Genomic DNA, 57,671 nt, shown 5'->3' with positions numbered 1-57,671 from the left:
TCGCTTATGCCATTCACCAGTTCTTTCAGGAAAGGGATTTTGTTTATGTGCACACCCCCATCATCACCGGAAGCGACTGTGAGGGAGCCGGCGAGATGTTCCAGGTCACCACACTGGATTTAACAAACATTCCAAAGACAGAAGGGGGCGCCGTGGATTTCAGCCAGGACTTCTTTGGAAAACCTACCAACTTAACTGTAAGCGGCCAGCTCAACGGAGAAACCTACGCTATGGCATTCCGCAATATTTACACCTTCGGACCTACCTTCCGTGCGGAAAACTCCAATACCACACGCCATGCGGCAGAGTTCTGGATGATCGAGCCTGAGATGGCCTTTGCCGATTTAAACGACAATATGGAACTGGCAGAATCCATGCTGAAATATGTGATCCGCTACGTCCTGGAGCATGCGCCGGAAGAGATGAACTTCTTCAACCAGTTTGTGGACAAGGAGCTGCTTAACCGCTTAAATCATGTTCTGAACTCTGAATTCGCCCATGTGACCTACACGGAAGCCATAGAGCTTCTGGAAAAGCACAATGATGAATTTGACTATAAAGTGTTCTGGGGCTGTGACTTACAGACCGAGCACGAGCGCTATTTAACGGAACAGCTCTTTAAGAAGCCTGTATTCGTAACAGACTATCCAAAGGAGATCAAAGCCTTTTACATGAAGCTGAACCCGGATAACAAGACCGTGGCTGCCGTGGACTGTCTTGTTCCGGGAATCGGGGAGATCATCGGCGGAAGCCAGAGAGAGGACGATTATGACAGGCTGGTGGCACGTATGGACGAGCTTGGCCTTAAGAAAGAGGACTACGAATTCTACCTTGACTTAAGAAAATTCGGATCCACCCGTCATGCAGGCTTTGGCCTTGGCTTTGAGCGCTGCGTGATGTATTTAACCGGAATGTCCAATATCCGCGACGTGGTTCCATTCCCAAGAACTGTCAACAACTGTGAACTTTAAGCCTGTACCACAAATTCCCTTCCTGACCGGCAGGGAATTTGTGGTTTCAGTTCAGGCATAGTTGAACTGTAACCATTTGTGCAGAGGACCAGCGAGGTAATGACAATGAAATTCATACATATTGCAGATGTTCATTGGGGCATGAGCCCGGACAGCGACAAACCATGGAGCAAGGAACGGTATCAGGACATCAGGGACACCTTTGCAAAGGCGGTCAGCCAGGCAAAGGCCCTGGAAGCCAACTGTCTCTTTATTTCCGGAGACTTATTTCACCGGCAGCCCCTGGCCAGGGATTTAAAAGAGGTAAACTATCTTTTTTCCACCATACCGGAGGTCCATGTGGTCATCATTGCAGGCAACCATGACCGCATCCGGAGCAACTCCGCCCTGTTAAGCTTTTCATGGGCGCCCAATGTGTCCTATCTCATGGGGAAGGAGCTGGAAAGCGTTTACTTTAAGGAAATCAATACAGAGGTTTACGGCTTCAGTTACCATTCAGCCGAGATCCCGGAAAACCGCCTTGACCATTTAAAGGTGCCTAACAACGGGCGCATCCATGTCCTTCTTGGCCATGGGGGAGATGCCAACCACATCCCCTTTGACAAGGGCGCCATGGCCAATCTGGACTTTTCCTACATAGCCATGGGGCACATTCACCGTCCGGAGATCCTTTTGGAAAACCGCATGGCATTTGCCGGTTCCCTGGAACCTCTGGACAAAACGGAATCCGGCCATCACGGTATGATGGTGGGAGAGATCAATGAAGTGACCCGCATGGTGACATCCTTAAAATTCGTACCCATGGCAAGGCTTCAGTACATCTCCCTGGCCGTCAATGTAACAACTGCCACTACCAATACGGAACTTGCCATGAAGATCACCCAGGAAATCCAGAACAGGGGGCCTGAAAACATATTCCGGTTCCGGATCCGGGGCATGAGGGACCCTGATATTTCCTTTGACTTGGAGATGCTTTCCACCCGGTTTAAGATCATGGAAATCATTGATGAATCTGAGCCTCAGTATGACTTTTCAGCCTTGTTTGCCGAGCATCCCAGCGACATGATCGGTTTCTTTATCCAGGCCCTTCAAAAGCCGGAGATGAGCCCGGTGGAAAAAAAGGCTCTTCATTACGGCATCAACGCATTGCTTCGTACAACGGATGAAAGGAGCTGACCCCATGAAAATAATTGATATCTATATCAATGGCTTTGGGAAATTCCATGGCAGAAACCTTACCTTCCGGGATGGGCTGAATATTGTATACGGCAAGAATGAGGCCGGAAAATCCACCATCCATACGTTTATACGGGGAATGCTTTTCGGCATCGAACGCCAGAGAGGCCGCGCCTCCCGGAATGACCTTTACACAAAATATGAGCCCTGGGAAAACAGCGGTACTTATGAAGGGCAGATACGGCTGGAGCATAAAGATCACATTTACCGGATCGAACGCACCTTCCAGAAAAACAAAAAGGAATTTAAGATCGTAGATGAAACCGCCGGACGGGAAGTAGAACCGACAAAGGCATTTTTAGACGATTTGTTATGCGGCTTAAGCGAAGCCGCCTACATTAACACCGTCAGCATCGGCCAGCTTAAAAGCGCCACCGACGAGGGCATGGTTTCTGAACTTAAAAATTACATAGCCAACTTAAACACAACGGGAAACTTATCCCTTAACATCACGAAATCCGCCGCATTTTTAAAATCCCAGAGAAAAGAGCTGGAATCCCAGATGGTTCCTGAGGCAGCCCGCACCTACACCTCTTTGTTAAGTGAGATCCGCAACACGGAAAAGGAAATTTCATCTCCGGAATATGAAAACCAGATTCAGGAATATCATAAGCTCCGTTCCCATATTAAATCTTCCATAGAGGAGCACCAGAAGGAAAAGGAAGAGCTCCTTCAAAAGGCTGCAAGGGGCAGGCAGGTATTGACCAGCAACCAGTTTTCCGACCAGGCCTCCATTAACGCTTGTCTCGGAAAGGCTCAGGAAAGCTATGAGGAATACATGGAAGCCATGGAGACCTGCAACAAAAAACCGAGAAAAATATTCTCCGTCCTTTCCCTGTTCCTTGCGACCCTGCTTTTATGCGCCACAGGAGTCCTTTATTATCTGGGAGAAGCAAATTATTTTACCGCTTACTATGGCCTTGACCTCATTCTTTTGCTGGGTATTTTTATCGGAACAGCCACTATTTTCTATCTGATCGGCCTGATCCTGTTTTTACGGCTGAGGCACAGCCAAAAGGATATGGAAATGAGTGCAAAGATCCTGCAGGAGATCCTTTCCAGGCATTTGGGTAATACCGAGATCTCCCCGGAAGCCCTCCGGGCCTTCCAGACAAGGATGGCGGAGTTTACCCGCCTATGCTCTGCTGTGTCCAAATCCGAAGCAGTCATTGCACAGAAGGCGACAGAGCTTGAGGAGCTTTCAAAAAAACAGGAAAACTGCGGGGAATCCATTGAAAAGCAGCAGAAAAGCCAGTGGGAACTGGATAAGAAGCTGGAGCATCTGTCAAACTGCAAGACCCAGGCAGAAGGGCTTAAGCACATCCTGACAGAGAACGACCGGATCCGGGAGGAAATTTCCGCCATTGACCTGGCCTTAGAAACCATGACCAGCCTCTCATCTTCTATCAGGGACTCCTTTGGCTTATATTTAAATAAAACAGCCTCAGACCTCATTGCCGGGATCACTGGAGGCATCTATACCAGCATGAGCGTGGATGAAAACCTGAATGTGTTTTTGAATACTAAAACAAAGCTGGTTCCCTTGGAACAGGTCAGCAGCGGTACCATGGACCAGGTCTATCTGGCACTTCGGCTGGCAGCCGCCACATTGATTCAGGAGGGCGCGGAGCGAATGCCCTTCATATTTGACGACAGCTTTGTTCTGTATGACGATGACAGGCTTAAGACCGCCTTAAGATGGCTGGTAAACACTTATTCCGACCAGGTCATCATCTTCACCTGCCATCAGCGGGAGGCCCAGATGCTGACAGCAAACCTGATCCCTTATCACCTTGTAGAAATATGATCACAGAAATCACTTCAGGAATAAAGAGTCTGCGCTGCTGACTTTCCTGCCGGAGCAAGGTTGCTAGCTTCAGCCGCTATCATACATTTGACATCAGTGGCATTCATTAAAAAACGTCCTTTGACTCACAGAACTCAATTTCCTGTGGATCAAAAAAAGACTGTCATGCCGGGCATTCCGCCTCCATGACAGTCTTTTTTTCTATATTTCCTGTTTTCCTATCAATTTTATTATCCTATCAGCCCTATCTTCCTACCAGTTCCTGTCTTCCTATTAGTTCCTGCTTTTCCTGTTAGTTCCTGCTCTTCCATCAGTACCATTCTCCTATCAGTTCCTCTTTCCTGCAATTCCAGCCAAAGCACCGACAGCGATTCCTGCAACCGCCGGTCCGATCCAGCCAAGCCCCATATTATAAAGAGGGAGCCTGGAAAGTCCGGCATTTAAAAAGCCAAGGCCTGCCTGTTCCAGAGATAAAAGCACGCTGACGATTCCGGTAAGGCCAATGGAGCAAACATAAACCGCCCTCCACTTCCTTCCATCCCGGAAGCCAAAGGACAGCAGAATGAGAACAATGGCTACGGGGTAAATGGCATTTAACACCGGAACAGAGACTTCCAGTATCTTGTTAAGGCCGATATTGGAAACCACCAGGCTCACCAGGGCGAAGAGAAAGGCCCAGGCACCATATCCCACCTTGGGCACAATGGTGCTGAAATACCTGCTGCAGCAGCTTATAAGGCCAATGCAGGTATTTAAACAGGCAATAAAGAAGACGGCGGCCAGCATCACAAGCCCTCCGTTCCCATATAAAAAACGCACTGCCTGGTTTAAGGTCTGGGCACCGTTTTCTCCCACCCCCAATGTGCCGCCTGTAACGGCTCCCACATGAGCCAGAGCGCTGTATACCAGGAGAAGGACTCCTCCTGCGATAAAACCTGCTTTAATGGTTTCCCTGACCACAGAGGCCTCCTGTTTGACTCCCATTGCCTGAACATTCAAAGAAATAATGATTCCAAAATTCAGGGCGGCAATGGTGTCCATGGTCAGATACCCTTCAAGAAATCCTTTTACAAAGGGATTGGATCCGTAGGCCTTTGCCGGAGCCCCGTAGGAGCCTGCCGGATGGACCATGCACCCTGCAAATATCACCACGATCAGAGCCAGAAGACAGGGAGTCAGTATTTTCCCCAGCCTGTCCGTCAATTTATCCGGCTTTAAAGATACGGCAAATGCAACGGCAAAGAAAAAGGCGGAATAAAGGAACTGGATAAAGGCTCCTGCACCTCCCTCTTTTAAAAAGGGGACCACTGCCATTTCAAAGGACGTGCTGGCGGTTCTGGGAATAGCAAGACACGGCCCTATGGAAAGATAGATAAGCAGCGTAAAGACAAATGCAAATTTGGGATGAACGTGGCCGGCCAGCTTGTCAAGGCCGCCGGACCTGGCTACTGCAACCACGCCAAGTACAGGAAACCCAATGGCCGTCACCGCAAAACCTGTCATGGCGATCCAGGTATTGGTTCCTGCACAAGCGCCCAAATAGGGCGGAAAAATAAGATTTCCCGCCCCAAAAAACATGGAGAAAAGTGTAAGGCCCACTAAGACCAGCTTCTGCTTCGATAATTTTTCCATGTGCCCCGCTTTACCTGTCACCTGCACGGTAGCGCTCTAAAAGCCGGTTAATTCTGGTAGTGGGATTCAGAAGCTCGCTTAAGGAGGCGTCATGATTTAAATTATCTATGATCAGCGCAATGTATTTGCTCATATCAACATTGATATAATATGGCCTGGATAAGAGATCCGGGGTCTGGTAAACCAGGTTGGTTGTAAGGATCCTGTCAATAAATCCATTCTCATAGTATTCATCAAACTTTGCAAGGCCGTTGGTAAAGAGGCCAAAGGTGGAACAAACAAATACTTTCCTGGCCTTTCTTCTCTTAAGCTCCTTGGCTACATCCAGCATGCTTTCGCCGGAAGAGATCATATCGTCCACAATGATCACATCCTTGCCCTCTACGCTGCTTCCCAGAAACTCATGGGCAACGATGGGGTTCCGTCCGTTGACCACCTGGGTATAATCCCGGCGTTTATAGAACATACCCATGTCAAGGCCAAGAACATTGGCAAAGAATACGGCACGGCCCATGCCTCCCTCATCCGGGCTGATGACCATCATATGCTCGCTGTCAATATCCAGTTCCTTCTCTTCCTTCAGTAAGTATTTAATAAACTGGTAAATGGGCTGAACGGTTTCAAAACCCTTTAAAGGAATAGCATTCTGCACTCTTGGGTCATGGGCATCAAAGGTGATGATGTTCTCAACTCCCATGTTCACCAGTTCACGAAGAGCCAGGGCACAGTCTAAGGACTCTCTGCTGGATCTCTTATGCTGTCTGCTTTCGTATAAGAAAGGCATGATCACATTGATGCGGCGGGCTTTTCCTGCCGACGCAGCAATGAGGCGCTTCAAATCCTGGAAGTGGTCATCCGGGGACATATGGTTGGTCATCCCGCAAAGAGAATAGGTAAGACTGTAGTTACACACATCTACCATGAAATAAAGGTCATCACCACGAACGGATTCCTGGAGGGTACCTTTAGCCTCTCCGGTTCCAAACCTTGGTGTGCTGGCTCCGATCATGTAGGAATCCCTCTGATAGCCTGAGAAAGCAATGGTAGACTTGTGCTCGCTCTCCCGTTCCTGTCTCCATGCCACCAGGTAATCATTGACCTTATCTCCCAACTCCTTGCAGCTTTTTAACGGTATCAAACCCAGCGGACCTACCGGAATGGTTTCTATCGTTTTTTCTTCGTAAAGCATTCTTCTCTCCTCCAACGTATCTAATGCAATGCAACGGTTCTTTTATAACATTATGTGCGGAAATAGTCAAGTTAATCAATGGGATTAACACTCTTTCATCTCATTGTAACCTTTGTCCCCAATTGTTGCAACTGCTATTTTCTTACGTTTGGAACCGGCACTCTGCTCTTACATTCCTCTGTGCAAAAGGCGCCCCGGGCCATCAAAGGAATCTATAGGATGCTACAGGAGATTCTCATAATAGATATTTATCTGCATAAAATGTATTATGTACCCACTAAAAACAGGGAGGATTAATCGTGTCAAAAATTTTGGATAATAACTATTATGACTTAATTATCAGCAATACTCTGGCTCCTTCCTATGATACTGGAGATAATATCACCTATATGGATATAAGGGATTCCCTTCTGCACGTTCCTATCAGTACCGTGGATCCCTGTGATTTAGGCCGGCATCCCTATAACAATTTTCCCTCCCTGTTCACCCTCACCTCCACCACCAGCCTGGAAAAATCCGGCATTACAACGGTTCAGAGGAACCCTTATCTGGCCCTGTTTGGAAGCGGGGTCCTGGTGGCTGTCATTGATACGGGTATTGACTACCAGCATCCGGCATTTAAGTATAATGACGGAACCTCACGCATCCTTACCATGTGGGACCAGACTGATCAAAGCGGTACGCCTCCCGAAACCTTTACATTTGGTTCCCAATACAACAGGGATCAGATCAATGCCGCATTAAGCACAGAAGCTCCTTTGTCCTTTGTCCCAACAACGGATCCCAACGGACACGGAACCGCCATAGCCAGTGTTCTGGCAGGCAGTCCAAACCCAGCCGAATCCTTCAGCGGCGTCGTGCCCCAGGCCGATCTTGTGATCGTAAAGCTGAAGGAAGCAAAACAAAACCTGAAAAAAATATTTTTTGTCCCGGAAGACGCCCTCTGCTATCAGGAATCCGATATCATACTGGGCCTCCGCTATGCTTTTAGAGCTTCGGAACAATTCAATCGTCCCCTTGTGGTATGCATTGCCATGGGAAGCAGCCAGGGAGGCCACGACGGCAGAGGAGCCATGGACAGCTACATCGATTACCTCTCATTGCTGCCAGGAATCGGGATATGCGTTTCCGCCGGCAATGAAGGAAACAGTCAAAGGCACTATTTTAACTCCACCACAGGAGCCCCTTACTACAATGATTTTGAGCTGAGGGTGGGAAGCAATGATAAAATGTTTTCCATGGAAATCTGGTCATACGCTCCGGCAAGACTTTCCGTGGATATCTCTTCTCCAAACCGGGAATCCACCCAGCCTGTTTTTCCTTCCTTCAATCAATGCAGGAGGTTCAGTTTCATTTTCAACCAGACTACCATTTATGTCAACAACACTATATTTGAGGAGGAAAACGGAGATCAGCTCATCCTGCTGCGGTTTAACAATCTCCTTCCCGGCATCTGGTACCTGCGTGTGCAGAACATTGAAAGCGAACCCTTTGCCTTTCATTCCTGGCTGCCTTCCGGAGATCTGATCACAAGAGAGACATATTTTCTCAACTCAAATCCTGACACCACTCTGACCTCACCTGGAAATGGAAGACACCAATTGACTGTGGCCGGTTACAATGACACCAATAACAGCATTCTGCCGGAATCCAGCAGAGGCTATACAAGGACCGGCGAGATCAAGCCTGACCTGGCCGCACCGGGCTATCAGCTTACCTGTGCGGTCCCGGGAAACATGTATGGAACTGTAACTGGTACGGGAGCGGCTGCGGCCCATGGGGCCGGAATCGTTGCTATGGTACTTGAATGGGCCATTGCCAGAGGAAATTATCCCAGAATGACCGGAAACAATGTCAACCGACTCTTAATAAACGGAGCGGCCCGCAGCAGCTCATATATTTATCCCAATAACATATGGGGATATGGGCAGATAGATGTGAACAGCCTTTTTGAACGGCTTGCCAGTTTATAAAAAATTCCCGGAACGGGCCAAATACATACAGAATGGAAACAGATAATCCAGGAGCCTTATGACACAAAGGCCTCCTGGATTTTAAGTTAGTTCACACGTCTTTCTTTCTTCCTGATGCGGATGTCATCTCCATAAAGGGGGATCACCGTATACCGGCTGATGAGCCTGGAGGTAACACGCTCCGTATACCGGTCCCTCAGCTCATTGATGGGATGGTTGGTGGAAATAATGGTCGCTTTGGATGAATTAAGCCGTTCATTGATGCAGTAAAACAATTCTGAGGATGTAAAACTGTTATTAAGCTCCGTTCCCAGATCATCAATGATCAAAAGATCACAATCCAGTATATACTGGTACATCCCCTTCATATCATCTTCATCCTGGTAATCGAACCGGTTCTTGGAAAACACTTCAAATAAGTCGTTGGCTGATAAATATATAACGGAGCAATACTTGTCGATCAATTCCTTTGCAATGCAGTTGGTTAAGAATGTCTTACCAACTCCCGTAGGGCCTGTAAACAGCAGATTCCCATGCTCTGTGGAAAATCCCTTTACAAAGTTCCTGCAGGTCTCCACCACTTGTCCCATATACTGCCTGACGGTGCGGTTTAGAACCGGAACCACTCTTGTATCATCAAAATATTCATAAGAAAATGTATCGAAATTTTCTACCGCAACGATCTGTTCAATGTTTGACTGGGCGTAAAGATATTTCATTTCACACTGGCGGAAACAATGGCACTTTATCCCCTCAGCGTATCCGGTATCCTTACAATCCGGGCACCGGTACCGCATCTCCATATAATCTGCGGAAAAACCGGCAGCTTTTAAAAGCACGCTCTTTTGTTCTCTCAAGTCTGCGATTTCATTCCTAAGGTCCTTAAGAGCTCCCTTGTCCCCGTCAAGAAGCCTCCGTGCACTGGTTACCGCACTGGTGCTGATGAAATCGTCAAGCTCCTTCATAACCGGCAGCTTCTGGTATACTTCCTCGATCCTCTTTTCCTGTTCATGGCGGTTCTTAAACTGTTGCTGTCCATATGCCCGCATGATGGCATCGTACTGTGAATTGCTCAGCGCCATAATTACCTCCATTCCTCCTGCTGACCTTTGTAAAAACTACTGCCGTTCCGTCAACTGCTTCAGAACAAGGGCATCATAATCAATCTCCCTTTGAGGGAAATTCTGAAACTGGTTCTGCCCCTTTCTCCCCCTTGGGGCCTGGGTCTGTTTAATTTCTCCGCTCTTTCCTGCCTTATGCTCTCCGTTCTTCATACGGTCCGCATACTGCTCATCCAGCTTCCTGACCTCTTCCATGGAGCGCACACCTGCTTTTTTCCAACCCTCCAGTATTTTGTCCGCATACTGGAAGCTTGGGGTATGGGTAGCCGCCAGAGTCCGGTTGCAGGCTTCAATCACCAGATCCCTGGTAAATCCATAGGTACGGAACCACCGGTCTATAAGATCCCTCTCCTTATCTCCCGGTTTCCTGTCACTTAATCCAAAAGCCTTCATAACAGCAAATGAATCCTTGGTAAAGGTAAGGGCATAGTTCTTGGCATCCTCTATGGTCTTAAACCCCTTTTCATGCCAGTTAATAGCAACTGTTTCAATATAACGGATGCTGCTGTGACCGCCCTGCACACAGTACTCGACCACATATTCCAACAGCTCGGCCGGCATGTGAAGGCCGTCATAGAGATAGGCGAACACCTCGCACTCCCTCTGGGTGAATACCTTATTCATATATTTCTGGGCAATATAAAGAAGCTGGGAAAAGTCCTCATCTCCTGCAAGGCCGCTTATCTTCTCAGGCGAATAGACGATCCGCTGGCCGGCTGCCTCAGGCTTCTTTTGTTCTTCCCTGCCGGCTCCGGAACAGGCTGTCTCAGATACGGCCGGAGAAAGAGCCGGTTTTACTGGGGTTATCTCTCCAAGGACTCCTGCATTTTTCCAATAGGATAAGGCCCGCGCCACATCCGCTTCCGTATGGTTTAATGCATCTGCTATCATGGAAACAGTGATCTCTTCCCCTTCATGGCGCATTAAATACAAATATTCCTTTATGTATTCCCCATTGGCCCCTGACATATATTTGTCAATGAACTCATTGGATATCACCGTCACGTCTATCTTAAAACTGCTCTTAATATTCACCGCCATAACCTCACCTTTTTATCATGCTCTTATCATACCACAGGTCTCATCAAAAGAAAATAGCCCCGGTTATCCACCAAATGAATTGTGGATAATGTGGATAATGTGGAAACCAGGTATACATAAATAGGATTTCTCCTCCGAATCGTGTCGATTTGCTGATAAAACCGTGATTTCGTAAATTGTAAGATTATAAATTATGTAAATTAAAAAATCCACATAGTTTCTTAACATAAAATGTTGAAAACTATGTGGATAATGTTGATAACTATAAGTTTAAAAGCTTTTCCCCAACTTTTACAATGTCTCCAGCCCCCATAGTTATCAACAAGTCACCGTGTATACAATTTTCTAAAATAAATGTTTCGATCTCATCAAAAGATGAAAGATAGTGGGCTTTTACCCCTCTTTTTTCGATTCTCTCCGCAATATCCCCTGAGCTGATTCCTAAATCATCTGCTTCACGGGCTGCATAAATGTCTGCCAGGATCACCTCATCTGCCAGTGACAGGGCTTCTGCAAATTCCTCTAAAAACGCCTTTGTCCTGGTATAGGTATGAGGCTGGAATGCCACCCACAGCTTATTATGAGGATAGTGCTTCGCCGCCTCCAGAGTCGCCCTGATTTCCTGGGGATGGTGGGCATAATCATCAATGATGGTAACGCCGGACAGCTCTCCCTTTTTTTCAAAACGCCGGTTGGTACCGGTGAAACGCTTCAGTCCCTTTTTGATCAGCTCCAGGTCAATTCCCAGTTCTGTACAAACTGCTGCTGCTGCCAGGGAATTATACACATTATGCTCTCCCGGAACGCCAAGGGTTACGGTATCCACAATATTTCCGTCCACCATTAACTCATAGGTGGCTCTTGCAAATTCATCAAAGTGAATGGCCCCGGCCTGGTACCGGCTCCCCGGCCTCTTGCCAAAGGTGATCACGTTACACGGCAGTCCCTCTGTGATCTCCTCCCGGCTTTCAATATCATTGTTGATCACCAGAGATCCGCTTTGGGGAAGCTTTTTGGCAAAAAGGCGGAAGGAATGGCGGATATCCTTAATATCTTTAAAGAAATCAAGATGATCCGCCTCTATGTTCAGGATCACCTCCATGGTGGGGAAAAAGGACAGAAAGCTGTTGGTATATTCACAGGCTTCCGTTACAAACAGCCTGGAACCTCCCACACGGATATTTCCGCCAATGGAATTTAAAATCCCGCCCACCGATATGGTAGGGTCCGCTTCGGCAGCCAAAAGGATCTCCGTTATCATGGAGGTAGTCGTGGTCTTGCCGTGGGTTCCTGATACCGCTATGGAGTTTTCATAATTTTTCATCATCTGTCCAAGGAGCTCCGCACGGCTTATTATTGGAAGTCCCTTTTCCTTGGCTTCTGCAAATTCCGGATTATCCGGATGGACTGCTGCCGTATAAACAACCACATCAATTCCTTCTTTAATATTCTCCGCTCTCTGGCCATATGCAATGGCCGCGCCCTTTGACTCTAAATGACGCGTCAGCCCTGACTCCTGGGAATCTGACCCTGTAACGGTAAATCCCTGGTCAATGAGTATTTCCGCCAGGCCGCTCATGCTGATCCCGCCTATTCCGATAAAATGAATTGCCTCTGGTTTATGAAAATGAATTTGATACATGCTTTTTCCATCCTTAATTTTGTTTTCTGTAATAACTGATGCCTTCCTTTACTTTTACCGCTTTTCTTTTGTAAAGGCAACACTTCCCTTTTATTATATAAGAAAGCAACGAGAAAATCTACAATATAATTACAATCAAAAAATGCACCTTACAGATTTTATGTCCTGTAAAGTGCACTTTATGACACAGTTCTTATAACCCTAAGGCAATAGGCGGCATCTCTTCCTCATAGTTTTCGCCTTCCGCCGGTATTGTTCCTACTACAGATACGATCAGATAAAGCATCTCCTTAAAGCTGCGAAAAGGCTGCTCCACCCTGCCTTCCCTCCAGTAAATAATGCCCTGCCACGTAGAATGGTCACGAAACATGATCTTAATTGTAAAGGTTGCCTTTTGTCCACCGCTTCTGCATATGGTACAAATTTCATTGGAAATCAGTCTGCCGTAATTCAGCCCATATGTTGAAGTTTTTTTCTTTAAGGTTTTAATTTCCATAAAATTTCCCAGGGTTCCTGCCAAGTCAACCGGAACATCATACTGTTCTGTCAGATTAGCAGGAATGTTTTGATAATTTCCCACAATCCGTCCGGAATCATAAGAATCAATGGCCACATGAAAGGAATTCAAGGCTTCCCCTTCCTGTCCCACCTGGGGATGTCCCTTTAGCATCTGAGTCATGATTAAAATCAGTTGAAGCGTGCTTTCAAACAGCTCCTGCCTGCCGCCTTCTTCCCATTGGACCACCCCCTGCCAACTGGCGTGGTAACGGTATTGTACATATATACGGAAGGTGCTCAGTTTTCCCTTTCGCACTTCCTCCTCACTGGTTCGAGTCACAAAATCAGGGGGATTCGTTCCAGGAAAATGCCGCATTTGAAATGTCTGTTTAGGGCAACTCATGGAATCAAATATACGGTCCATATTTAAAATCATTTCAAGCATACTGCCGTATTGGATTCCCTGAGGATCATCGCAGTGAAACATAATTCCCTTCATACTCCAAGCATCGCATTCATCCACTGCTATTGTAATATACCGGTCGGTGCCGCGAACTACACTCATTCTACTTTTTTCCATAATTTCCACCATTTCCCTTTAGTTGTGTTATCATTATAAACCTAAACGGTTACATTTTGGTTACTTTTTTTATTTTTTTCTAAATTTTATATATCGATTGTAACTTTCTCTTGGTTTTGTAATATGGAACAAAATGTCTGGTTCTTTCAAACATACCTCTTTGGACCGGCAGTGAAAATAAGAAAAAATCCGGTCCGGTATTATGGCAGTGCAGACACTTGGCGGGAAATTCTCAGGAAGGATATTCCTGTAATAATGTATTTATGGAATTCTTTTGCAGGAGTATGCCAGAATATTATTAAAAAAGCTTGTTCAGGCGGCTTATTGCACAGCACTTGAACAAGCTTAACATGCAGCTTATAAATATGTTTTATCCTTTATCTGACAGAAAACGCCCAAATATTACATGCTTATAGTTATTTAATACACTAAGCAGGATATTTCCAAGGATTCCGATCACAAGAATTTCTCCGATACCGACTGTAATCATAGCGTACCATATCATATCCTCTGAGCCATAAGCATACCGAAGAACCCATGGGATGATGATGGCATTTGCCAAAATCGGGGGAACACATACCAGCCACTTGTTTTTCCGAAGCTTGTAGGAACCGATGGCTCCTATGAGAGTGGCAAGGCTGCCGAAAACCACATCCAGGGTAGCTGCACCGCATAATAAATTGGACAGGAAACAGCCAATAAACAGTCCCGGAATCGCCGCCGGAGTAAAAAATGGGAGAATACAGAGGATCTCTGAGATTCTAAACTGGATAGGGCCGAAGCTGACAGGTGCAAAAATCATGGTCAGCACAGTGTAGACTGCAGCAATCGCTGCTGAAAAGACCATAAAATAGGTCCTTTCTGAAGTTTTGTAATGCATATTCATTTCTCCTTTAGTTTTGTTTTAGGTGTGGAAGGTCACGAACACACCGGTCTTTACTTGCAAAAATCCCCCGTAGATCAAGGGTTTCTGCGACCTTGGTACGGGAGATACTATAGCATAAATCACCTAAAAATGCAAGCCGTACCCCAAATTTACCCACAATCCACAATGCCTGTCAAACTGCCCGGAAGGCATCGGCAATCAGTATTTCCGGGCAATAATCTGTTACGGCATAACTCTGTCCGGTTACAATGGAAATATTAATGTATTGGAATATTACTGCATCTGCAAGTAATGTTATCCCAGCGGCTCAAAAAAGCGCCTTGTCTTTACTGGATTGATTTTTATTTATGATGAGCCGTTCTGCACTTTTTCCAAAGAAATGGTAGCCGGAACCACCCTCACTGATGATGTCAAGCACTTCATCCGGCTTAGTGACCAGAACACCGCCCATGGTTGTGACCCCGCGCTGAAAAAAGGCATCCGGAAGCATGCTGGCAGTTGGCCCGGTGACAATCACCTGGGCACCAGGCTTTATCATATTCAGTAAATCCGGGAGGGTGTCGTTGAGCACGGTAACACCTGTAATAACCAAAAGATCAGCCTCAGGAATATAGCTTGATGCATCTTCCGGCCGCGCATAGTGCTCAAGCTCTTTTCCTTTTAAAGTACGGTTGTCCATTTCAAGTACCTTGAAGTCGGCCTCGGCAGCAATCAGCCTTTTCAAAATGGGAACCAAAGCCCCCACGACCACACTCTTTCCGCCTTGGGGAATCTGCACATTATCAAAGGCATCCACTCCTGTTTGGAGTTGATACCCTTTTGCCGCTCCACTTTGCCAGCAGGCAGCGGACAGGGCATTCAAGGTGGCAATTGCCAATGTTTTTCGCAGAATATTGGAATGATCCAAATCGGACAGATAATCTGCCGCGCTTCGTCCTTTCAGTCTGCCGGATAAGGGCATTGCTTTCGCGGAGCTGGGACAGCATACAGCCGCCGGTATCTCCTTCACCGGTGTGAAGCACAAGCCTCCCATACCATTGCTTAGCTTTACTCCAGAAAAAAACAGTCCGAATACCGCTCTTTCCACAGTAATAGATTCCAAATCACTTCCCAAACAGTTTTGCACAAGTGCTGTAGTTTCTTTTAACAAAATATTTCCCATAAAGTACACCCTTATATTTTTGTATTTTTAAAAAATATCAGCAGTTTCTAATATATCAATAATTGGTCCTATATCTTTCATGTAACAGCATTAATATAATGTATATTTGATATTGAGATTTATAGTTTGCCAATATGCCCATTTTTACACTCTGCCCGATCTGGAGCCAATGCCGTCTTATATAACATCAAACTATTTTTAACAGCATACCTTCGAGTATGCGTTCGATTTCTTTCCTTTTGTCCACAACATATATATGTTCTCCGATTTCATGTACAAAAACCTCCGAAGATGCCTTAGGCGCGTGGCTTGTAATGGAAACCCCCATCACCTGGTTTCCCCCTCCGGCCAAATACCATAGCGGGATGTCCTCCGTGCCGTTGCCCGCTGCAAGACTGATTTCCCGGTCAGGCAGAATTAACCTTGCCATTGCGGTCACAAGAGCGGTTTCCCATGGCGAGCAACGAGGGTACGCTTGAAGCGCCGTTCCCGCAAAGGGCATGAAACGAGAGATCCTTAACTGATATAGTCTGTTAAACTGTTTCAGATAAAACAAATGGGCAATCCGGTCTGCATCGCTCTCTCCCAGTCCTACCAGCATCATGGTACGGCTGGGCATTGCAAGCTCCTCGCAGATTTCAAGCAGCCTCTGACGCCGTTCAAGACTGTCACCGGGCTTCACGGCACGAAATATTTCAGGATTGGTGCATTCCAGGGAACTGGTGATACTCTCTACTCCTAAGTGCTTCAGTTCCAGAACTACTTGCCGGGAAAAAGAAGGTCCCAGATTCACTTCAAGCTGTAAGTTGGAATGCTCGCGGATTGTCCGCACCATTGCAAGAAGCGCTTCCTCAAAACCGCCCTTTAAATCGGTTCCCCCACTGATATGAAATTGCCGAATACCCATGGTTTCAATCAGCTCCAATCCTCTTAAAAGAGCGTCCATGGGAAAGTGATCTTCCGTAAAAAAGCTGCAATAAGAACAGCGGGGAGCCACACGGCACGGGAAAATACCACCTGATCCGGAAGTCCACCATAGTTGATCGCCAAGCATCTGGTTTCTCTTTTGACCTGCACGCCGGAAAAGCTCAAATGCGGCATCAGGCTGATTTAAATTTCGAGCGTTCTGCATCAATGCCAATGCTTCTGCAGGAGTAAGGCCGTGTTCCACGTTAATTCCTCCTTTCATCAACATCCGGCAGTCCATACAACAGATCTGCCTCAATCACATCGCCTTTGTGATAACCATCCAATCCCACCGGTATCACCATCAGCGCATTACAGTTCATTGCCTGTGCAAACCGGCTGCCCCATGACAGCGGCTCTGCACAGAATCCGTTCTCAGTTCTGTATACCTTTAGCCTCAGGTAAAACTCATAAGGTGCAGGTTTGCGCACCTCCTGCAGCAAAACCGCCGTTACCCTCTGTGGGGAGAGCATAGCGCGTCCTTGCGCCAGATAAACCAGTGTACGGACACACCAATCCAAAGCGCAGAACGCTGCGAAAGGCGGGCCTGGCAGGTTGATAACCGGCTTTCCGTCTGCAATCGCCAATGCGACTGGAATTCCCGGAATGGATTTTATGCCGTGCTGCAGAAAGCTGCTGCGCTCTTCGAGCAGCCGAACGGTATAGTCTTCGCTGCCCTTGGAAGATCCTCCGTTAATCAGGATAATGTCTGCATTTTGCAGCGCATCGGACAATGTTTCATCCAACAGCTTCCGGTCGTCGGGAAGAATGGGATAGGTGCGGATAACCGCGCCCCATTCCTCCAGATATCCCCTGATCATCAAACCGTTGGATTCTACATTCTGCCCACGCTGCGGCTTTCTCCCAGGATGAACCAACTCGTTTCCTGTGGGAATATAAGCGACCACCGGCTGCTTTACAACCTCAAGCCCAGAGATGCCGCCTGCCGCCAAAAGACAAAGCTGCATGGGATGCACAACATCCCCTTTTTTAAGTAAAAGTTCTCCGGTGCGCAGCGTAGAGCCTTGTGTGCTGACCAGTTGTCCTTGTTCAATTGGCGCTTCGGGTATAATGGAAAATGTGCCCGAAGGGTTATAGACAAGGTCCTCTACCTGAATAACAGTATCAAAGGCGTCGTCAAAATCGTCGCCGGTATCCGCAGTGGCATAATCCAGATCTTTTTTCCACAGGGAAGTGTCCGGAATACCGTCCGTAAAATCCGCAAAGGACACAGCGATGCCATCCGCCTGGGAACTGCGGCATACAGGCAGCGTATTCTGCGAAAAAACATCCCGCGCACAGATTCTGCCTCTCGTCTGCTCCAGAGGCAGAATTTCCGTTGTGATATCCGGCTTCCATCGTGTCATTAAGGCATTAATCGCCTCTGCCCTTGTTATAAACTGATCGCTGTCTAAATACATACCGTTCCCTCTTACTTTCCGTCAATGATTTCTGCAACCTGTGCATCGCTCATCTCATAAAGGAAGAAATGGCTGTAAAAGTATTTGATTTCCTTGGACAGCTCGTCGCGGCTCATAACTTCGGGATAGAGCTTGTTCATTGCCCAGAAGATGGTAAGGGGCTGCTCTACCGTTCGGTTTCCCCAGACATGGGCGGCGGTAGGCGTCACATAAAGCACTTTATTTTTTACAGCGGTAATATTAGCAAAGCGGCTGTCCGCCTCAATTTCTGCAATCTGTGATTTAGCAGTAAGAATCATGACCTGCGGGTTCCATTTAAGCAGATCCTCCAATGTATAGGTCAGCGTATCCTCCTTGCGCCCGTCGTCGGTGACACTGATGCCGCCCGCCTGTGCAATCCACCACTCAGCAATTTTATGAGGCTGGGTGAGTGTGGTGACGCTGCCGTAAAGTACGGTCTTTTTATCGGTAATGCCTTTGGTCAGTTCCTGAGCTCTGGCTAACTTCTCGTCAAAGTATTTTATGTAATCAACAGCGGTTTCCTGTTTATTCAGGACCTCGCCCATCAGCGTGACTGCCTTTTTTACATCGTCAATCTCCGACCACGCAAGATAAACTGCACTGATTCCATTTTTTTCAAGAAGTTCTGCGGTTTCCTTCGTCATGGTAAAGCAAACGTCCGGCTTGGTTGCAAGTACGGTTTCCATGGCAATTTCTTTATTGGCTTCGAAAATAGGAGCACCCTTAATTTGAGGCGCAAACTCATACTGCAGCTTCCAGTTATCATTTTTCGTAAAGCTTTCCGGCATATCGTTGCAAATTTTGGAGCCGTCTCCCATCAGCTCCACAAAGGCATTAAGGACACCCACGGATCCAAAGGTACCAATTTTTTCAATTTGCGCCGGAATAGTAACCGTACGGCCTGCCATATCTGTAATTGTGCGCTCCACAGCGGGAGCCGGTTCAGATGAAGCCGCCGGTTCAGATGCAGCCTCGGATGTGACTGCTGCGGTTGCAGCAGAAGACGGCGGCTCAGATTGGGCCCCTTTCTGGGAACAGCCTGTAATGCTGCCCAGCAGAAGCACCGCCGTCAAAAGTGATGCCATTGTTAGTTTTACTGATTTCATAACTACTTCCTCCTGATGAATTTATTTTTTAATTATCAAAACATAAGCGGAACACAAACCTTAACTGCATGTCCGTCCATGTTGATGTCTGTTTTGGTGACACGTACAGGTGTCTGATAAAGCGAAGAAAGGGAGTCACTGGTGACGACTTCTTCCGGGGTTCCCTGGGCCATAATATATCCGTCCTGCATCATCACCACGCGGCTGCAGGCAAGAAATGCGTGCTCGGGAAAATGAGAGGTCATCAAAACAGTATACCCCTGCGCAGAGAGTTTTTTGATTACACGCAGCATCTTAACCTGATTGCCGTAATCGAGATTGGCGGTTGGCTCGTCCATAACTAAGATATCAGACTGCTGTGCCAAGGCACGCGCAACCAGCACCATCTGCCGTTCGCCGCCGCTCAGCTCCTGAAACAGTGTGTGTTCCAGTTCCAGAATCCCCATACGTTCCATCGCCTCCCGCGCAACGGAGCGGTCTTTCGCGCTGGGTGAACCTCCCAAAGGGAGATGAGAAAGCCTGCCCATCAAAACAACCTCAAATGCCTCGTAGGGAAACGTGATACCGCTGGACTGGGGCACATAGGCCATCATGCGCGCACGCTGACGTGCAGAAACAGACGATGACATATCCTTTCCGTCAATGCGTACGTTTCCGGATTTCATTCTGCAAAACCCCAGCAGGCATCTCAGCAATGTGGTTTTTCCTGTTCCGTTAGGGCCGAGCAGGCACAGAATATCTCCTTTATCCGCCTGAAAGGAAATGTCTTCCAGGATCATCCGTTCCGGTTTATAAAAAAAGCTGATACCATTTACTTCAAGCATCATGACCACCCCTTTCTGACACGGTAGAGAAGCAGTATGAAAATCGGTGTACCTATTAAGGCGGTCAGCACACCCAGGGGCAGTTCAACGCCTTCAATTCCGCGGACAACATCGTCTATTGCCAGCAGGAAACAACCGCCAATCAGAAAAGAAACCGGAGCCAGTCTGGAAAAGCTGGAGCCGCTGATCATACGGGCAATGTGCGGCACCACCAAACCCACCCATCCGATAATTCCGCTGATACTGACAGCGGAAACAGTCATCAGCGTGGAAGCAACCACCACAACCAGCTTGGTAAGAGGCACATTCACGCCCAATGCAGCCGCTTCGTCCTCTCCTGTGGAAAGAGCATTGATCTGGTGGCGGAATAAAAACAGCAGTGCCGATGAGAAGATAACGGCAGGCAGCAAAAACAAAACCTCACGGCCGGATCCTCTTCCGAGGCTGCCCATCAGCCAAAAGGTAATGGAGGGCAGCGCATTGTCGGTATCAGCCATGGTTTTTACAATGGAAAGCAGTGCCTGAAACAGACTGGAGACAACAAGTCCTCCGAGAATCAACACAGTAATTGCCTGCCGTCCGATTATATAGCCAATAAAATAGGTCAATACCACCGCTGCCATTCCGAAAGCAAACGCGCAAAGCTGAATTTCCCACCAGGAGGCATCATTGATCATTGCAAGCGCTGCCCCAAAGCCTGCGCCGGCAGATACGCCTAAAATATCCGGAGATACCATCGGGTTTTTAAACAGCGTTTGATAGCTTGCTCCTGAAAGCGAAAGTGCGCCTCCCACTAGAATTCCCAGCAAGATACGCGGCAGACGCACCTGCAAAATTACAGTCTCCAGCGTTTCTTCCCAGGAAGGTTCAATGGGAAAAACACGGGAAAGAATAATTTCCCATACCGTTTTAGGCGGTATGGCATACCTCCCCACCAAAAAGGAGAAGGAGAATGCTGCCAGCAGCAGCATGCTTAGAAATAAAAGAATCACCGCAAAATACCGGCGGTTTATTTTTCTCATATGTAATCCCCCTGCTTTTTATCTCATCGATATACTCAATCAAGAATAACGGTTAAAAAAATATAAAATCGTTGTATTCTCAAAAAGTAACGATTCCTTTCTAAAATTATACAATAACTATATTAAAATAGCAACTCACGTAAAAAAATTATTTAGTCTTGCTAAAAAAATTTGGCATTAAAGGTTATTTTTCAATTTAGATGTAGTATAATTTGGTTACGGCAACATTTTTGTTTTGGGCAGGATAAATAACAGGGCTTTAATAATTCTCAAACATTTGCCTGCTATAATGAGGACAAAACAATTACCCGGAGGTAATACAATGAAACTCACAGGTGAAATCAATGCGGGTATTGCAACCGCAGTCAGAACAATGGAAGATTCAGCACAGAACGGAAAACTCCACGGGAAGATCCTTGTGGAAGAGAAAAAAACCAAAACTCTCACTGCTGAAATCGGCAGCCTCACTGTACACAGGTTAGATGACGGCGGGCAAATGGCTCCTGAAATTATGGAGCGGTACGGCAAAATCACGGCGGCTCGCGAAGCAATAAAATCGTCTATGGCGGAGAAAACCCAGACGAAAACGGTATGCCCGGAATGCGGGGCAAGATTCAGACGAATCCTGCCCAAACAATGGGCAAAGAGCCTGCAAAACAAAAAAACCGGCGCATATCCGAAGAATCCGGACATGCACCAGACAAAACAACTCTCTTTATTCTGTAAATTCCAGGTTATTCTTAAACACTACTTTATGATCAGATCTCTCCCCTTTGTATCCGAATTCAGGCAGACAGCCGCAATCAGTATAATGCCGATTACAATGTTCTTCCACAGTGGGTTCACTCCCATCATGTTAAGTCCGGATGTAACCCCTGTGATTGTCACAACGCCGATCATGGTACGCAGCACGCTGCCGCGTCCTCCTGCCATAGATGTTCCGCCCAGCGCCACCGAGGCAATGGCTGTCAGAGTGAGTGCATCGCCTACTGTGGGAACTGCTGATTTCAGCTTATATGCGTAGAATGCCCCTGCAAGCGCACTGCAGGCACTGCTCATTACAAATGCCGATATCTGCGCCTTATCCGTGTCAACACCGGCCGGCCTTGCAGCATTTACATTTGCACCAACGGCATAGATGGATTTGCCATACACCGTGTACTGCTGGAATATGTACAGTATCACGATTCCAAGCAATGCAATGATAAACATAACCGGGATTCCTCCCACTTTCTGAGTTGCCCATTTTACCATGAAGCGCTTGTCCATGGGAATGATCTCTGAACCGTTTGGACAACGTGTCAGGGCCACATAGGACCAGAAATTGGTGGTACAAAGGGTAACGATAAAGGATGGAAGCTTGAGCTTTGTTACCAGCAGTCCGTTTAAAAGCCCCATAACCAGTCCCACCGCCACCATGATCGGGATGATCATATTGCCAAACTTTGCAACGTAAATGCCTGTAAGCACACAGGTACAGGATACCATTGCTCCGGCACCCAGGTCAATGCCGCCCGTATAAATCACAAATGAAAGGCCGCCGGCCATGAGAAGCAGGGGTGCTGCCTCAATCATCATGTTCTGCAGGCTGTATGCGCCGATGAAGTTCGGTATTACAATACTGAATATGCCAAATACCAATACAATGCTTATGAGGCACATGTACTTTGAATAATCAGATATACGAAAGCTTTTCTTTTTATTAGCCATGATATGTACCCTCCTACATCATTTGCTGGACAATGTTTAGCTGAAGCGGTTTGCCGCCTACAGGACAATCAAAGGTTCCTCTGATAAGTCCGTCCCGCAGAACAATAATTCTGCTGGAAAGGCCTATACATTCATCCAATGTATCGCCTAACAGTATGATTGAATTGCCTGCTGCGGTCATATCCCTGACCAGATTATATATCTCTTCCTTGGAACCAACGTCCACCCCTCGGGTAGGATGATTCAGAATCAGTATTTCGCATCCGCTTTCAAGAGCTCTTGCAAATACGACCTTCTGGGCATTGCCGCCTGACAACTGGTTGATACGCTCATTGATGGAAAAGCACTTGACGCCCGCTTTCTTTACCCAGCTTTCCGCTACCTGGTGCATTTTCTTTGCAGACAGGAAGCTGTGATTGGACAGGGCGTCCATATGTGAAATAATAATATTGTCTTCAATGGAGAGCAGTCCGATCATGCCCTCATCCCGGCGCTCCTTTGGAACGGACAGGATGCCTTTTTTCCTTGCCGCACACGGATTGGGAAATGTGCATTCCCTGCCTCTGATTTTCACAGTTCCCGCTGTGGGAGATGAGTCACCGATCAGGACGGCACAGATATCCTCCTTGCCTGACCCTTCCACGCCGCACAGGCCCAGCACTTCCCCCTTTTTCAGTTCAAAACTCACATGGTTGAATGCGCCGAACAGGCTTAAATCATTTACCTCAAGAATGACCTCGTCCCCGGGAACGGTCTGCTTGTGCTCCACATAAAACTCTCCGGTGGTGGTCCTGCCCACCATCTTCTCATACAAAAGATTCACATCAGCCCCCTTGGTGGGCATTACCGCTGTTTCCTCTCCATCCTTAAACACATAGATCCTGTCCGTAATCTCAAGCACTTCATCCAGACGGTGGGAAATAAAGATAACCACATTTCCCTGTTCCTTCATATTCCTTACCTGGACAAACAGCTTTTTGATCTCCTCATCCGATAAAACAGTGGTGGGCTCGTCCAGAAGTATGATGGCATGCCCGTTTGCAGCCTCGGTCACCACATCCAGAACCTTTGCAATCTCCACCATCTGACGAGCTGCAAAATCAATATCACGCACCCGTTTTGACGGATCAAGGTCCATATCAATGCGGTTTAAGGCCTGTTTTGCATCCTGGTTCATCTTGTTCCAGTTTACAAACCCGCATTTTGAATATTTCTTTTCCCTGCCTAAATATATATTCTGGGCAATGGTAAGATTTCCCACAAGGGACTGTTCCTGGAACACCATGCCGATTCCCTGATGGTTGGCATCCAGAATAGAGCTTGCTGAGTATGGTTTTCCCATCAGGAACATCTCGCCCATGGAAGGCTTCTCAACGCCGCTGATCAGCTTCATCAGCGTGGATTTGCCTGCTCCGTTTTCACCAATCAGTCCAATTACCTCTCCCCTGTAAACCTGCATATCAATATCGTGGAGAACCGTATTGGCTCCGTATGTCTTGCCAACGCCTTTTGCCTCAAATAACAATTCGCCCATAAGTCCTCCTCCTTACTTTGATATCGTCTTGCGGTTGCGGTTAATGGTAAGTGTAACTGCAACAATGATGATTACGCCCTGGATAACCTTTTTTACATATGGATCCACGCCCATAAGGGTCAGCCAGTTCGCAAGCTCTGTATATATCAAAACTCCGACAAAGGCGGACAATGCGCCTCCTTTGCCGCCGGCCAGTGAACCGCCGCCAATTACGATTGCCGTTACCACTGGAAACATCTGATTCAGACCGATGCTGGATTGTCCTAATTTAAGACGTATGCACTGAAGGATACCTGCCATACCCGCCGTACATCCGCATAAAGCAAATACCTTTATTTTTGTGAGACCAATATTGATTCCCGTAGATGCTGCCGCTGCCTCATTATCTCCTATCGCATATACAGCCCTTCCGAATGCAGTATAGTTCAGAATAAGCGCGCCAACAATAAAAATAACGAATGCGATTATGGTAATATACGGAATACCTATGAATTTCTCCTGTGACAGTACGGTAAAAAGTTCATCCTTAACCTGGATCGGCGTGCCCTGGTAAACCAGTACCGCAACGCCTGTCATAATACTTCCCATTGCATATGTAACAATAAATGATGCGATTCTTGCTTTTACATGGATGATTCCAGTCAAAGCACCGATAAATGTACTGATAAGAATTACGAGTAAAATACCTAAAACTCCAAAATTATTGCTGTTTGAATTGTTAACCACTAAAAATGCTACGAATGATCCTGCAAGCCCCATGACTCCTTCAATGGAAAGGTCAATACTTCCCAGCAATAGGACAAACGTCAAGCCTACGGAGATTACAAGAGGGATTGACATTTGGTACATAATGTTGACTACATTTCCCCAAGTAAAGAAATCTCTCTGGGAAATTGCTCCTATCATTGTCATGATAATTAACAGAATCAGTGGTGCGTATCTCCTAATCTTATCCTTTCTTGCATTATCCTTAACCTTGTAAGCAAACTGCTGGCCCACGGATAATGTAGCTAAAGACTCTTCCCATTTATTCTTCATCATATTATCCCCTTACATCAAATAGTCATTATGGAACAATATTCCCCTTTTTAAGGAAGTGGGTTTGCCGTCGGGCAATCCCACTTCTCAGTTACCTACTTGAGACTCATTACTCCTGGTATTTGTCAATACAGAATGATAAGTCATTGTAATCATACCCAGGATTCTTTGTCTTGATGAACTTGTCAATGATGTCATTGGCATTGTCTTTTGTTACCAGTGTTGTCTTACAGAAAATCAGACGCTCATTGTCAGGAAGAGAGGTCGGGTCCAGCTTGCCAAGAGCTGCCTGGATTGCATAGGAGGCTCCATAGCCGGCGATCATATAGCCGTTGTTTGCATTGGTGATAACCATGTCGCCATCATTAACTGCATTCAGAGCTGCCTCAATGCCGTCACAGCCGCTGACCATAACCTTTCCGTTCAGGCCCTTGTTCTTTAAAGCTTCAACAGCGCCAAGCGCCATTGTATCGTTTGCAGAGTAAACACCCTTTAAATCAGGATATTTAACCAGCCAGCTCTCTGTCAGAGTCATGGCCTCAGACTGGCTCCAGCTTGCTGTCTGGCTGTCAACAACCTTGATGTTCGGATAATCCTTAAGAGCTTCCTCAAATGCTTTGTGTCTGTTGGTAGCGGAGTCATCGCCCAACAGCCCCTGAAGCTCTACAACCTGTCCCTCGCCGCCGATGGATTCAAACAGTGCCTTTGCAGTCGCCTTGCCAATTGCGATATCATCTAACATCAGGCTTGCCACAAAGTGAGGATAATCCTTTGGATACAGGCCGTCCGCCCTGTGTGCCAGGATACTTACATAGTTTCCGGATTCTTCGCAGAGCTCTGCAATGTTGGCTGTGTTGGCTGTGGAAGACGGGTCAACTACAAAAACTGCCTTGTCGCCATACTGCGCAACATAGTCCTTGATTCCCTGAAGCTGCTTGTTGTCATCGCTGTCGCAGGTAAGGATGTCTGCGGATACCCCGAATGCTGCTGCTGCAAGTTTAGCTCCCTCTGCTTCCTGCGCCCAGTACTCATTGTCCATGGAATGGATGCAGATAGCCAGATGATATTCAGAACCTTTTCCGGCTGCTGCGGCTGTGGTTTCCTCTTTCGCCGCCTCTGTGGCTGCAGTTGCAGTCTCTGCCGGTGCCGCTTTGGTTTCCGCGGATTTGCTGGAGCATCCAGCCAGTGCTGATACTGCAAGTGTGCCTGCCATTAATGCTGCCATCATTCTTTTTTTCATATTACTTCCTCCTTCTACTTTATGATAGTTTTTTTATACATAAATGCCATCCTGCTTTCGTGGCATCCTGTATTTTCCTTTCAGTCATCCGCCCATACGGTTGGATGCATTGATTGCCGCCCCTATGATGCCTGCCTCCTGATCTCCCAAAGCCCTGATAAAGCTGACTGACTCCCTTGGATAGGGAATCCTTAAGTTCTCCCTTACGGTCTTCTCAAAATACCCCATGGGAAACCCCTTCATCTCCACAACACCTCCGCCCAGCACCACATACCTGGGATCCAGTATAGTGATTTCAGTTGCAGTTGCAATGGCACATGCATGGACAACAGCCATCACGTCTTCCTCTTTCCCATATCTCTCAAAAATCTCAGACACAGAACAATGGTATTTCTCCTCTGCCAGCCAGTACAGGGTCTTTCCGCTGGCCTTCAGTTCAATACAGCCGTTCTTGCCGCAGCCGCAGGCTTTTGTATACCCGAGAACCGGTATATGGCCAAGCTCGCAGGCAGAACCGGAACTTCCAATATAGACTTTTCCGTCAATACACATGGCATTGCCCAGCCCGGTGCCGATGAAAACACCTGTAATAATCCCCCTGCTGTCTATACGCCCCTTCCATATCTCATAGAGAAGAGCTGTATTCACGTCCCTTTCCATGAAAACCGGAAGGCCTGTCCTTGCACCAAGGATTTCCACCAGGGAAATGTTGTTAAAGCCTTTTATGTTGGGCGAATTATAATTAACGGTCCGTTCCCTGTTCATAAGGGAAGCCAGAGAAAGGGTCATACACAGGAAATGCTCCTGTCCGAACTGCTCTATATAAGGCTTTATAAGACCTTCTATATATCCGCCCTTGTCCTCTGCATCAGAAAGGTATCTGCTGGGTTCCTTTTTAAAATCCAGCACCCGGAACTGCTCATCCACCACCCCGTATCTGAGATTGGTTCCGCCTATTTCCATTGATAAATAATATTGCGCCATCTTTATCATTCCTGTCGTTATGCTTTGTTTGCGCTGCCCATTACGTCGATCTTGTGAAGATAGATTTCCTTTAACATGCTGCGGTTTTTCAGTGTAAATACCCTGCTGTCAATGGCTCCCGGATTTTCCGCCAGGATCTTTCTTGTATTTGCCAGTGCGCTGATCCATCCGTCCGTGGCAATGTTCACCTTGCACACACCCATCCCGGCAGCCTTTGTAATCTGCTCCTCAGGTATGCCTGCCACTGACTCAATGCGGCCGCCGTATGTATTGATCATTTCCACAAATCTTGGTTCAATGGCGGAGGCACCGTGGAGGACAATGGGGAATTCCGGCACCCTGCGCATCACCTCCTCCAGGATATCATAACGCAGTTCAGGAAGCGTACCGTCCGGGTTGGGTTTGATCTTTACCAGGCCATGGCAGGTGCCAATGGATATTGCCAGGCTGTCGCATCCTGTTTCCCTTACAAACTCCTCCACCTTTTCAGGGTCCGTATACAGGCTTTCATGATGCCCTTCCCCGCCAATTTCCTCTGCGCCGGAAAGCACTCCCAGCTCCGCTTCCACCGTAATGCCGTGTCTATGGGCATAATCCACAGTTTTCCTGGTAAGGGCCACATTTTCCTCAAATAAAAGCGCGCTGCCGTCTATCATAATGGAAGAAAATCCAAATTCCACTGCATTCACGCACTGTTCAAATGTCATTCCGTGATCCAGGTGCAGGGCAACGGGAATCTCCTGTCCCTGATTACGGATGCGGTCAATGCCTGACTGGGTTATCCTGGCCAGCATCTCATACCCCAACTGTTTGTGCAGGTTTGGGGATGCCAGCAAAATAACAGGCGAGCATTTTTCCATCACCGCGTCAATGATTGCATTAAACTGTTCCATGGATATGAAGTTAAATGCAGGCACTGCATAGCCTTCTTCATATGCCTTTTTGAACATCTCTTTTGTGTTTACCTCTCCAAGTTCCGTATAATGATACATGCCGCTACCTCCGCATTGTATTGTTTCATCCCTGTCAGATATACCGTTTGTTTAATACCGTGTATTTTGGAAGCTTTCCTATTAATGGAAGGATATAGTCCAGGAACTCTTCCCTGATATAATCCTGTGTTTCGTTGACATAGGACAGTGGAAAGCAATTGTCTTCCTCTGCCACTTTCTCCAGGCTGGCCAGCCCATATACGGCTTCATACCGCCTGCCTTGACCGCGATTTATTGTGACCATCTTAAGGGATTGGCCGCTGACGGCAGCTTTCACGGCCCGCCTTCCCAATTCCTCAGCTTCTTCCCTGTCAATATCCGATGCGTCATGGGCTCCACATCTTTGCATAAGCCCCAGGTCAATGCCCCGGATCTTGCAGTCGAAATGGTTTCTCAGCAGTTGGTTTAAGTATGGGGTAATGCCACCCATGTTCTTCTGCATGTCCATGCTCCTGTTCACGGAAATATCCTCGAACAGAAACCGTCCGTCCCCTGTCCTGACTCCCTCTGCAACCACTGCAAAGCACTTGCCCTTTTTCTCCAGTACGCGCCTTACATCCTCTATGAATTTCTTCTGGTCAAATACCAGTTCCGGAACATAAATCAGGTCAGGCCCCAGATCAATCTCTCCGGCTGCTATGGATGCTGCTGCCAGGAACCCCGTATTACGTCCCATGACCTCGGTAAACATGATCAGTTCCGTATCATAGGTCATCATATCCCTGGCCAGTTCTGACACTGTAATTGCCACATGCCTGGCCGCTGAAGGGAATCCGGGTGCATGGTCAATACAGGAAATGTCATTGTCCACTGTCTTGGGCACCACAATCAGCTTAAAACCATAGTTCTGTGATTCCAGAAACCGGCCCAGCCTGAGGCTGGCTCTGACAGAACCATTGCCCCCATTAATGAAAATATACCGGATGTTCAGGGTTTTCAGCGTCCTTAACACTTTCCTGTAATCCTTTTGTTCCGGGTCATTCTCATCTATTTCATACCTGCAGGATCCGAAAATCATGGAAGGTGTGACTGTCAGCAGGATCTCGTCTGTCATCTCATCCGAAATATCAAATATCTTTCGTTCAATAACCCCCATAATTCCATGTTCTGAAGCATATATCCTGTCAATCCCAGGATGCTTTCTGCACTCATCAATTACACCGTAGGCAGATGTGTTGATGACTGCTGTCGGTCCCCCTGACTGGATATATAGTGCATTCGCCTTGTTATCCATCCTTTTTTTATTCCTCTGCAATGTCATTATGATTCAGTCTGAAGTCTGGGATACAAATCTCTTACCCTCAGATAAAGCTCTTTAAATATCTCCTGTTGCTGCCTGTAGCGCTTTACATTCTCAGCCACAGGCTCCACAGGGCTGTCGTTGATTTTTACAATGGCACTGCACGCTTCCTTTACATCCCTGTACATGCCGCATCCCACAGCAGCCAGTATGGCAGCGCCCTGGCATGCCTCTTCCTCCGTCTCTGTTGTATATACCGGCATCTCCAGGATATCTGCCTGGATCTGCTTCCATGTGATCCCCTTTGCAGCTCCTCCGGATGCAATCAGTTTTGTCCTCCTGATTCCCATCTCATCCAGAACAACTTCACATTCCTTTAAGTTAAACATGACCCCTTCCATGGTTGCCCGGATTATGTGGCTCTGTTCATGCTTCATCCCCATTCCAAAGTAAACTCCCTTTGCATAAGGATCCATGAACGGCGTGCGCTCTCCCGCCAGATATGGGATACACAGCAAACCTTCTGCACCGGCAGGCGCCAGAGCTGCCTCTGCATCCAGTTGGGCATAGGACCTTTCATCCCTCAGTATCTTTTTCTTTAACCAGCCAAGGGTGCTGCCTCCATTCAAGGCGCCTCCCTGGACATACCAACTTTCCGGCTCCGTATGGCACCATGTCTGCAGACGCATCTGCCTGTCATATACAGGAGCTTTCACAACGGCTGCGATCTGGGATGCTGTGCCGATATTGCAGGCCATGATCCCTTCCTCAATCACCCCGTTGCCCGTAAGCTGCGCGGAGGAATCCCCTGCCCCGAACACCACCCTGGTATTCTCTGACAGGCCTGTTTCCCTGGACGCTGCCGCCCATACACGGCCGGCTACCTGGGAGCTTTCCCCAACCTCAGGCCATATATCGTCCTTTAATCCGACCCGATGGATCAGTTCCCTGCACCAGCACCTGTCCTTAACGGAAAATGCCAGTGTTGCGCAGGCATCCGAGTAATCAGAACCAATGGTCCCTGTCAGCCTGTACCGTATGTAATCCTTTGGAAGCATGACCCGGTGGATCTTTTCATAAACTTCAGGCCGGTTCTTCTTAAGCCACAGCAGGGAACAGATCATCATCCCAGCTCCTGGCTGGTTTAAAAGCTCTGTCTCCAAAAGTTCCGCAGCCAGCGCCTTGATCTCCTCAGTCTCTTTTGCAGACCTCTGATCCATCCATATTATGGCGGGAGCCACAGGCTTTTCATCCCGGTCAAAGGCTACCAGGCCGTGCATCTGGCCGGAAAGGCCAATGCCGGACAATTCCTCAGGCCGTATTCCGGATCCAGTAACTGCCTCCCGTATTGCCCGGGCCGTGCAGTCCCACCATATTTGTGGATCCTGCTCAGCATATGACATCTTCGGGGTCATCACATCATACCCCTCATGGCTTACTGCCAGGGTCTTCCCATCCTGATTCATAATCAGCACCTTTACGCTTGAAGTCCCCAGATCAATTCCAGCTAAATATCCCATATTGCTCACCTTTGAATAATTTCAATCTCAACACCATTAGGGTCTGTTACCAGCATTGTACTGCATCCCAACTGTTTCACATAGGAAGGAGCTTTTCCTACAAATACGCTGTTCTTAAGGCATGTCCCGTATACCTGGTCAAGCTGGTCTGTCACCAGGCAGAAATGCCTGTAAATTCCAACATCTGTTACCTTAATCTCCCCGGGAACTGCCTTGTCCTCATAATCAATCAGCTCCAGACGCACTCCCTGAGGAAGCTCATAGTAGGTAAGGGTATGGTCACCCATATGGATGAATCCAGCCTCCTTAAGCCCCAGCATCCGGTGGTAAAACTCCTTTGTCTTCTCCAAATCCTTTACATTGACAGTTATATGATCCAGTCCTGTTATTCCCATAAGAAATTCCTTTCTACTGGGCCAGAATAATATCCGTCATGGCCTCAATGGAATCGTAATCTTCTTTTTCAATATCCGGATCCACAATCAGTCCGTTTATATCTCCCATGTCTGCAATCTGAGCAAATGTTACAGTTCCCAGCTTGCTGCTGTCACCCATGAGATAGGATGCGCAGCACACATCCAGGATCTCCCGTATGCTTCTGGCTGTCTCAAAATCAGGGGCCGTAATTCCGCGCTCAGCGCTGAACCCGTTACAGGAAAAGAATCCCTTGTCTATGTTAATCATGCTCAGGAACTCGTTCCTGGTGGGAAGCGTGGTATAATGGTATCCCCTTCTGACCATACCGCCCAGTATATAGACGTTAAAATCCGTATGATCTTCCAGCCACACCGCATTGCGGATATCATTGACAACTACGGTCAAGTTCTTTTTCTCTGGAAGCAGTTTCACCAGCTCAAATGTGGTGGTACCTGTAGTTACTGCAATAATGTCGCCGTCATCAATCAGCTCCAGCGCCGCTCTTGCTATGGCCTTTTTCTGAGACATCATCTGTGTTTCCTTGTCCGTGGGAGAAAGCTCCCTTCCCATCTTTGAATTCATAATGGCCCCGCCGTGGGTCCTGGTAATCAGCTTTTTGCTCTCCAGTTGCTTTAAATCATTTCTTATGGTGGAAGCGGAAACCCCGAAAATCTCACACAGCACAGGCACAACTGCCTTTCCATTGGCATTGATGGTTTCTATTATTTTTTGTTGGCGTTCTTCGGCGAATAAATTTTTTCCCGGAACATTTGTAGTCATTTCATCCATTATCATCACCCTTTCTCAAAATAATTATAGCAATAATCACAAATAATTGCAATATGTAATTATTATTTTTTTGTGTTTATTGTTGTTTATATTCTCTTTTATTGTTATTTACTATTGTTTTTCTTGACAAAACTATATTTTATGCTAACATTCTAAGTAGGATTGTTTTTATCCAAATACAGTTTTTCACGTAATATTTACATATAAAAGGAGGGTGTATGAATGGTTACCATGTATCAAAACTCTGTTGATCTGCAAAAATTTGCGGACCGCATCAGGTATTGTTCAATCAAATCCATGTACGCCAGCAAAGGCGGACACGTTGGCGGGGTCCTTTCCCTGTGTGAACTCATGGCTGTCCTATATGGAAAAATCATGAACTACAAGCCGGAGGATCCCCGTTGGGAAGACCGTGACAAGGTGGTCCTTTCAAAAGGCCACTGCGGACCTGTGCTCTATTCTGCCCTTGCGCTCTCCGGCTTTTTTCCGGAGCAGGAGCTTCTGACCTCGAATCAGAATGGAGGGCATCTGCCAAGCCACTGTGATATGAACAAAACCACGGGCGTTGACATGACCACCGGTTCCCTTGGTCAGGGCGCTTCCACTGCCGCAGGCATGGCGTTGGGTAAAAAAATGCTTGGCCGTCAGGGCAATGTTTTTCTGATTCTGGGTGATGGGGAGCTGAATGAAGGCCAGGTATGGGAGATGACCATGTTTGCAAAGCAGCACAATCTTGATAATCTGATTACTTATGTTGACTGGAATCATCAGCAGTTGGACGGCTACACGGCCGGCATCTGTGATCTTGGAAATATCGAGAATCTATTTAAAGCCTTTGGTTTTGACGCTGTCACTGTGAACGGGCATGACGTAGATGCCATTGAGGCAGCCACCATGAACGCCCTGGAATCCAGAAACGGAGTCCCCAAGTGTATCGTCCTGGACACAGTCAAGGGAAAAGGCTGGAGTCTTACGGAAGGCAAAACAGGAATTCATCACATCGCAATCACAGATGAAATGATGGCTGAAGCTGAAAAGGAATTTGCCGGAAAGGAGCTGTAACTCAATGAAACAATATGCTACTGATATGAGAACCGCTTTGGCGGATACTTTAATTGAATTGGAACAGACCAATGACAGGATATTATGGCTGGACGCTGACCTGATGACATCCTCCGGTATGAATAAATTCAAGGAAGCATATCCTTATAAGACCATTAACTGCGGAATCCAGGAAGCCAATATGTTCGGCGTGGCAGCCGGACTTTCCGAGGAAGGCTTCATCCCCTTTGTCCATTCCTTTGGCGCTTTTGTCAGCCGCCGTATTGCGGACCAGATTTTCATGTCCGGAATCTATGCGCGCCAGAATGTCCGCATTGTGGGAAGCGACCCCGGCATATCGGCCGGCTCCAACGGAGGCACCCACATCAGCCTGGAAGATATAGGTATTTTAAGAACGCTTCCCGGGACCGTGATTCTGGAACCATGTGATCCTGTACAGCTTAAGTCCGTGATTGCCCAGACAACAGAGAGAAAGGGCATTTTTTATCTGCGTCTCATGAGAAAGACAAAGGACCAGTTTTACCAGGAGGGCACACAATTCACAATCGGGCAGGCTTCCACCCTCAGAGATGGCCATGACCTGACCATCATCACATGCGGAACCATCTGCATAAAGGAAGCTCTGAAAGCGTCCGAAGACCTGGAGGCAGAGGGCATACATGTAAGAATCATTGACATGTTCACCATCAAGCCCCTTGACAGGGATGCTGTCATAAAGGCTGCTTCTGAAACAAAGGCAATCATCACACTGGAAAACCACAATATCTACAACGGCCTTGGGTCCGCTGTGGCAGAAGTCATTGCTGAAAAAGGAATCCGTATCCCGTTCAGGCGCCTGGGTGCCCCGGACACAGTGGGCGAGGTGGGTACAGCCGATTATCTGCTGGACAAATTTGGCATGAATGCCGAAGCTGTTTTCGCAACAGCCAGAAACCTTTTATTCTGAACCGTCTTCCCGGTTGATTCTTTGAGTCAACATTATCCCTAATGAAAATGCTGCAGGTTTCCCTCCTGCGGCATTTTCTCATATCCGGAACATACTGCTTAAATCATACGTATCCGGATCATCAGTCCTTTGCTGCAGGATATTCATTGCAAAGCAGCCGGTATGGTGCTTCGTCCTCTTCTATGATGGGAAATCTTCCCAATGGGTTTAAAAAACGGTTGTCCGTATTGTCATCATTGCACATGGAAACCTCTCCAATGAGCACCGGCCCTCCCTCCGGAATCACGAACTCATGGTACAGGTAAGGATAGAGGGTAAGGCTCTCTCCCGGATGAAGGATTACCTTGGTTCCTGCCGGCATGGTGTACTGCCTTCCGTCCTGGCAGATCATTACGTCTGTACCAGCCAGTTGTTCTGTCGCCTGGTCCGCATTGTAAAGGGTGAATTCAATGTCATTGCCGCCCCGGTTAATAATGTCCTCCATCTTACCCCAGTGGAAATGCATGGGGGAAACCTGGCCGGAATCACACATAATGATTTTTTCCGCATATGGTTTCTTATACTTTGGATTATGTACATTGCCGTTGCGAATGGTGATCAAAGCCAGGCCCAGCTTGTCAAAATTACCCTCGCCGTAATCCGTCACATCCCAGCCAAGCATATTGTCCCGGATCTCGTCATACTCATGATCCTTTGTCTTCCACTCCTCCGGTGTAAAACGCAAATAAGCAGGAAGCTCAAAACAATGCTCCTTCATAAGAGCTTCAAATTTTTTAATGACTGCATTGATTTCTGACCGTTTCATGATTAATCTCCTCTTATTTTTAAGATTCGTTCCCGGCAGCGTTCAATCTCCTCTGCCCCCTCTAGTACCGTAAATGTAAGACGGTTTACTTCCTTCTCAAAGGGCTGTAAATAGTGGACCATTTGGTGCTCGATATGATATATTTTTCCGTAAACACTGGAATTGGACGGCTCCAGCCCCAACACATAATCACCGCTGGCCGCAGACTTCCACTCCATGAAATACGGCAGATTCCTTTTGTTAAACTCCAGACACAGAGCTAGCTGCCTGCTGTGGTTTACAACCATGGCCATGGTGTTCCCGTCCTTGTCCTGGGCCATATCATGGATAAATACATACTCCTGTTCATTGGGTTTTGGCTCATCCATAAGGTTCCATCTGTCTTTATGCCGTCCGGAAAGTTCCTCTCTGCCTGTCACCCCCATGGTGGGCAGGACCAATTCACAGGTCTCATCCAAAAACGGGTACCCCATATTGCAGTGGTATAAAAGCATCAGCGGTTCCGGGCGGAACGCCTGGTTCTCAATTTCATCCGTAACCTGAATGGAATTTGATCCAAGCCTTGTCTCTATGGTCCTTCTTAGCACCATGTTTTCCCCGAACAGCTCTGCTTCCCTCATCTCGCCCCTGACAGAAATCACATAGTCATCCCCGTCAAAACAGGCGTCAGCGCCCGTGTGCTCTGCCGGCGTGGTTCGCATCCTGCCATGCATGGGATAATCCTTTCCGTCCACGCTGCAGGGGGCGCAGATGTTTTCCAGTCCGCAGGTAAAGAACAGTCCGCCCATAATGCTCCGCTGTGCTTCCTGTCCATTGGTGTCAAAGTGATTCCTGCCCTCCAGGCCGGGCTTTGCCAAAAAGGTCATGTTCATGCCCTTGTACGAAAAATCCGATATGTCCAGGCTTTTGTCAGCCATTACATGAAACGCCAGATCCCCTGACTTGACCTCCCAGGCATTCATGTGTTCTGACCTGCCTTCCTTATATACAACAGGCCTTACATAGGCCAACTGCTGCATGCTGCCCGCATATTTCATCCATTCTTTTTTCATATGTCCTACTCCAAGTTCGCATGAAATTTCCATAGACTTTTCATATCTATGTTCTTTTTGTCAATGATCATCTTTGCCACGGTATCTCCCAGTATTAAAAGGCTCTGCTCAAACAGTGAGGTCATGGGCTGGACCGAATCAATCTCATCCTCCAGATAGTTCTTTGTCCGCACCGGTATGCGCACCATGAACTCAGCCACATCCTTCATCTCACTGCTGGGATTGGAGCCAATGTGCACTACCCTGGCGCCTGCTGCCTTTGCCTTTTTTGCAATCCCCAACGGGAACAGGGTAGATCCGCTTCCGGAACCCACAATCAGAAGGTCTTCCTGTGTAATGGCCGGCTCCGTGATCTCGCCCACATAGTGTGCCCTGATGCCCAGGTGGGCCAGCCTTTTGGCAATGGACTGGAGAGACAGAAGCACTCTGCCGGCTCCCACAAAGAACACCTGATCTGCCTCCAGTATGGCATTTACCAGCTTTTCCACTGCGTCCGGATCCACGCTGCCAAGAGCAGTTTCCAGCTCCTTTAACACTGTGCAATATGTATTTTTATATCCATCACTGTAATATCCCATGTTATCACCCCTTGCGTTTTATCTGCTTTCAGTTCTCCGTGCCCACCCCTATATGCGTGCATTCAGTTTCGCTGCAAGTCCGTTCACGGTTCTCAGACTTCCCAACAGATCGCCTTTTTTGATACAGGTACTTCCTGCCACAAATATATTGGCAATGCCGGTTCCGTAATCCTCTATATTCTTTGGTGAAATCCTGCCGTCCAAAATGATCTTTGTATCCAGGCCCCTGTCATTGATCATCTTTCTTAAATCCCTGATTTTTCGGTCCGCATATGATACCTGGGCTTCTCCCCCACACTGGGCAAACCCGGGATTGATCAGCATAAGGAGGACTGCATCGCACTTATCCAGAACATAATCCAGTGTATCCAGGGAAGTGGCCGGCTTCAGTGCAACACCGGCGCGCACTCCTTTGCTGTGTATATAGTTCAGAAGGCCGTCCACATGCTCTGCTGTTTCAATATGGAATACGATCTGTGAAACTCCGCATTCCAGAAGCTCATCCACAAAATACTGGGGATCCGTGGTCATGACATGAGCCTCAAACTCCAGTTCTGTCTTTTTCCTGAGCTGCTTTACTGATTCAAGCCCCAAAGGCATACTTGGGCTGAAATGCCCGTCCAGTATGTCTACGTGAAGCATCTGTATTCCACTTTCCTGCACCATGTCAGCCTGCTGCTCCAGATTACATAAGTCAAGGCAGATCAGGGATGGGGAAATGATGCAGGATTGATTCCATATCTCTTTGCTCATCTGATTTCCTCCAAATATTTCTCTATTCTTGCTCTGGTGGGAAGGGATGCGATTGCACCCTTTGACTGGATGCACAGGGACCCGCCCACATTACCGTACCTCATGGCGTCCTTAAGAAGCTCTTCTCTGAAAACATCTGCATGGTCAGCTCCCTGAATCAAAAGCCTTGAAAGGAAGCCGCCGAAAAAGGCATCCCCTGCTCCTGTGGTATCCACAATCTGTTCCGCCTTCATTCCCTTTACCCCAAAGGATGTACCCTCAAAGAAGCATTCCGCCCCCTTTGCGCCCAGGGTTTCGATCACCACAGCAACATGGTTCTCCTCCATGACCTTATGTATGTTCTCCCTTCCTCCGATCATGTCCACCTCTTCCTCAGAAATCTTGAGAATGTCCACATAGGGAAGAATTTTCATAACCATATCCGCAGCAGCCTGCCTGTCATCATCCCACATCAGGTTCCTGTAATTTACATCAAAGCTTACCAGTTTACCCAGCTCATGGCCTTTTTTCAGTGCATATACCGTGGCCTCCCTGGCCTCCCCCTTGGACAGGGCACAGGAACCGCTGTAGATAACCCTGCATTGCTCCAGATATTCCTGAGAAATGTCCGAAACCTTAAGGAACATATCAGCTCCCGGTTTTCTGGCAAAGGTAAAGCTTCTCTCCCCTTCGGGAGTAAGGGACACAAATGCCATGGTAGTCACTGCTTCCCGGCAAAGCTCAGGGCTTAGGGGGACCACCTGGTTGTCCTCCAGGGTCCGGATCAGAAAACGGCCAAAATCGTCATCTCCCACCTTACAGAAAATCCCGGCTGACAGCCCGTTTCTGGAAACTGCAATCGCCACATTGGCAGGTGCGCCTCCGGGATTGCGGATGTAACTGCCCTCCTCTGTGCCGGGGATGAAATCAATCACCATCTCCCCAATCGTAATTATATCCACAGCATCATCTCCTTTTCCTATTATTTGTTCACATTCTGATTAACTTCATCATAAACCCTCCAATTAGTAAAGTCAATATACTAATTGGATATTCGTATATAATTTATAGTTTTTATTTTCTACGTTTGTGCATATTGTATATTTCATAATATCTATTTACGGTTATCCACACTCAGTCCAGAAGAAGCTTCCCTTCATACACATTGCTGAGCACATTGCAGACAGCTCCTAACAACTGGGAATCCTCCCCAAAATATGCCTTTTTAACCTGCGTCCTGCTTCTGTCCTTTGCAAACTTGTACTCATTGATTCTGTCCTCCAGCCGCTTTACATATTTTTCAGGCAGATGCACCCCGTCATATCCAAGGAGAATCAGGTCAAGATTCAGCAGATTGATTGTGCTGACCAAGGCAGACGCCACTTTTTCCGTTACATCCTCAAATATTTCACTTATCCTGTCATCTTCCTTCATGCGGCAAAATTCCTCAAAACTCAGGGGCAGTTCCACTGCCTTTCTTAATCGGCCCTGAATCTCATCCGTATTCACATAAAGCTCCAGGCATCCGCAGTTGCCGCAAATGCATCTTTTCCCTTTGTAGTCAATGCTCACATGGCCGATCTCAGGCGCCAGCTTCCGTGAATCCACATACAGCATGCTGTTCTTTACAATGCCGCATCCCACGCCTCTTGCCATTCCAAGAAGCATAAAGCTGTCCCGGTTTTTTCCATTTCCGTAGAGCAGCTCCGCAAGAGCCGCGCTCTGATTGTCATGATCCATGAAAACAGGCAGGGAATACCGGTCTTCCAGAAGGCCTGCAACGGGTATATCGTGAATGCCAAAAAAATAAGGAGGATTCAGTATTAGTCCCCGGTCAAAATCAATGGGGCCAATGCTGGAAATGCCGATACCCAGTATATTTTTCTCATATGCAAGCATGGCTTCCACCAGACTGTAAATAATGGCAATCAGTTTCTTTTTTTCCGGCTGGTCCAGTTTAACGGTCTTCCTATGCAGTACATTCAGATAAAAATCACAGAGCACGGCCTCGCACCGGTCCCTCAGGACCAGGATACCGATGGTTTTGGGAGCGTTTCCCGGAATTCTTAAACTAATAGGGTTCCTGCCCACCCCGTCAATCGGATCCACGCCGCCCTCCCGCAAAAGCCCCTTGTCCGACAGCTCTGTCACCATATTGGAGATAGCCATTTTTGTCATCCCCATATGAGCCACCAGTTCCACCCGATTGTTGCAGGTGCCTGTGGCTATGAGTTTAAGTATCTGACCCCTGTTATGCTTTTTGACATCAATGCGCTTTGTTCCTAATGTTTTCATTGTATTGTTTCCTGCACCTTTCGTTTATAAGTATGTGATTGATTTATATTTGCCCTGCCTTTTCCACGGCAATGATTACGCACCCGCAGCAGTAAGCAAAATCCCAAAACCATCAGCCCGGCTTTATGCGTCTAAACACTGCATTAACAAGTTCCATACACAGGAAAAATCCCAGCAAATATAGCACTCACGATCCGTCACCCCATCTGCCGTCAATGGCCTGGCTTCATTAATTTGCCTTTTCTTTTCATTATAGTAGAAAACTCCCGGTTATTCAACTAAAGCACCCGGCATCAGAGGATATAGTGTCTCCATCTCACAGCTTTTAATCGCTAAGAATGCCCCCTCTTCCTACCATTGTCTCATTGCCCCATTCATTAAGCTATCTACTTATTCTCTTAGATTACTTAGGTTTATTTAACACCTCTCCCCCTATATCCCAATTTTTTTCTTAGTCTCTATACATAGAAAAGTTCAGGTTACTTACTATGTAAAAATACATATAATTTGTATCGGTATGAAGAAAGTCCGTAGCTTATTTAAAAAGGCTTCCTTACTTCCCATGTTGCCCCACTTAAGAAGACCCATTTACTGTATCGGTCTATTGAATTGTCTAATTATTACTACCGGAAGTTCCTGATAAGCCACTTAAATGAAAAAGGGTGCTTTATTATTATGGACCCTCCTTATATACGAGAATTCCGGGTACAAAAACAAAGTTATGAGTTGGAATTTACTGACCTCCAACACCGCAGTATGCTACAGCTTTTAAGCGGACAAGACTATTCTGCAAAAGTGGTTCTTTACGGATATAAAGAAAAAGAGAACGATATGTAAAGGCGGGACGAAGTAAGAAAAATACAGAATCAAGAGAATATATCTGGTGCAATTTTGATGTGGAGTATTTCTTGGTTATATGCATTGTTACCGGATAAAGCATTTTTAAGAGGCTGTCAACGAACAAGATAACTATACGCTGAATATAATGTAAGGCGGAGTTAGTGATGATATAACCAACACTAACTCCTGCATTTCACTAAACTAAGATAATACTTTCAACTGTTGTTTATAATATCATCAATATCGGGGTCAGTTCCGCACCCTATCATTCTGGGCAAGAAGATACAAACAATACTGGTTCATACTGATTCCTTCTCTCTTTGAATGTTCCGCTAACTGGCGGTGTAATGACTTAGGTATTCTCAATTTAAACTGTCCTGAATATTTATCCAAATCATCTGGCTCTGGTATCTCATTACCATCTTCAAGCATTGCTTCCAACCAAGCCCTTTTCGCATCCTTTGCATTGTCAATAGCCTTTTCAATGGTCTCTGCACAAGTTATACAGCCCTTTAAGTCTGGAAAGGCTACAACATATCCTCCCTCGTCATGGTCTTCTACAATTTCCATTCTATAAGGTAAATCCATATATTCATCAATCGTTCTCATTGTTCGGCGCCTCACTTTCTACAATCTCTCTCACCATTTGCACATATACCTTTTTAATCGGCTCATGCTTTGGTATGGTTATTGGCATACAGCCTGATTTTCGAAATGTATAATGACTACTTCCCCCTTTAGGAGACTTCATCTCGTATCCATAGTATTCCAAGACACGGCGCAATTCATTAAATCGTAGGTCTTTCGACAAAGAGTATATTTTACTTATTAATTTATCCCATTGTGACATTCTCTAATCCTCTCTTATTATCACATTATACATTGGTGTCATATATGGTGTCAATATTTTTTAACTATTTCTACTAAGCCACTGCAACAATCAAAAGGCTAATAGAATTGTTCCATATTGTACCACTCCCCATACAACAGAAAATTTCTATCCCACAAACTGTTTAAACCCTTATACCAGCTAGTCATTTTCCATTCAAAAAAAGCTCCTGCCGTTTTACACTGCAAGAGCAAATTCTATTGTATCCGTTGTAACCAGTCCGGCACATAATGGGAAGTACGGACCGGAACCCCATCTTTATAAATAGCAATTCTTATAAATTCCTTCGCATTGCCATACAAAGAAGCCAGGTTACACATGGGAAGTATCCGCTTTAAGTTCTGGAACATTTCCAGGTACCGTTCTGATTGGAGATAAAACACTCTGGCCCCATTTCACTTTAAGGCAATCCTGCTGCATAAAAAAATTAACTTATTCTTTCAGCCACCACTCCTTAGGAATTGTTTCCAATTCTATGATACAATTAATCTGGTGGGACAACACATCCTTTGTCACTTCATATACTCCATTAGCATCGCACAGAATGCAGGTGGCATCGCCAAATGATGCCTTAACCGCTGCATTTCTGTCGTAAAAAGCCTGTTCCAGTTTTTTGTAATTCTCTGAAATATGATCCGTAACAGGATTTTCATGACAGTGCATGAAGGAGGGCTTAATCTGATTGCCTGGCATGACTATCTTAAAATAAGTGGGTTCTTTGGTCAGGCGCTCCGGTACATCTAAATGTTCTTCCACGCAGTGGATAAAAGTATTTCGCTCATGCCCAACCCCAAGAAGCAGGATTTTACCATTTCTTTCTTTTAAACGATCATAGCAGCCACCTGGCGGGCAGGGTGTTGTTCGATTTTCCTCTCCCTCAATAAATGCTTTACCATCCTTTCCGTACACAGCTACACTATGGGTTGGATGAAGGGAACGAAGTACTCCTTTCCGTTTCATAAAAAGATTGGGTAAAATTCCTACGCAAGCCGGTTCTATTCGCGGATCATATACATTGTGGTATTCTGACATGGCGGCCCATGTATGAGTGGGCAGTATAAGCAGGCCGTCAGACATATATTCCATAAAAGCATCAAGTACTGTATCCGCCCCACCTTCAACCTCTCCGATTGCCTTCATGGATGAGTGGAGGAGCAAAGTTTCATGAGGCATAATTCCCATTTCTTTCAAATACTGCTTCAGATTTTGTTTTGTAAACATAATAGAACCTTTCTCTTTCCAAATAAATTAATAGTACCCTGTCTACTATCATAAGGAAGATGACGGAATTTTACAAGTGATCCTGATTTAATATGAATTTTGAATATAATGGTTTTGCAGAAAAAGGCATTCAGGATTGAGACTCAAATCATGTTTTATAAGCAAAATGAAAGAGGGAATTCACCGGTACAATAATGGCAGGCTGCCAATTTAGCATTTTGGCAGCCTATCATTCCTGTATGAAATTTTATAACTGAATTTTCCCTTGTAACGTCTGCTACACTTCCTCATCTTCTTTTACATCTGCAATAAAGTCTTCCCGCTGTGGCGTAAATATATCCAGGATCACTGAATCTTCCAATGCAACTGCACCATGCAGCACATCCGGTTCTACATAATAGCTGTCACCGGCCTTCAGCATATAGGTTACACCGTTGGCTTCATACTCGAAAGAGCCGGATACAATATAGCTGACCTGCTCATGAGGATGCTTATGAACCTTCCCGGCCGCCCCTTTTTTAAAAGAGGCCTCTACTCCCATCAGGCTGCCGCCTCTTGCAAGAATCCGCCTGGTGATTCCCGGCTCCGGATTCGTAGGAATTATATCTTCATATTTTAAAACCATCTCAACACTCCCTTTCTATATCATCAGATAAACACCTGACCGCCATTGATCTGAATAATCTCTCCGGTAATAAAGGAAGCTTTTTCAGAAACCAGGAATCCGATCACTGACGCTACCTCCGATGGTTCTCCAAGCCGCTTCATAAGAATCCCTTCTTTCCAGGACTCCAGGATTTCACGCTTTGTAGCGGAGTGAAATGCCGTGTCAATGGTGCCTGGCGATACGGCATTTACACGGATTCCATATTCCGCAAGATCTTTTGCCAGCGCCCGTGTCAGCCCTTCAATGGCCGCCTTACTTGCCGCATAGATCCCCGCACCCGGACCTCCGCCGGAGGTAACTGCAATGGTACTATAGTTAATGATGGAGGGTTGATTTCCCTTTTTCAGCAGGGGAATGGCTGCACGGCTTGCAAAAAATGCGCTGTCAAAGTTTAGTGCCATTACCCTTCTCATAAAGGAAGTATCCATCTCTTCAAAACGCTGTCTTCCCCCAAGACCTCCCACGTTGTTCACTAACACATCCAAAGAATCATAGGTTTGGGAGATTTTTTCAAAGCAAAGATTCATGTCTTCCTCTTTCATAGAATCCGCATAAATGAATTCGCTGTTTATTCCATTGTCTTTTAACGTTTTTAATGCCGTTTCCCCATCCTCACGATTAATTCCCGTGACGATAATATCATAACCGGCCTTCCCTAACTCTATGGCAGCACTTAAGCCAATTCCACTTGTTCCTCCTGTGATTACTGCTCTCATTTTTAATCTCCTTTTCTCAGCTTTCATTATTGTTTTGTCTCCAGCATTATTTTTAAATGATAATGGGGAGAGGTTCCTGTGTTCCTAAGTAAAATCGTATTTCTCGTTTGATTGACCGGATTATCCAATGTTTTTAACAGGTATAACTGGTGATTCTCAGACAGATCAATCCATATGCTCCACCTTATATCTTCCACTCCGGCATGGAGAACAACATGGTTTTCTTTTGTTTTTACTCTTTTGGTTTCAAGGATATGCTGATAACCATTTTTCTCAAACCCCAGGGTTCCATCTTCCAGTTCCAGATCGTATTCCAGGCAAAGAGCGGATTCTAAATGGAACACATAATCAAAAATTCCTTCCGTTCCGCTTTCTACCCAAAAATCATCAAAAAAGGAATCCTCCGTGATTTGAATTGTCCTGATATAGTTAATCCCTTCATAGACATTTCTGGCCGCTGCAGTCACCTTATTTTCCTCATAATACAGGCATTCTCCCGGACTTACAGAGGTAATGTCCATTCCATTCCAGCAGACGGTATTGTGAGACAGGGTTTTCCTATGCCATTCGTTGCACAGGCGGGCCCGGTATCCTGCATTTGACAGATCCCGGGATATTCTGTGATTTCCATACATCAGTTCCACATTCATGATGTCCGGGTGGGCATGGGATTTTCCATTCAATCCATATTTCATAAACCCATTCCATTTGGCATTTCTCAAAATCACATAATTTGATTTAGGAAAGTTGTTTGACTGCCGTTTTACCGGGGTGAATGTCTGATAATCAAAGTCAATGTTAAACAGCATCTGTTCCAGGCATACGGTGTTGCTGCAATAATACGGCTCTGACAAAGGCAGGACCGTACGAACCGAATCAGACGCTTCAATGTTCTTCACAAGATTGCCGATTACACTGTCTTCGCCCATGGCCCTGGCCGCCGTATGGTAGATATAGCTGAATGTGCGCAAATTCAAATTGGGCCAGCCATCGTTGGGATTGGGAAGGAAGTGATTGTCAAATGCATAATTATATGCCTGTACAAACATATTCTGAAAAATTTCAGTCCCTGCTTTTCCAAAATCATAGCCATAAATCTTACTGAACAAAAACAGATAAGTAATGCCTTCCAATAAAAAGAAATTATAATGGATGGATCCCTCATACCAGAAAAAGTCTTTCGTCACTCCCGTTTCCAGTTGTTTTCTGATATTAAACTCACTGGTGAATGCAAAATCAATCATCTCCTGATCCTGGAATGCCAGCCCCATAATACCGATGGCGGATAAATTCCAGCAGCTTATATTGTGGATCCTTGTGGCCTGAGGCGCCAGCAATAAATACATTTCCCGAAACATATTGTGATACACCAGATCCAGAAATTCCGGACTTAATTCATCTCTTATAATCTCAATGGTCTGGACAAAACGTATGGCAACAATGGATTCATTCAGCCCCTGAGGCATCATTCTCCCGCATCCCCAGGGCATTGTGTCATAGGAATTTCCGGTGAGGTTTTCTTTGTTATGCAGCAGAAATTCCTTATAATGGCTGGCGTAAAATTTCATCACTGATACGGAATAATCAAAATACTTCTTTTCCTTTGTAGCTTTATAAATGAATGCAGATACCAGCGCCATGATCACCGCTTTGTTCCGGTAAAAATAAACCCACACGCCATCCAAAATCTCACTCTCAAACACCTTTTGGCACACTTCGCACCGGTGCCTGTCAGGGGAGTTTAAATCAAAGATCAGCCTTCCTCCGTCATCGTCACAGAAATAATAATGCCCCCACCGGCTTAACCGGTCCGGAGAATCAGAAAAATAAGGAAGAAACTCATCTACATCCCTTTTCATTTCCTGTATCAGCTCCCGGTTTCTGCCCTCTCCATTGATCAGTTCATAAAACCTGTCATTTACATACTTCATTCCCTTTCCTCACTTTTTTCCCTGTTTTGCAAAATCCGGTAACTTTTTCTTTCTCCGTTTTTGCTGCAGACTTCTATCTTACCTACGGCCATTTCATCTCCAAAAATCAATCTATAGTCTTTTTCTCCATGTCTGACGTGAAGCTCCTTGCCTTCAAACGAAATTTCCGTATTCATTCCATCAAAAGTAAAGCATTCTATAAACGTCTGCTTTTTCGTGGGAGAAGCTGATTGAAATGACAGAGTATTGATGAAAGATCTGCAAAGCTTATCCGGCTCCTGGGTTGTCATCACACTGACAATTTCCTGGGTGTACTGATCCCAGCAGATCCCTTGATCAGAAAGAACTGTATATGTCATACCTCCGGTTTCCATGGGATAATAATAGGTATGATCGTTCTGCTTTTGTGCCGGCATATCTGTATTGGAAATAATGCGGTAGGTATGGTCCTTATCAGACACACACACATCAACGAAAAGAAAAAAGAACAACTGGTCGGTAAATAACAGCCGGCTTACTTCTTTCATGCCAAGTTCTTCCGGGTATATCCCGGAGGTTTCGCCTTTGTAAATAACCATGGAATCATCAAGCTCAAAATAAACCACTTCTCCCCCATATTTTTTCTCAATGGGATAAAACGGATCTTTATCAAGCCTTTTTCTGGCACTGCTCATATATATGTCATTTACATTGACTGCATCTGTGTATTGACCGTCTACCAGAATTACATTGTGGTTATCCGGCATAAGGTTCCGGTTATATCCGTCTTCGCAGGTCAAATATTCACTTCCCCTTGCAAAAATATAAGAAAGATTATCCGGATGATGGTGGGAAAGGGAAAGACATTCCACACCTTCCTTCCGGTATAAGTCCCAGCCATTCATCCATTGCTTTCTGCCACCAGGGCAGCCGCATTTCATGGTCAGGACCTTGCTGCTTCTGCTCCAGTCTTCTCTCATTGACACCAAACCCAAATCTTCAAAAAACCTTACTCTCGGCAGAAGGGAAAGGGGCTTCCCTAACACATTTGGATCATACCATAGAAATTCAAATACAGCCTCCGGCAAAATACCCGGTTTGATTTTACTCTTTTGGGCTTCTGCCATGAGGAATTCATCAAGAACCAGATTGGCATAGGTTTGAGCAAAGCCATCCCCATACTCGGCAGCCACTTTATAATAGACACAGGGGGCATGTCCGCTGTGGCGGTCATGACTGTCTCCGAAATTCATCTGCTGCTCAAAATTACCGCAGGATTGATATAACCGGTAATAAAAGGTATGCTTTAAATAATTGCTTGTTTGAAAATAATCCGTGCCTTCCTGTATTTTAAGGAGATGGGCATATACAAACAGCCACATTCCCCCATATCTCCAGTAGGGAACGCCTTCATAATTTGATCCGTCATCTGCAAGGAGAGAAAATACTCTGGAAAAATTCTTTTTCGCTTCCTCTGTATATTGGAGGGCCTTGTCACAAGTCTCTGAAAGCACATATCCCGCCGCTGCAAGACCTGTCATATTGATCCAGTTGTGATTCTGATAATAACTGGTGGACCAGCCATGCCCATAAGTATCCAATTTATACTGGTACATAATATCTGCGTGATGTTTGATCTTGGCCAGGATTTTCTCTTTTTCTTCTTCCCTTAAAAACGGCTTCAGCCAGTCATATCCCAAGGACAGCCCAAATAAGATCCAGGAAGCAGATAAATCCACATTTACCAAATGGGCGTTGCCCCATTGCTCATAGGATAAAACCGCCCCAATGAACCTCTTTGCTTCGGCCAGGTACTTCTCCTCTTCACTGAGGCAGTATGCAAGGGCAAGATTCATGATTGCAATCCCCATATAAGTGGTGCTCTCTTTTGGATGCTGTGCAGGCAATTGATATGCCTCATACCGGTCAGCCTGCAAAAGCAGCCTTTGATACTGCTTTTCTCTCACGCCTTTGATTTGTTCTTTGTAAGGCCTTAAGTCACCAATAAATACCAGCTTGCTCATGCTTCTATTTCTCCTCTTTTTTCCTCATTTCGGCCACTGTATCCATCAACCCGGTCAGCAGGGAATAATAGATGATGTAGATCACAGCAAAACCAATGGGTTCTCCCGGGATGGTGACCGTGCCTTCCGGAAGGTGAAACAGTCTCTCCAACAGCAGGTTTACGCTTTGATACGTCATATAAATCAAAAACACAAGGATCAGATTTTTTAAGATCTCAGCCAGTTTTAAAACGGCATTTTGCCAGCCGCTTCGCTCAAAATAGGATTGATTGTAAATTTTCCCTTGTCTTACAATATCAAACATCCGGTAAACAACCGGATTATAAAGAAACAATGTTGCAAGTCCCAATCCCAGTCCAAGGAAAAAAATCATATCCAGGGGATCGGCAAAGACGCCGGACTGTGTGCCAAATCCAATAAAAAAATAGCACATACCTGCAATCCACCACCTGAGTACTCCTGCTTTCACATTGTCTGAAATCTTCTTTTTTCCATATTTTTTCTCTATGCCCGTCATGATCCCATCACCTGTTCTTTACTAAATCAGCAATCAGCAGAATACCGGAAATTACATAAGCCAAAACGATTGCCATACTGAAAATTACCCCACGATTTACCACACTCACATCAAGAGAGCGCTGCACAGAAATTGCATTCCGGTAAATAGTGACCAGATATAATCCTAATCCTGATGTTACAAAACAGATCAATGCCGTAAAAATCCGTTCTGCTATTTCTCTATTCTTTATACGGGTTGACTCAAACAGGGCAACCAGCCCCATGAGAACAAACAGGAACATCACAAAACCGCACATCTCATGTTCCAGAAGAAGCAGGGCCTTTACATGAATATTGGTAAAAATCAGATGCACCATAGAAGAAATCATAATAATCGCTTTCGCTATACTGGTTAACTGTTTACTCATCATTCTCCCCCGCCTTTGCATGCATCACTAATTCTGTTGTCTCCTTATCAAAAAAATAGATATGTTCCATTCCAAAGTGGATATTGATCTGCTTGTCAAATGTGTCCTCCATGCTTTCGATCTGGCATGTCAGGACCGATTCTCCGATCTTTACATATAAAATATAACAATTGCCTAAAAATTCTTTGTTCTCCAGTTCTCCTGCAACCGTATTTTTACCTTCCCCATTGGAAATCGAGAACTGCTCCGGCCTGATCCCCAATATAAGCTCTCTGCCGGAATACTTTTTTAAGGGATCCGCAATTTTTTTGGGCAAAAAAAGTGTATGGGAACCAAACACAAACCGGCTGTCCTCAACCCTTCCTTCAATGAAATTCATCTGAGGCGCTCCAATAAAACCTGCTACAAATAAATTGCAGGGCTCATAATAAATTTCATTTGGGGTTCCTGCCTGCTGGATAATCCCGTCTTTTAAAACCACCATACGGTCTGCCATTGTCATGGCCTCTGTCTGGTCATGAGTTACATAAATGGTGGTGACCTTTAATTCCCTCTGGAGCTTTACAATCTCAGCCCTTGTACTTGTTCTCAGCTTTGCATCCAGGTTTGACAGCGGCTCATCCATGAGAAATACCTTTGGCTTTCTTACTACCGATCTGGCCAGAGCCACTCTCTGCTTCTGTCCTCCGGATAACTGTCCCGGCAAACGTTTTAACAGGCTTCCAATTCCTAAAATTCCGGAAGCTTCTTTCACTTTGTCATAAATAACCGTGTCTTTTTCATGTCTGACACGCATACTCATCCCCACGTTGTCATAAACCGTCATATTGCCGTACAGCGCATAGTCCTGGAACACCACCGCAATATCCCGTTCTACCGGCGGACATTTATTAATGACCTTATCATCCAAAATCAGATCTCCGCCGGATATTTTTTCCAGCCCCGCAATCATGCGCAGGATCGTTGACTTTCCGCAGCCAGACGGCCCTACAAGGACAATGAATTCTCCATCCTCAATCTCTAAATTGAAGTCATTGACCGCGCAAAATCCATTTGCATATGCTTTACTTATGTTTTTAAACCGGAGTTTTCCCATACCTTTCACCTCGTCCTAGCTGGCATCTGACTGCTTTAACTGTTCCTGAAGCCTTTGTCTTCTGTTGGTATGCTTCAAGCTGATGAAGCCGGCTGCCAGAAGTATGACTCCTCCAAAAATATTTGCAGCCCCGATTTCCATGTGTCTGGCATATGGCTTCAGCACCAGGGGGACCAGCACAGACATTCTGACCAGCATGTAAATACCAAGAAAAACAGCAATGACCGCCCACTTTTTATGATAGGTATTGACCTTCACGGCACAGGTAAAAAGTACAAACAATATCACAATATTAATCATTACCGTAACTCCCATTAAGTAACTCACCGGCATAACATCCAGAACCATAATATCATAGATGAGCTCAGCCAATATGGCACACAGGATCAGTGAATATGGCAGCACATCCTTTTTATATAATGACACGTATGCCTTTTTTTCTTTTTCAAGCAACCGATTATCCATTCCTTGTGCTCCCCTTCTTCTGATTCTTCTGGAACTTAAAATGGCTTCTGCCAATGGCAGCAATATAATAAGCACAGCAGAGAATATAGGAAATGTAGATTCCCAATCCAATTCGGAACGTGGTAAAATGAGGCTTATAATCACCTGCGCTCTCTAACCGCAAATACTGGAAATCCAGGCCGGCATAATAGCTTTCTATGGCCTGAAGGTTAAACAAGGCATAGGCGGAACATGCACAGCAGAGGAGCAGTGACAGTTCCATTATGATCAAAGCAAATTTATCCGGTATTTTACCGAAAAGCTCCAACAGAAAGGAAAGCAAAATTACCAGAACTCCAAAAACCGCAAATGTAAAAATCTGTTTATTAAATATCTGCAGGATGTAATCGTGGAAAAAGGAAATCTGATCATTCTGCTTTAATTTCAATCCGAACAAGTCTTTATACTCTGTCATGAAACAAAGAGTATAGAGGAACACAATGATTACGATCCCGGTATATAATCCTGCTGCTAATCTTTGAGTTTTTAAACACTTCTGCATCATCAGCTCCCACCTTTTTATAAGGGAGGGGAAAGCCCCCTCCCCCGGTTTAACTACTGTTTTTCTAATGTCATAACATCATAGGCCGCCTGATAAGTTTCTTCATAAATATCAAGTCCCCGCTTCTTAAATTCTGCCGTATACTCTTCGTAGCTTTTTGCTACTACCGCTCCCTGAGGCGCATTGCCCTTTGCCTGATAACGGACGATATTAAACATATATTCTACAATATCCTCTGTATCAAGGGAGGTTGTATCTGAAATGGTTTCTTTCTGCCTGGAAGTCAGGGAGAAGACCGGCGGTACCATCTTATAATAATTTGGATTATCCCCGCTCATTCCGTTTCCGGCATAAGTAGCAAAGTTGGTTGTTGAATTTTGCAGAAGAGCCCAGCCTTCAAATCCCCGTTCAGAAGTATACTGATACTCAAATCCGATTTCTTTCTGGTATCCGATGGGTATCAGACAACCCATCCAGTCTCTTAAGAACGTAGACAAATCTCCTTTTGCCACTTGGCCTGAAGTTTCATATACCCAGTTGGTGAATAAGGGATATTTTAATCCATCCGGTCCTGTATAATCTTTTCCTTCCTCCAGATTCATAGGCAATCCATAATTCTGCAATATGCTTCCTTCTTCTGTAAAAAGATAATCCATAACCGCACATGCCCTGTGGATCTGGTCTTCCGTTGAGCCTGCTACGGAAATTGACCAGCCGTCCGGCTTAATGGCTCTTCCGTTATCCAGATAATACTGCCATGCACCATTTACCTTGGCAACCGGAGGCAGAATCACAACCGTATCAGGATTTAAGGAATCAGATGTAGAGGAAGCAATCCAGTCATAGGTCATAAATCCAAAGGACGGTGCTTCTCCCTCATCAGTCCCCCACAAGGTAGAACGATAATTGGTCTTTTCAGTCCGGTCATAAGCGTCGGAATAGATCAGTCCTTCCGCTTCCATCATGGATAAATACTGTAAGACATTGTAAACCCCTTCCTTTGAATAGGTATACTGGATACGTCCATTCTCATCAATATACCACCTTGCAGAATAGGAGTCTGCTCCATGGACTTTTACACCGTCAAAATATGTAGATAACCGGAGCAAATCCTCACGGTAGTTGGACTGTCTCACAAAAAGCGGCCATACCACATCCGCTTTTCCATTGGTCAGCAAAGTGGGATTTGCTTTAATACAGCGCATCAGGGCAATCATCTCATCAATGTCATAGGCAGCCTTTTCCCCCAGGAACAATTCTGACGGGCTGCTGTAATCATAATTATCCTTAATGTACTGAATTAACGCATTGGTTAAGGTTTCACCATTTTTCACTTCCAGGGCGTTCTGAATTTCAATAATATCCTGGTCCGTCTTTTTTACAATGTCGATTCCTTCTTTGGGAGTAACTGTTCCACCGTTTTCTCCTGTTCTGCGGTTGTTTTCCACATAAAAGCCTTTATAATGCACATCATAGGAATTCTTATCATAGGCGGCGCCTTCTCCATCCAAAAGCCCGGTGACCCAGGATTCCCGGATAACAAAGGTCCTTGCGATCTGGTTCAGTTCAGCAATATAAGGTACATGATAAATATTTCCGTCGTAAGCAGTAATCGCAGACATAACATCAGGATTTTTTGATAAATATTCTTTAAAATTAGGCATATAGCCGGTTTTCATCATTTCACTTAAGTTCACAAATTTCCCTTCGGTTCCATAAAACATAAGGCGTTCTGCAATGGATTCGCCTCCATAAATATTGGCTCCGGAAAAATTCGATGTGGATTCCGTCTGGATCATATCAGTTGCCTTTACATCCTGTACCGTCACATCGGAAAACTTGCTGTTTAATTCCTTTTCCATATAGGACCACATTGGTTTTAACATGCCGGCCGTTACAATGGTGCCATCCGGCAGAGTCAATGGAGACTCCTGATTGTAAGTCATGGTTCTAGACTTATTTCCATTGGCAATATTAAACTTTAATTGAACCGCCTCCGTTAAATCGGTTTTATCGCCGGCTTCCTCACTGGTTTCCTGTTCTGTTTCTGCTGCCGCTAAGGTTGATGCCTGATCCACAACGGAAGAACCGCATCCGGTCAGCGCCGATGCAAGCATAACAGCACACAGAATACCCCCTGCTACTTTGTTTCTCATAAAAATCCTCCTTCTGCCTTTATGGCGAATAAATCATTTATCCTTTTACTCCCCCCATATTCACACCTTTTGCAAAGTACTTCTGAATATACGGGTAAATAACTAACACTGGAATGATGGAGCATATAATAATGGCATAAGCCAGACTGTCTGCGGAATAGGCAAGATTAACCGGAGATTCATCATATAATTTCTGATAATTTTCAATCAACTGCCGCAAATACACCTGCAGCGGCTGCTCATAAGGGTTTGCCAGCAGCATCCTTGACCAGTAATAACCATTCCATCTTGAAATGGCATAAAACAAAGTTACTGTTGCAATGCTGGCAGTGGACATGGGTATGTAAACCTTTCCAAGCATCTGAAACTCATTGGCTCCATCCATAATTGCCGCTTCTTCTATCTCTTTGGGAATACTGCCGAAATAATTCCTGAGAAGAATGATGTTATATGCCTGGATACCGAAGGCAATAATCATTCCCCACCGGTTATCCACATGCATGGTCTTATAATTTAAATAAAGGGGAATCATTCCGGCACTGAACCACATGGTAAATACCAGTAAAAAGTTCCATTGCCTTCTGAACATCAGTTTATTTTTCTGCAGTGCATAAGCCCCTGTAATGGAAATCGCCATACTCCAGGCAGTACCAAGTACGGTATAGAACAGGGTATTGGTATATGCAATCCAAAAGCCTTTATTATGCAGCACCATATCATAGGCCTGAAATGTCACTTCCTTTGGCAGGAGTACAATCTGGCCGCTTTCATACGCTACCTTTCCACTGATCGATACGCTGAATGCGTACAAAACCGGATACAGGGCAAGCAATGCAAAGATGATGATCATCGTATAGGAAAATACCTTAAATATCTTTTCACTTCTGTTTAAGCGCTCCATCGTTTCCGCCTTTCCTAATCTACCACAGGGATGTCTCTGATATATTTCTGCTGATCGTATTGGCACCGATCACCAGTGCAAACGCGATCAGTGAATTGAACAGGCTGACTGCGGCTCCAATTCCGTAATTTCCTGACAGAATACCGATTCTTTGTTCAAAGGTGGAGAGCACATCTGCTGTGACATAAATATTGGCATTGTACAAAAGCAAAACCCTTTCATAACCAATGGTCAGCATACTTCCTATCCTCATAATGATCATGATGATCAAAGTTGGAGCCATACCAGGAAATGTGATAAAGCGGATTTCCTGAAATTTATTGCCGCCATCTACTTTTAAGGCCTCATACAGAGAAGGGGAAATCCCCATAATAGCTGCAAAATAAACAATGGAATTATATCCGCTTTCTTTCCAGATCCCTACCATAATATAAAGGGGCCTGAAATAATTGGATTTCTGCATGATCGACACTCCCGGCTCAATCAGCCCCATATGCTGGAACAGTGAGGCGATAATTCCGGTGGAGCGGACACCGCTGTATACCAGCATAAGCGCAATGCCTGTGATCGTAACCTCTGAAAGGAAATGGGGCAGATAGGTTGCGGTCTGCGTCAGTTTTCTGAACGTATCATTTCCAATTTCAGCAAACAATAAAGCCAGTATAATGGGTACAGGGAATCCAAATATAAGACTATAGGCACTGATAATAAATGTATTTCTGAATGCCTGCCAAAACTCAACCCGATTGACTCCGGCAACAAGGTTAATAAAATTGTCAATTCCTTTAAATTCACTTCCCCAGACCCCAAACTGAGGGTCAAACCGCTTAAAAGCTATGAGAAGTCCTCCCATTGGCTTATAAGCCCACAATGCAAACCAGATCACCAGGGGAAGCAGAAGCACATATAAACGCCAATCCTTTCTCACCGCCTTCCATATTTTTTTTATCTGGGGCTCCCTCATTTTAATCTCTTCCGTTTCCATTCCCTTCTCCTTCCATCTCAGCAAAATAATATCTCATATCACAAATAAGCCCTTTCCGCATTTGCAGCACACAGCACACAATGATATTGATCATTAAGGCAAAAAATGTTGCCCCAAAATAATCCTTAACTCCTGTTGTTTCTCCGGTTAATAAAAATATGACAAGCCCCTTTCCTGCAGACAGACTGCAGTGAGAAAGAAGGATATAAAGGAGCAAAAACACATGCCCGTCTGCAATGCTGTCCCTGTTTCTTTCCCCATAAGCCAGCATGGGAATTCCTATAAATGCATTTGACAAGATATAAAATAAAATTCCGGACCAAAGCGGCATAGGAGAAAACAGGATACCGGGAATTCCTCCGATCATGGATACTACCACTCCGGCCGCTCCCCAGCGAATCATGGATATCAGACAGAGGGCCATGGAAAAACTGAAATAGAAGCTGCTGTTCCAAAATTCCAGCATCTTATAACTCATAATTTCTGAAACAGCGGCAAGTATGGAAAAAAACAACAGATCCAGATACCGGAAAGAAAAAACCCCTTTTGCTTTGTTCATAATTAAGAACTCCGTTCACAACATTGTTTAATAAATGAGATCTCTTTAAGGGAGATCTTAAAATTCAATAAGTTCATATATAAGAACTAAGTTTCTAACATGAGCATATTATACATTTCATTTCATTTTTTGTCAATATAAATGTGCACTTTATATTGATATTCCATATCATAGAAGTGCATTAGTTACAAACCATACAATTAAAAAATGCGAGAATGCCTTTTGTATTGTACTTCATCATCATAAACAAAAGGAACTTTTCTCGCATAGGAAATATTGTCCGGGGAACAGAGGTCTCACAACCACCAAATATTTGATGGTTTATAAAAGAATGAAGTCATCACGGATTGAGATGATATCCTAAATTTTTTGATATGTGCATCCCTACTTCTTTCAGTTCCTGAGCAACCTGCTCATCGTCAATGGTTTCATTGTAGATATCCGATAAAGAAACAGCCGCTATCACTCTTCCCGTATAGTCAAAAATAGGAGCTCCACAGCAACTGGTTATGTCCTCCAATTCTCTCTGGTCCAAAGAATATCCCCGCTCTTTTGTTTTTCTCAGTTCTTCCAGCAGTTGTTCTTTGGAGGTAATGGTGTAGTCTGTTAATGGTTTAAAATCAATCTTATCTAAAATTGCGCTCTGTTCCTCTTTGGGCAAAAATGCAAGAATTGCTTTTCCAAGAGATGTTGCATAGGCATCTTTTCTGGTTCCGATAGCGCATGAAGCTAACCTGGCGTTCTGTGCCACGTATTTATGCACGTAGACGATCTTGGTTCCATTTAAAACTGCCACAAAAGCTGTTTTGTTATATTTTTCAGCTATGGGCTGCAGGTTTACGGTACATTCATTTATAAGACTCATATCATCCACATATTTCATACCCAGGGAAAAAGTCTCTATCCCCAAACAATATTTTTTATCATTATCCCGAAGTGTTGTAATATAGTTCAGCTCCAATAATGACTGAACGATGACAAAGACACTGCTCTTAGCCATCCCCATTTCATTGGTAATCTCCTGTAAGGTTATCCCCCTTTTCCTCCCTGCGATCAACTGTAAAATCATAAATGTGCGTTCTACGGTTCGATTCATTTTATACCTCCAAAAGTTTATATATACGAATCAAATTCATAATTAAATTGATTGTATTCTTTTTTTGCTATAGTGTCAATATGTAACGCAATATTCTGTTTTTTTTAAACATATGAGACAAAATAATTGCTGCATTGAACCGCCACGGCCCCTCTCCCATAACATTGCCTGGAATGACCCATATGAATTTATAAATGAGAACATCATAAACGAGGAATGAATTTACTTTTTGCTGTATGATTTTTACAATGAGGTGAAAAATGGGGCGGCTGAAAAATTTAAGCAAAGCAATTGATTCTATAGAAAATAATCGAGTAGGAGGCGGTGACTAACCGCCGTCCTCTCACAGCACCGTGCGTACCGTTCGGTACACGGCGCTTTCAATAGTTGACGTGCACTGACTGATATGCATTGGCTAAATCATAGAAGCCACTGCATGTCAGTCTTTCTTTTGTTAAAGCTATATTTACCGCCATTGTGTGTGTCACAAACCAATGACCTCTTCGGCTATTAGCTGTTACATATGCTAAGTCTTTGGACACTCCTAGTTTTATTAGATTTCTCATCTTCGTCTTAGGCTTCTTCCACTGTTTCCATATACACATTCGTATACGATGGTAGAGCCAGCCGTTGATATCCTCAATAGG

General features: G+C 45.6%; 52 protein-coding genes (1 of these 52 running past the window's edge). 6 read left to right on the top strand and 46 right to left on the bottom strand.

Annotated features, from left to right (window positions below; all coding sequences use genetic code 11):
* The 3 genes from asnS to ACYVD3_RS14765 all read left to right on the top strand — a co-directional run.
* Window positions 1-971, top strand: the 3' portion of a protein-coding gene (gene asnS / locus ACYVD3_RS14775; RefSeq protein WP_460643251.1) for an asparagine--tRNA ligase. 421 nt of this gene lie to the left of the window's left edge; only the last 971 of its 1,392 coding nucleotides appear in the window; the start codon falls outside the window, past its left edge; its stop codon occupies window positions 969-971.
* A 105-nt stretch (window positions 972-1,076) separates the two neighbouring features.
* Window positions 1,077-2,147 (top strand): metallophosphoesterase family protein, encoded by a 1,071-nt coding sequence (locus ACYVD3_RS14770; RefSeq protein ID WP_460643250.1) that lies wholly within the window; start codon window positions 1,077-1,079, stop codon window positions 2,145-2,147.
* A gap of 4 nt (window positions 2,148-2,151) precedes the next feature.
* A complete protein-coding gene (locus ACYVD3_RS14765) occupies window positions 2,152-4,014 on the top strand; it encodes an ATP-binding protein (protein WP_460643249.1) in 1,863 nt (620 codons plus the stop codon).
* A gap of 327 nt (window positions 4,015-4,341) precedes the next feature.
* On the opposite strand, the gene brnQ is transcribed toward ACYVD3_RS14765, so the two are convergent.
* A complete protein-coding gene (gene brnQ, locus ACYVD3_RS14760; protein WP_460643248.1) occupies window positions 4,342-5,646 on the bottom strand; it encodes a branched-chain amino acid transport system II carrier protein in 1,305 nt (434 codons plus the stop codon).
* Window positions 5,647-5,656: 10 nt separating this feature from the next.
* Window positions 5,657-6,835 carry a ribose-phosphate pyrophosphokinase gene (locus ACYVD3_RS14755; protein ID WP_460643247.1) on the bottom strand — a complete coding sequence of 393 codons (1,179 nt, stop codon included), beginning with the start codon at window positions 6,833-6,835 and terminating at the stop codon, window positions 5,657-5,659.
* A 299-nt stretch (window positions 6,836-7,134) separates the two neighbouring features.
* Here ACYVD3_RS14755 and ACYVD3_RS14750 point away from each other — a divergent pair, with 299 nt between their 5' ends.
* Window positions 7,135-8,808 (top strand): S8 family peptidase, encoded by a 1,674-nt coding sequence (locus tag ACYVD3_RS14750; RefSeq protein WP_460643246.1) that lies wholly within the window; start codon window positions 7,135-7,137, stop codon window positions 8,806-8,808.
* A gap of 86 nt (window positions 8,809-8,894) precedes the next feature.
* On the opposite strand, the gene ACYVD3_RS14745 is transcribed toward ACYVD3_RS14750, so the two are convergent.
* The 21 genes from ACYVD3_RS14745 to ACYVD3_RS14645 form a co-directional block, all read right to left on the bottom strand.
* Entirely contained in the window at window positions 8,895-9,890 is a 996-nt protein-coding gene (locus ACYVD3_RS14745) for an ATP-binding protein (RefSeq protein WP_460643245.1), read from the bottom strand.
* A 36-nt stretch (window positions 9,891-9,926) separates the two neighbouring features.
* The gene (locus tag ACYVD3_RS14740; RefSeq protein ID WP_460643244.1) at window positions 9,927-10,970 is read right to left on the bottom strand and encodes a DnaD domain protein; all 1,044 of its coding nucleotides are present in this window, start codon (window positions 10,968-10,970) and stop codon (window positions 9,927-9,929) included.
* Window positions 10,971-11,232: 262 nt separating this feature from the next.
* Window positions 11,233-12,612, bottom strand: a complete 1,380-nt coding sequence (gene murC / locus ACYVD3_RS14735) for a UDP-N-acetylmuramate--L-alanine ligase (RefSeq protein ID WP_460643243.1) — start codon at window positions 12,610-12,612, stop codon at window positions 11,233-11,235.
* Between the two features lie 193 nt (window positions 12,613-12,805).
* Window positions 12,806-13,690: a hypothetical protein gene (locus ACYVD3_RS14730; protein ID WP_460643242.1), complete on the bottom strand. Its 885-nt coding sequence runs from the start codon at window positions 13,688-13,690 to the stop codon at window positions 12,806-12,808.
* Window positions 13,691-14,060: 370 nt separating this feature from the next.
* Window positions 14,061-14,570, bottom strand: a complete 510-nt coding sequence (locus tag ACYVD3_RS14725; protein ID WP_460643241.1) for a QueT transporter family protein — start codon at window positions 14,568-14,570, stop codon at window positions 14,061-14,063.
* 313 nt (window positions 14,571-14,883) lie between these two features.
* Window positions 14,884-15,738: a Rossmann-like domain-containing protein gene (locus ACYVD3_RS14720; RefSeq protein ID WP_460643240.1), complete on the bottom strand. Its 855-nt coding sequence runs from the start codon at window positions 15,736-15,738 to the stop codon at window positions 14,884-14,886.
* 187 nt (window positions 15,739-15,925) lie between these two features.
* Window positions 15,926-16,909, bottom strand: coding sequence for a radical SAM protein (locus ACYVD3_RS14715; RefSeq protein ID WP_460643239.1), 984 nt, complete (start codon window positions 16,907-16,909; stop codon window positions 15,926-15,928).
* A gap of 1 nt (window position 16,910) precedes the next feature.
* Complete coding sequence (locus ACYVD3_RS14710; RefSeq protein ID WP_460643238.1) at window positions 16,911-18,125, bottom strand: molybdopterin molybdotransferase MoeA; 1,215 nt, start codon at window positions 18,123-18,125, stop codon at window positions 16,911-16,913.
* Window positions 18,126-18,136: 11 nt separating this feature from the next.
* Entirely contained in the window at window positions 18,137-19,252 is a 1,116-nt protein-coding gene (locus ACYVD3_RS14705) for an ABC transporter substrate-binding protein (protein WP_460643237.1), read from the bottom strand.
* Between the two features lie 35 nt (window positions 19,253-19,287).
* Window positions 19,288-20,079: an ABC transporter ATP-binding protein gene (locus ACYVD3_RS14700; RefSeq protein WP_460643236.1), complete on the bottom strand. Its 792-nt coding sequence runs from the start codon at window positions 20,077-20,079 to the stop codon at window positions 19,288-19,290.
* Entirely contained in the window at window positions 20,076-21,098 is a 1,023-nt protein-coding gene (locus ACYVD3_RS14695; protein WP_460643235.1) for a FecCD family ABC transporter permease, read from the bottom strand. The genes ACYVD3_RS14700 and ACYVD3_RS14695 overlap by 4 nt, the downstream gene beginning before the upstream one ends.
* 747 nt (window positions 21,099-21,845) lie before the next feature.
* Window positions 21,846-22,808: an ABC transporter permease gene (locus ACYVD3_RS14690; protein ID WP_460643234.1), complete on the bottom strand. Its 963-nt coding sequence runs from the start codon at window positions 22,806-22,808 to the stop codon at window positions 21,846-21,848.
* Window positions 22,809-22,821: 13 nt separating this feature from the next.
* Window positions 22,822-24,342, bottom strand: a complete 1,521-nt coding sequence (locus tag ACYVD3_RS14685; RefSeq protein ID WP_460643233.1) for a sugar ABC transporter ATP-binding protein — start codon at window positions 24,340-24,342, stop codon at window positions 22,822-22,824.
* Window positions 24,343-24,354: 12 nt separating this feature from the next.
* Entirely contained in the window at window positions 24,355-25,383 is a 1,029-nt protein-coding gene (locus ACYVD3_RS14680; RefSeq protein WP_460643232.1) for an ABC transporter permease, read from the bottom strand.
* Between the two features lie 106 nt (window positions 25,384-25,489).
* The gene (locus tag ACYVD3_RS14675; protein WP_460643231.1) at window positions 25,490-26,620 is read right to left on the bottom strand and encodes a sugar ABC transporter substrate-binding protein; all 1,131 of its coding nucleotides are present in this window, start codon (window positions 26,618-26,620) and stop codon (window positions 25,490-25,492) included.
* Between the two features lie 84 nt (window positions 26,621-26,704).
* The gene (alsK, locus tag ACYVD3_RS14670; protein ID WP_460643230.1) at window positions 26,705-27,604 is read right to left on the bottom strand and encodes an allose kinase; all 900 of its coding nucleotides are present in this window, start codon (window positions 27,602-27,604) and stop codon (window positions 26,705-26,707) included.
* A 17-nt stretch (window positions 27,605-27,621) separates the two neighbouring features.
* Window positions 27,622-28,596: a ketose-bisphosphate aldolase gene (locus tag ACYVD3_RS14665; protein WP_460643229.1), complete on the bottom strand. Its 975-nt coding sequence runs from the start codon at window positions 28,594-28,596 to the stop codon at window positions 27,622-27,624.
* A gap of 34 nt (window positions 28,597-28,630) precedes the next feature.
* The gene (locus ACYVD3_RS14660; RefSeq protein WP_460643228.1) at window positions 28,631-29,830 is read right to left on the bottom strand and encodes a diphosphate--fructose-6-phosphate 1-phosphotransferase; all 1,200 of its coding nucleotides are present in this window, start codon (window positions 29,828-29,830) and stop codon (window positions 28,631-28,633) included.
* 26 nt (window positions 29,831-29,856) lie between these two features.
* Entirely contained in the window at window positions 29,857-31,356 is a 1,500-nt protein-coding gene (gene xylB / locus ACYVD3_RS14655) for a xylulokinase (protein WP_460643227.1), read from the bottom strand.
* Window positions 31,357-31,361: 5 nt separating this feature from the next.
* On the bottom strand, window positions 31,362-31,751 hold the full coding sequence (locus ACYVD3_RS14650; RefSeq protein WP_460643226.1) for a VOC family protein: 390 nt from the start codon (window positions 31,749-31,751) through the stop codon (window positions 31,362-31,364).
* Window positions 31,752-31,764: 13 nt separating this feature from the next.
* On the bottom strand, window positions 31,765-32,562 hold the full coding sequence (locus ACYVD3_RS14645) for a DeoR/GlpR family DNA-binding transcription regulator (protein WP_460643225.1): 798 nt from the start codon (window positions 32,560-32,562) through the stop codon (window positions 31,765-31,767).
* Between the two features lie 222 nt (window positions 32,563-32,784).
* On the opposite strand from ACYVD3_RS14645, the gene ACYVD3_RS14640 reads away from it, so the two are divergent.
* A complete protein-coding gene (locus ACYVD3_RS14640; protein ID WP_460643224.1) occupies window positions 32,785-33,624 on the top strand; it encodes a transketolase in 840 nt (279 codons plus the stop codon).
* A gap of 4 nt (window positions 33,625-33,628) precedes the next feature.
* Window positions 33,629-34,570, top strand: coding sequence for a transketolase family protein (locus ACYVD3_RS14635; protein WP_460643223.1), 942 nt, complete (start codon window positions 33,629-33,631; stop codon window positions 34,568-34,570).
* 121 nt (window positions 34,571-34,691) lie between these two features.
* Here ACYVD3_RS14635 and ACYVD3_RS14630 read toward each other — a convergent pair whose 3' ends face one another.
* The 23 genes from ACYVD3_RS14630 to ACYVD3_RS14520 form a co-directional block, all read right to left on the bottom strand.
* The gene (locus tag ACYVD3_RS14630) at window positions 34,692-35,375 is read right to left on the bottom strand and encodes a D-lyxose/D-mannose family sugar isomerase (protein WP_460643222.1); all 684 of its coding nucleotides are present in this window, start codon (window positions 35,373-35,375) and stop codon (window positions 34,692-34,694) included.
* Window positions 35,376-35,377: 2 nt separating this feature from the next.
* The gene (locus tag ACYVD3_RS14625; protein WP_460643221.1) at window positions 35,378-36,427 is read right to left on the bottom strand and encodes an aldose 1-epimerase family protein; all 1,050 of its coding nucleotides are present in this window, start codon (window positions 36,425-36,427) and stop codon (window positions 35,378-35,380) included.
* A 5-nt stretch (window positions 36,428-36,432) separates the two neighbouring features.
* Window positions 36,433-37,005: a 6-phospho-3-hexuloisomerase gene (hxlB, locus tag ACYVD3_RS14620; RefSeq protein ID WP_460643220.1), complete on the bottom strand. Its 573-nt coding sequence runs from the start codon at window positions 37,003-37,005 to the stop codon at window positions 36,433-36,435.
* A gap of 48 nt (window positions 37,006-37,053) precedes the next feature.
* A complete protein-coding gene (locus tag ACYVD3_RS14615) occupies window positions 37,054-37,758 on the bottom strand; it encodes a ribulose-phosphate 3-epimerase (RefSeq protein ID WP_460643219.1) in 705 nt (234 codons plus the stop codon).
* Window positions 37,755-38,699 (bottom strand): carbohydrate kinase family protein, encoded by a 945-nt coding sequence (locus ACYVD3_RS14610; protein WP_460643218.1) that lies wholly within the window; start codon window positions 38,697-38,699, stop codon window positions 37,755-37,757. The genes ACYVD3_RS14615 and ACYVD3_RS14610 overlap by 4 nt, the downstream gene beginning before the upstream one ends.
* A gap of 172 nt (window positions 38,700-38,871) precedes the next feature.
* Window positions 38,872-40,032 carry an ROK family protein gene (locus tag ACYVD3_RS14605; RefSeq protein ID WP_460643217.1) on the bottom strand — a complete coding sequence of 387 codons (1,161 nt, stop codon included), beginning with the start codon at window positions 40,030-40,032 and terminating at the stop codon, window positions 38,872-38,874.
* A gap of 1,089 nt (window positions 40,033-41,121) precedes the next feature.
* The gene (locus ACYVD3_RS14600) at window positions 41,122-41,481 is read right to left on the bottom strand and encodes a type II toxin-antitoxin system HicB family antitoxin (RefSeq protein WP_460643216.1); all 360 of its coding nucleotides are present in this window, start codon (window positions 41,479-41,481) and stop codon (window positions 41,122-41,124) included.
* Window positions 41,468-41,722, bottom strand: coding sequence for a type II toxin-antitoxin system HicA family toxin (locus tag ACYVD3_RS14595; protein ID WP_460643215.1), 255 nt, complete (start codon window positions 41,720-41,722; stop codon window positions 41,468-41,470). The genes ACYVD3_RS14600 and ACYVD3_RS14595 overlap by 14 nt, the downstream gene beginning before the upstream one ends.
* Window positions 41,723-42,193: 471 nt before the next feature.
* Window positions 42,194-42,982, bottom strand: a complete 789-nt coding sequence (locus ACYVD3_RS14590; protein ID WP_460643214.1) for an AAC(3) family N-acetyltransferase — start codon at window positions 42,980-42,982, stop codon at window positions 42,194-42,196.
* A gap of 277 nt (window positions 42,983-43,259) precedes the next feature.
* Complete coding sequence (locus ACYVD3_RS14585; RefSeq protein WP_460643213.1) at window positions 43,260-43,607, bottom strand: cupin domain-containing protein; 348 nt, start codon at window positions 43,605-43,607, stop codon at window positions 43,260-43,262.
* Between the two features lie 23 nt (window positions 43,608-43,630).
* Window positions 43,631-44,365 carry an SDR family NAD(P)-dependent oxidoreductase gene (locus ACYVD3_RS14580; RefSeq protein ID WP_460643212.1) on the bottom strand — a complete coding sequence of 245 codons (735 nt, stop codon included), beginning with the start codon at window positions 44,363-44,365 and terminating at the stop codon, window positions 43,631-43,633.
* Window positions 44,366-44,391: 26 nt separating this feature from the next.
* Complete coding sequence (locus ACYVD3_RS14575) at window positions 44,392-46,296, bottom strand: heparinase II/III domain-containing protein (RefSeq protein WP_460643211.1); 1,905 nt, start codon at window positions 46,294-46,296, stop codon at window positions 44,392-44,394.
* Window positions 46,293-48,299 carry a DUF4962 domain-containing protein gene (locus ACYVD3_RS14570; RefSeq protein WP_460643210.1) on the bottom strand — a complete coding sequence of 669 codons (2,007 nt, stop codon included), beginning with the start codon at window positions 48,297-48,299 and terminating at the stop codon, window positions 46,293-46,295. The genes ACYVD3_RS14575 and ACYVD3_RS14570 overlap by 4 nt, the downstream gene beginning before the upstream one ends.
* Window positions 48,300-48,303: 4 nt before the next feature.
* Window positions 48,304-48,816 (bottom strand): hypothetical protein, encoded by a 513-nt coding sequence (locus tag ACYVD3_RS14565; protein ID WP_460643209.1) that lies wholly within the window; start codon window positions 48,814-48,816, stop codon window positions 48,304-48,306.
* A gap of 7 nt (window positions 48,817-48,823) precedes the next feature.
* The gene (locus tag ACYVD3_RS14560; protein ID WP_460643208.1) at window positions 48,824-49,228 is read right to left on the bottom strand and encodes a hypothetical protein; all 405 of its coding nucleotides are present in this window, start codon (window positions 49,226-49,228) and stop codon (window positions 48,824-48,826) included.
* Window positions 49,218-50,321 (bottom strand): ABC transporter ATP-binding protein, encoded by a 1,104-nt coding sequence (locus tag ACYVD3_RS14555; protein ID WP_460643207.1) that lies wholly within the window; start codon window positions 50,319-50,321, stop codon window positions 49,218-49,220. Before ACYVD3_RS14555 ends, ACYVD3_RS14560 begins: the two co-directional genes overlap by 11 nt.
* Before the next feature lie 15 nt (window positions 50,322-50,336).
* On the bottom strand, window positions 50,337-50,786 hold the full coding sequence (locus ACYVD3_RS14550; RefSeq protein WP_460643206.1) for a hypothetical protein: 450 nt from the start codon (window positions 50,784-50,786) through the stop codon (window positions 50,337-50,339).
* Window positions 50,779-51,330, bottom strand: coding sequence for a hypothetical protein (locus ACYVD3_RS14545; RefSeq protein ID WP_460643205.1), 552 nt, complete (start codon window positions 51,328-51,330; stop codon window positions 50,779-50,781). The genes ACYVD3_RS14550 and ACYVD3_RS14545 overlap by 8 nt, the downstream gene beginning before the upstream one ends.
* Window positions 51,331-51,380: 50 nt before the next feature.
* On the bottom strand, window positions 51,381-53,483 hold the full coding sequence (locus ACYVD3_RS14540) for a type 2 periplasmic-binding domain-containing protein (RefSeq protein WP_460643204.1): 2,103 nt from the start codon (window positions 53,481-53,483) through the stop codon (window positions 51,381-51,383).
* Between the two features lie 37 nt (window positions 53,484-53,520).
* Window positions 53,521-54,384: a carbohydrate ABC transporter permease gene (locus ACYVD3_RS14535; protein WP_460643203.1), complete on the bottom strand. Its 864-nt coding sequence runs from the start codon at window positions 54,382-54,384 to the stop codon at window positions 53,521-53,523.
* A gap of 19 nt (window positions 54,385-54,403) precedes the next feature.
* Window positions 54,404-55,369 carry an ABC transporter permease gene (locus ACYVD3_RS14530; protein ID WP_460643202.1) on the bottom strand — a complete coding sequence of 322 codons (966 nt, stop codon included), beginning with the start codon at window positions 55,367-55,369 and terminating at the stop codon, window positions 54,404-54,406.
* Window positions 55,350-55,928 carry a hypothetical protein gene (locus ACYVD3_RS14525; RefSeq protein WP_460643201.1) on the bottom strand — a complete coding sequence of 193 codons (579 nt, stop codon included), beginning with the start codon at window positions 55,926-55,928 and terminating at the stop codon, window positions 55,350-55,352. Before ACYVD3_RS14525 ends, ACYVD3_RS14530 begins: the two co-directional genes overlap by 20 nt.
* 340 nt (window positions 55,929-56,268) lie before the next feature.
* Window positions 56,269-57,024, bottom strand: a complete 756-nt coding sequence (locus ACYVD3_RS14520; protein WP_460643200.1) for an IclR family transcriptional regulator — start codon at window positions 57,022-57,024, stop codon at window positions 56,269-56,271.
* Between the last annotated feature and the right edge of the window lie 647 nt (window positions 57,025-57,671).

It is taken from the genome of Lacrimispora brassicae, from assembly GCF_054772055.1.
This window is presented reverse-complemented; position numbering and strand designations above follow the sequence as displayed.

What these genes read in the sequence shown, in the direction of transcription:
- ACYVD3_RS14770 (WP_460643250.1), top strand. Translation starts at nt 1,077, where the DNA reads ATGAAATTCATACATATTGCAGATGTTCATTGGGGCATGAGCCCGGAC.
- ACYVD3_RS14765 (WP_460643249.1), top strand. Translation starts at nt 2,152, where the DNA reads ATGAAAATAATTGATATCTATATCAATGGCTTTGGGAAATTCCATGGC.
- brnQ (WP_460643248.1), bottom strand. Translation starts at nt 5,646, where the DNA reads ATGGAAAAATTATCGAAGCAGAAGCTGGTCTTAGTGGGCCTTACACTT.
- ACYVD3_RS14755 (WP_460643247.1), bottom strand. Translation starts at nt 6,835, where the DNA reads ATGCTTTACGAAGAAAAAACGATAGAAACCATTCCGGTAGGTCCGCTG.
- ACYVD3_RS14745 (WP_460643245.1), bottom strand. Translation starts at nt 9,890, where the DNA reads ATGGCGCTGAGCAATTCACAGTACGATGCCATCATGCGGGCATATGGA.
- ACYVD3_RS14740 (WP_460643244.1), bottom strand. Translation starts at nt 10,970, where the DNA reads ATGGCGGTGAATATTAAGAGCAGTTTTAAGATAGACGTGACGGTGATA.
- murC (WP_460643243.1), bottom strand. Translation starts at nt 12,612, where the DNA reads ATGTATCAAATTCATTTTCATAAACCAGAGGCAATTCATTTTATCGGA.
- ACYVD3_RS14730 (WP_460643242.1), bottom strand. Translation starts at nt 13,690, where the DNA reads ATGGAAAAAAGTAGAATGAGTGTAGTTCGCGGCACCGACCGGTATATT.
- ACYVD3_RS14725 (WP_460643241.1), bottom strand. Translation starts at nt 14,570, where the DNA reads ATGCATTACAAAACTTCAGAAAGGACCTATTTTATGGTCTTTTCAGCA.
- ACYVD3_RS14720 (WP_460643240.1), bottom strand. Translation starts at nt 15,738, where the DNA reads ATGGGAAATATTTTGTTAAAAGAAACTACAGCACTTGTGCAAAACTGT.
- ACYVD3_RS14710 (WP_460643238.1), bottom strand. Translation starts at nt 18,125, where the DNA reads ATGTATTTAGACAGCGATCAGTTTATAACAAGGGCAGAGGCGATTAAT.
- ACYVD3_RS14705 (WP_460643237.1), bottom strand. Translation starts at nt 19,252, where the DNA reads ATGAAATCAGTAAAACTAACAATGGCATCACTTTTGACGGCGGTGCTT.
- ACYVD3_RS14700 (WP_460643236.1), bottom strand. Translation starts at nt 20,079, where the DNA reads ATGATGCTTGAAGTAAATGGTATCAGCTTTTTTTATAAACCGGAACGG.
- ACYVD3_RS14695 (WP_460643235.1), bottom strand. Translation starts at nt 21,098, where the DNA reads ATGAGAAAAATAAACCGCCGGTATTTTGCGGTGATTCTTTTATTTCTA.
- ACYVD3_RS14690 (WP_460643234.1), bottom strand. Translation starts at nt 22,808, where the DNA reads ATGGCTAATAAAAAGAAAAGCTTTCGTATATCTGATTATTCAAAGTAC.
- ACYVD3_RS14685 (WP_460643233.1), bottom strand. Translation starts at nt 24,342, where the DNA reads ATGGGCGAATTGTTATTTGAGGCAAAAGGCGTTGGCAAGACATACGGA.
- ACYVD3_RS14680 (WP_460643232.1), bottom strand. Translation starts at nt 25,383, where the DNA reads ATGATGAAGAATAAATGGGAAGAGTCTTTAGCTACATTATCCGTGGGC.
- ACYVD3_RS14675 (WP_460643231.1), bottom strand. Translation starts at nt 26,620, where the DNA reads ATGAAAAAAAGAATGATGGCAGCATTAATGGCAGGCACACTTGCAGTA.
- alsK (WP_460643230.1), bottom strand. Translation starts at nt 27,604, where the DNA reads ATGGCGCAATATTATTTATCAATGGAAATAGGCGGAACCAATCTCAGA.
- ACYVD3_RS14665 (WP_460643229.1), bottom strand. Translation starts at nt 28,596, where the DNA reads ATGTATCATTATACGGAACTTGGAGAGGTAAACACAAAAGAGATGTTC.
- ACYVD3_RS14660 (WP_460643228.1), bottom strand. Translation starts at nt 29,830, where the DNA reads ATGGATAACAAGGCGAATGCACTATATATCCAGTCAGGGGGACCGACA.
- xylB (WP_460643227.1), bottom strand. Translation starts at nt 31,356, where the DNA reads ATGGGATATTTAGCTGGAATTGATCTGGGGACTTCAAGCGTAAAGGTG.
- ACYVD3_RS14650 (WP_460643226.1), bottom strand. Translation starts at nt 31,751, where the DNA reads ATGGGAATAACAGGACTGGATCATATAACTGTCAATGTAAAGGATTTG.
- ACYVD3_RS14645 (WP_460643225.1), bottom strand. Translation starts at nt 32,562, where the DNA reads ATGGATGAAATGACTACAAATGTTCCGGGAAAAAATTTATTCGCCGAA.
- ACYVD3_RS14640 (WP_460643224.1), top strand. Translation starts at nt 32,785, where the DNA reads ATGGTTACCATGTATCAAAACTCTGTTGATCTGCAAAAATTTGCGGAC.
- ACYVD3_RS14635 (WP_460643223.1), top strand. Translation starts at nt 33,629, where the DNA reads ATGAAACAATATGCTACTGATATGAGAACCGCTTTGGCGGATACTTTA.
- ACYVD3_RS14630 (WP_460643222.1), bottom strand. Translation starts at nt 35,375, where the DNA reads ATGAAACGGTCAGAAATCAATGCAGTCATTAAAAAATTTGAAGCTCTT.
- ACYVD3_RS14625 (WP_460643221.1), bottom strand. Translation starts at nt 36,427, where the DNA reads ATGAAAAAAGAATGGATGAAATATGCGGGCAGCATGCAGCAGTTGGCC.
- hxlB (WP_460643220.1), bottom strand. Translation starts at nt 37,005, where the DNA reads ATGGGATATTACAGTGATGGATATAAAAATACATATTGCACAGTGTTA.
- ACYVD3_RS14615 (WP_460643219.1), bottom strand. Translation starts at nt 37,758, where the DNA reads ATGAGCAAAGAGATATGGAATCAATCCTGCATCATTTCCCCATCCCTG.
- ACYVD3_RS14605 (WP_460643217.1), bottom strand. Translation starts at nt 40,032, where the DNA reads ATGAAAACATTAGGAACAAAGCGCATTGATGTCAAAAAGCATAACAGG.
- ACYVD3_RS14600 (WP_460643216.1), bottom strand. Translation starts at nt 41,481, where the DNA reads ATGAGAACGATTGATGAATATATGGATTTACCTTATAGAATGGAAATT.
- ACYVD3_RS14595 (WP_460643215.1), bottom strand. Translation starts at nt 41,722, where the DNA reads ATGTCACAATGGGATAAATTAATAAGTAAAATATACTCTTTGTCGAAA.
- ACYVD3_RS14590 (WP_460643214.1), bottom strand. Translation starts at nt 42,982, where the DNA reads ATGTTTACAAAACAAAATCTGAAGCAGTATTTGAAAGAAATGGGAATT.
- ACYVD3_RS14585 (WP_460643213.1), bottom strand. Translation starts at nt 43,607, where the DNA reads ATGGTTTTAAAATATGAAGATATAATTCCTACGAATCCGGAGCCGGGA.
- ACYVD3_RS14580 (WP_460643212.1), bottom strand. Translation starts at nt 44,365, where the DNA reads ATGAGAGCAGTAATCACAGGAGGAACAAGTGGAATTGGCTTAAGTGCT.
- ACYVD3_RS14575 (WP_460643211.1), bottom strand. Translation starts at nt 46,296, where the DNA reads ATGAAGTATGTAAATGACAGGTTTTATGAACTGATCAATGGAGAGGGC.
- ACYVD3_RS14570 (WP_460643210.1), bottom strand. Translation starts at nt 48,299, where the DNA reads ATGAGCAAGCTGGTATTTATTGGTGACTTAAGGCCTTACAAAGAACAA.
- ACYVD3_RS14565 (WP_460643209.1), bottom strand. Translation starts at nt 48,816, where the DNA reads ATGACGGGCATAGAGAAAAAATATGGAAAAAAGAAGATTTCAGACAAT.
- ACYVD3_RS14560 (WP_460643208.1), bottom strand. Translation starts at nt 49,228, where the DNA reads ATGATGAGTAAACAGTTAACCAGTATAGCGAAAGCGATTATTATGATT.
- ACYVD3_RS14555 (WP_460643207.1), bottom strand. Translation starts at nt 50,321, where the DNA reads ATGGGAAAACTCCGGTTTAAAAACATAAGTAAAGCATATGCAAATGGA.
- ACYVD3_RS14550 (WP_460643206.1), bottom strand. Translation starts at nt 50,786, where the DNA reads ATGGATAATCGGTTGCTTGAAAAAGAAAAAAAGGCATACGTGTCATTA.
- ACYVD3_RS14545 (WP_460643205.1), bottom strand. Translation starts at nt 51,330, where the DNA reads ATGATGCAGAAGTGTTTAAAAACTCAAAGATTAGCAGCAGGATTATAT.
- ACYVD3_RS14540 (WP_460643204.1), bottom strand. Translation starts at nt 53,483, where the DNA reads ATGAGAAACAAAGTAGCAGGGGGTATTCTGTGTGCTGTTATGCTTGCA.
- ACYVD3_RS14535 (WP_460643203.1), bottom strand. Translation starts at nt 54,384, where the DNA reads ATGGAGCGCTTAAACAGAAGTGAAAAGATATTTAAGGTATTTTCCTAT.
- ACYVD3_RS14530 (WP_460643202.1), bottom strand. Translation starts at nt 55,369, where the DNA reads ATGGAAACGGAAGAGATTAAAATGAGGGAGCCCCAGATAAAAAAAATA.
- ACYVD3_RS14525 (WP_460643201.1), bottom strand. Translation starts at nt 55,928, where the DNA reads ATGAACAAAGCAAAAGGGGTTTTTTCTTTCCGGTATCTGGATCTGTTG.
- ACYVD3_RS14520 (WP_460643200.1), bottom strand. Translation starts at nt 57,024, where the DNA reads ATGAATCGAACCGTAGAACGCACATTTATGATTTTACAGTTGATCGCA.